The organism is Pararhizobium sp., from assembly GCF_035497515.1.
GTDB lineage: Bacteria > Pseudomonadota > Alphaproteobacteria > Rhizobiales > Rhizobiaceae > Pararhizobium.
Map to the genome: position 1 here is coordinate 1 of NZ_DATJDJ010000161.1, position 57671 is coordinate 57671.

General features: G+C 60.9%; 51 protein-coding genes (1 of these 51 running past the window's edge). 7 read left to right on the plus strand and 44 right to left on the minus strand.

What is annotated here, in order from left to right; genetic code table 11:
- Window positions 1-5: 5 nt before the first annotated feature.
- From VL202_RS15780 to yajC, 5 genes are all read right to left on the minus strand, one after another.
- Window positions 6-446, minus strand: a complete 441-nt coding sequence (locus VL202_RS15780; protein ID WP_325465048.1) for a hypothetical protein — start codon at window positions 444-446, stop codon at window positions 6-8.
- A 187-nt stretch (window positions 447-633) separates the two neighbouring features.
- Window positions 634-1509 (minus strand): phytoene/squalene synthase family protein, encoded by an 876-nt coding sequence (locus VL202_RS15785; protein WP_325465049.1) that lies wholly within the window; start codon window positions 1507-1509, stop codon window positions 634-636.
- A gap of 4 nt (window positions 1510-1513) precedes the next feature.
- Window positions 1514-1906 carry an Mth938-like domain-containing protein gene (locus VL202_RS15790; protein WP_325465050.1) on the minus strand — a complete coding sequence of 131 codons (393 nt, stop codon included), beginning with the start codon at window positions 1904-1906 and terminating at the stop codon, window positions 1514-1516.
- Window positions 1903-4443: a protein translocase subunit SecDF gene (secDF, locus tag VL202_RS15795; RefSeq protein WP_325465051.1), complete on the minus strand. Its 2541-nt coding sequence runs from the start codon at window positions 4441-4443 to the stop codon at window positions 1903-1905. Before secDF ends, VL202_RS15790 begins: the two co-directional genes overlap by 4 nt.
- Before the next feature lie 59 nt (window positions 4444-4502).
- Window positions 4503-4841 carry a preprotein translocase subunit YajC gene (yajC, locus tag VL202_RS15800; RefSeq protein WP_325465052.1) on the minus strand — a complete coding sequence of 113 codons (339 nt, stop codon included), beginning with the start codon at window positions 4839-4841 and terminating at the stop codon, window positions 4503-4505.
- A gap of 246 nt (window positions 4842-5087) precedes the next feature.
- Here yajC and VL202_RS15805 point away from each other — a divergent pair, with 246 nt between their 5' ends.
- Window positions 5088-5960, plus strand: coding sequence for an ATP-binding protein (locus VL202_RS15805; RefSeq protein ID WP_325465053.1), 873 nt, complete (start codon window positions 5088-5090; stop codon window positions 5958-5960).
- A 65-nt stretch (window positions 5961-6025) separates the two neighbouring features.
- On the opposite strand, the gene VL202_RS15810 is transcribed toward VL202_RS15805, so the two are convergent.
- From VL202_RS15810 to VL202_RS15880, 15 genes are all read right to left on the minus strand, one after another.
- Window positions 6026-7558 (minus strand): LysM peptidoglycan-binding domain-containing M23 family metallopeptidase, encoded by a 1533-nt coding sequence (locus VL202_RS15810; protein ID WP_325465054.1) that lies wholly within the window; start codon window positions 7556-7558, stop codon window positions 6026-6028.
- A gap of 283 nt (window positions 7559-7841) precedes the next feature.
- Window positions 7842-8498: a biotin biosynthesis protein BioC gene (locus VL202_RS15815; protein ID WP_325465055.1), complete on the minus strand. Its 657-nt coding sequence runs from the start codon at window positions 8496-8498 to the stop codon at window positions 7842-7844.
- 231 nt (window positions 8499-8729) lie between these two features.
- Entirely contained in the window at window positions 8730-9461 is a 732-nt protein-coding gene (locus VL202_RS15820) for a class I SAM-dependent methyltransferase (RefSeq protein WP_325465056.1), read from the minus strand.
- 5 nt (window positions 9462-9466) lie between these two features.
- Window positions 9467-10120 carry a protein-L-isoaspartate(D-aspartate) O-methyltransferase gene (locus tag VL202_RS15825; protein ID WP_325465057.1) on the minus strand — a complete coding sequence of 218 codons (654 nt, stop codon included), beginning with the start codon at window positions 10118-10120 and terminating at the stop codon, window positions 9467-9469.
- On the minus strand, window positions 10117-10887 hold the full coding sequence (gene surE, locus VL202_RS15830) for a 5'/3'-nucleotidase SurE (RefSeq protein ID WP_325465058.1): 771 nt from the start codon (window positions 10885-10887) through the stop codon (window positions 10117-10119). Before surE ends, VL202_RS15825 begins: the two co-directional genes overlap by 4 nt.
- Before the next feature lie 25 nt (window positions 10888-10912).
- Window positions 10913-12196 carry a serine--tRNA ligase gene (gene serS / locus VL202_RS15835; RefSeq protein WP_325465059.1) on the minus strand — a complete coding sequence of 428 codons (1284 nt, stop codon included), beginning with the start codon at window positions 12194-12196 and terminating at the stop codon, window positions 10913-10915.
- A 64-nt stretch (window positions 12197-12260) separates the two neighbouring features.
- Entirely contained in the window at window positions 12261-13079 is an 819-nt protein-coding gene (tatC, locus tag VL202_RS15840; RefSeq protein WP_325465060.1) for a twin-arginine translocase subunit TatC, read from the minus strand.
- Window positions 13076-13732, minus strand: coding sequence for a Sec-independent protein translocase protein TatB (tatB, locus tag VL202_RS15845; RefSeq protein ID WP_325465061.1), 657 nt, complete (start codon window positions 13730-13732; stop codon window positions 13076-13078). Before tatB ends, tatC begins: the two co-directional genes overlap by 4 nt.
- Before the next feature lie 70 nt (window positions 13733-13802).
- Window positions 13803-14012, minus strand: a complete 210-nt coding sequence (locus tag VL202_RS15850) for a twin-arginine translocase TatA/TatE family subunit (protein WP_325465062.1) — start codon at window positions 14010-14012, stop codon at window positions 13803-13805.
- 224 nt (window positions 14013-14236) lie between these two features.
- Window positions 14237-14938 carry an SMC-Scp complex subunit ScpB gene (gene scpB / locus VL202_RS15855; RefSeq protein WP_414692875.1) on the minus strand — a complete coding sequence of 234 codons (702 nt, stop codon included), beginning with the start codon at window positions 14936-14938 and terminating at the stop codon, window positions 14237-14239.
- Between the two features lie 25 nt (window positions 14939-14963).
- Window positions 14964-15782, minus strand: coding sequence for a segregation and condensation protein A (locus VL202_RS15860; RefSeq protein WP_414692876.1), 819 nt, complete (start codon window positions 15780-15782; stop codon window positions 14964-14966).
- A gap of 82 nt (window positions 15783-15864) precedes the next feature.
- Window positions 15865-16881 carry a beta-N-acetylhexosaminidase gene (nagZ, locus tag VL202_RS15865; protein ID WP_325465087.1) on the minus strand — a complete coding sequence of 339 codons (1017 nt, stop codon included), beginning with the start codon at window positions 16879-16881 and terminating at the stop codon, window positions 15865-15867.
- A 150-nt stretch (window positions 16882-17031) separates the two neighbouring features.
- The gene (locus VL202_RS15870; RefSeq protein ID WP_325465065.1) at window positions 17032-19989 is read right to left on the minus strand and encodes an SPOR domain-containing protein; all 2958 of its coding nucleotides are present in this window, start codon (window positions 19987-19989) and stop codon (window positions 17032-17034) included.
- A 63-nt stretch (window positions 19990-20052) separates the two neighbouring features.
- Window positions 20053-21813, minus strand: a complete 1761-nt coding sequence (argS, locus tag VL202_RS15875; RefSeq protein WP_325465066.1) for an arginine--tRNA ligase — start codon at window positions 21811-21813, stop codon at window positions 20053-20055.
- A 107-nt stretch (window positions 21814-21920) separates the two neighbouring features.
- Entirely contained in the window at window positions 21921-23138 is a 1218-nt protein-coding gene (locus VL202_RS15880) for a deoxyguanosinetriphosphate triphosphohydrolase (protein ID WP_325465067.1), read from the minus strand.
- A gap of 210 nt (window positions 23139-23348) precedes the next feature.
- On the opposite strand from VL202_RS15880, the gene erpA reads away from it, so the two are divergent.
- A complete protein-coding gene (gene erpA / locus VL202_RS15885; protein WP_325465068.1) occupies window positions 23349-23681 on the plus strand; it encodes an iron-sulfur cluster insertion protein ErpA in 333 nt (110 codons plus the stop codon).
- Between the two features lie 24 nt (window positions 23682-23705).
- Here erpA and VL202_RS15890 read toward each other — a convergent pair whose 3' ends face one another.
- Window positions 23706-25163, minus strand: a complete 1458-nt coding sequence (locus tag VL202_RS15890) for a phospholipase D-like domain-containing protein (protein ID WP_325465069.1) — start codon at window positions 25161-25163, stop codon at window positions 23706-23708.
- 144 nt (window positions 25164-25307) lie between these two features.
- On the opposite strand from VL202_RS15890, the gene xth reads away from it, so the two are divergent.
- The gene (xth, locus tag VL202_RS15895) at window positions 25308-26108 is read left to right on the plus strand and encodes an exodeoxyribonuclease III (RefSeq protein ID WP_325465070.1); all 801 of its coding nucleotides are present in this window, start codon (window positions 25308-25310) and stop codon (window positions 26106-26108) included.
- A 6-nt stretch (window positions 26109-26114) separates the two neighbouring features.
- On the opposite strand, the gene exoR is transcribed toward xth, so the two are convergent.
- From exoR to VL202_RS15940, 9 genes are all read right to left on the minus strand, one after another.
- Entirely contained in the window at window positions 26115-26912 is a 798-nt protein-coding gene (exoR, locus tag VL202_RS15900) for an exopolysaccharide production regulator ExoR (RefSeq protein ID WP_325465071.1), read from the minus strand.
- Between the two features lie 564 nt (window positions 26913-27476).
- On the minus strand, window positions 27477-28718 hold the full coding sequence (locus VL202_RS15905) for an OmpP1/FadL family transporter (RefSeq protein WP_325465072.1): 1242 nt from the start codon (window positions 28716-28718) through the stop codon (window positions 27477-27479).
- 486 nt (window positions 28719-29204) lie between these two features.
- Window positions 29205-32045, minus strand: a complete 2841-nt coding sequence (locus VL202_RS15910; RefSeq protein ID WP_325465073.1) for a valine--tRNA ligase — start codon at window positions 32043-32045, stop codon at window positions 29205-29207.
- Window positions 32046-32172: 127 nt separating this feature from the next.
- Window positions 32173-33045, minus strand: coding sequence for a PopZ family protein (locus VL202_RS15915; RefSeq protein ID WP_325465074.1), 873 nt, complete (start codon window positions 33043-33045; stop codon window positions 32173-32175).
- A gap of 223 nt (window positions 33046-33268) precedes the next feature.
- A complete protein-coding gene (locus VL202_RS15920; RefSeq protein ID WP_325465088.1) occupies window positions 33269-34675 on the minus strand; it encodes a TolC family outer membrane protein in 1407 nt (468 codons plus the stop codon).
- Between the two features lie 297 nt (window positions 34676-34972).
- Window positions 34973-35635 (minus strand): protein-L-isoaspartate O-methyltransferase, encoded by a 663-nt coding sequence (locus VL202_RS15925; RefSeq protein ID WP_325465075.1) that lies wholly within the window; start codon window positions 35633-35635, stop codon window positions 34973-34975.
- Window positions 35636-36014: 379 nt separating this feature from the next.
- Complete coding sequence (exbD, locus tag VL202_RS15930) at window positions 36015-36440, minus strand: TonB system transport protein ExbD (RefSeq protein ID WP_325465076.1); 426 nt, start codon at window positions 36438-36440, stop codon at window positions 36015-36017.
- Window positions 36441-36444: 4 nt separating this feature from the next.
- Window positions 36445-37470 carry a tonB-system energizer ExbB gene (gene exbB / locus VL202_RS15935; RefSeq protein WP_325465077.1) on the minus strand — a complete coding sequence of 342 codons (1026 nt, stop codon included), beginning with the start codon at window positions 37468-37470 and terminating at the stop codon, window positions 36445-36447.
- Between the two features lie 213 nt (window positions 37471-37683).
- Window positions 37684-40158, minus strand: a complete 2475-nt coding sequence (locus VL202_RS15940) for a ComEC/Rec2 family competence protein (protein WP_325465078.1) — start codon at window positions 40156-40158, stop codon at window positions 37684-37686.
- 312 nt (window positions 40159-40470) lie between these two features.
- On the opposite strand from VL202_RS15940, the gene gltA reads away from it, so the two are divergent.
- Window positions 40471-41760 carry a citrate synthase gene (gene gltA, locus VL202_RS15945; protein WP_325465079.1) on the plus strand — a complete coding sequence of 430 codons (1290 nt, stop codon included), beginning with the start codon at window positions 40471-40473 and terminating at the stop codon, window positions 41758-41760.
- Between the two features lie 30 nt (window positions 41761-41790).
- Here the strand turns inward: gltA and lpxB are convergent, their stop codons facing one another.
- The 14 genes from lpxB to VL202_RS16015 form a co-directional block, all read right to left on the minus strand.
- The gene (lpxB, locus tag VL202_RS15950; protein WP_325465080.1) at window positions 41791-42975 is read right to left on the minus strand and encodes a lipid-A-disaccharide synthase; all 1185 of its coding nucleotides are present in this window, start codon (window positions 42973-42975) and stop codon (window positions 41791-41793) included.
- Window positions 42972-43853, minus strand: a complete 882-nt coding sequence (locus VL202_RS15955; protein WP_056335391.1) for an LpxI family protein — start codon at window positions 43851-43853, stop codon at window positions 42972-42974. The genes lpxB and VL202_RS15955 overlap by 4 nt, the downstream gene beginning before the upstream one ends.
- 5 nt (window positions 43854-43858) lie before the next feature.
- On the minus strand, window positions 43859-44671 hold the full coding sequence (lpxA, locus tag VL202_RS15960) for an acyl-ACP--UDP-N-acetylglucosamine O-acyltransferase (RefSeq protein ID WP_325465081.1): 813 nt from the start codon (window positions 44669-44671) through the stop codon (window positions 43859-43861).
- Window position 44672: 1 nt separating this feature from the next.
- Window positions 44673-45140: a 3-hydroxyacyl-ACP dehydratase FabZ gene (gene fabZ / locus VL202_RS15965; RefSeq protein ID WP_325465082.1), complete on the minus strand. Its 468-nt coding sequence runs from the start codon at window positions 45138-45140 to the stop codon at window positions 44673-44675.
- Window positions 45133-46197: a UDP-3-O-(3-hydroxymyristoyl)glucosamine N-acyltransferase gene (lpxD, locus tag VL202_RS15970; protein ID WP_325465083.1), complete on the minus strand. Its 1065-nt coding sequence runs from the start codon at window positions 46195-46197 to the stop codon at window positions 45133-45135. The genes fabZ and lpxD overlap by 8 nt, the downstream gene beginning before the upstream one ends.
- Window positions 46198-46243: 46 nt before the next feature.
- The gene (gene bamA / locus VL202_RS15975) at window positions 46244-48574 is read right to left on the minus strand and encodes an outer membrane protein assembly factor BamA (protein ID WP_325465084.1); all 2331 of its coding nucleotides are present in this window, start codon (window positions 48572-48574) and stop codon (window positions 46244-46246) included.
- 247 nt (window positions 48575-48821) lie between these two features.
- Window positions 48822-49955 carry an RIP metalloprotease RseP gene (rseP, locus tag VL202_RS15980; RefSeq protein ID WP_056335406.1) on the minus strand — a complete coding sequence of 378 codons (1134 nt, stop codon included), beginning with the start codon at window positions 49953-49955 and terminating at the stop codon, window positions 48822-48824.
- 26 nt (window positions 49956-49981) lie between these two features.
- Window positions 49982-50815 (minus strand): phosphatidate cytidylyltransferase, encoded by an 834-nt coding sequence (locus VL202_RS15985; protein ID WP_056335409.1) that lies wholly within the window; start codon window positions 50813-50815, stop codon window positions 49982-49984.
- The gene (locus tag VL202_RS15990; protein WP_056335412.1) at window positions 50815-51558 is read right to left on the minus strand and encodes an isoprenyl transferase; all 744 of its coding nucleotides are present in this window, start codon (window positions 51556-51558) and stop codon (window positions 50815-50817) included. Before VL202_RS15990 ends, VL202_RS15985 begins: the two co-directional genes overlap by 1 nt.
- Window positions 51559-51591: 33 nt before the next feature.
- On the minus strand, window positions 51592-52152 hold the full coding sequence (gene frr / locus VL202_RS15995; protein WP_056335414.1) for a ribosome recycling factor: 561 nt from the start codon (window positions 52150-52152) through the stop codon (window positions 51592-51594).
- Between the two features lie 48 nt (window positions 52153-52200).
- Window positions 52201-52923: a UMP kinase gene (gene pyrH, locus VL202_RS16000; protein WP_056335417.1), complete on the minus strand. Its 723-nt coding sequence runs from the start codon at window positions 52921-52923 to the stop codon at window positions 52201-52203.
- 181 nt (window positions 52924-53104) lie between these two features.
- Window positions 53105-54028, minus strand: a complete 924-nt coding sequence (gene tsf, locus VL202_RS16005; protein WP_056335418.1) for a translation elongation factor Ts — start codon at window positions 54026-54028, stop codon at window positions 53105-53107.
- Window positions 54029-54281: 253 nt separating this feature from the next.
- A complete protein-coding gene (rpsB, locus tag VL202_RS16010; RefSeq protein ID WP_056335423.1) occupies window positions 54282-55052 on the minus strand; it encodes a 30S ribosomal protein S2 in 771 nt (256 codons plus the stop codon).
- A 191-nt stretch (window positions 55053-55243) separates the two neighbouring features.
- Entirely contained in the window at window positions 55244-56071 is an 828-nt protein-coding gene (locus VL202_RS16015) for a cell envelope integrity EipB family protein (RefSeq protein ID WP_056335425.1), read from the minus strand.
- Between the two features lie 153 nt (window positions 56072-56224).
- On the opposite strand from VL202_RS16015, the gene VL202_RS16020 reads away from it, so the two are divergent.
- From VL202_RS16020 to VL202_RS16030, 3 genes are all read left to right on the plus strand, one after another.
- Window positions 56225-56692, plus strand: coding sequence for a RidA family protein (locus VL202_RS16020; protein WP_056335850.1), 468 nt, complete (start codon window positions 56225-56227; stop codon window positions 56690-56692).
- Window positions 56693-56704: 12 nt separating this feature from the next.
- Window positions 56705-57430 (plus strand): glycerophosphodiester phosphodiesterase, encoded by a 726-nt coding sequence (locus VL202_RS16025; RefSeq protein WP_325465085.1) that lies wholly within the window; start codon window positions 56705-56707, stop codon window positions 57428-57430.
- A 3-nt stretch (window positions 57431-57433) separates the two neighbouring features.
- Window positions 57434-57671, plus strand: part of the annotated coding region (locus VL202_RS16030; protein ID WP_325465086.1) for a GNAT family N-acetyltransferase (this coding region is incomplete at its 3' end). The annotated region continues 771 nt past the right edge of the window; 238 of its 1009 annotated nt are in view.

The window sequence follows — 57671 nt, forward strand, 5'->3', positions numbered from 1 at the left end:
AGCCTTCAAGTCGCCGGAACGTTCTTGAAGCCAGGCTGCGGATTGAAGCTGCCGAGCAGCCAGAGTGACACTTCCGCCGCGATCTCGGCGCTGCGGAACTCGTAGGTTCCGTTGAGATAGGCGAAGTCGGCAAAATGCACCGTCAGGCCCCGGCCGCTCGGCGCATGGATGGTATTGACCTTGCCGGCCTCGATCAGGTGGCAGACGAAATGCGTGCCATGCGCCGCCATGAAACCGGCCTTGCCGTCATGCAGCCGCACGAAATAGGCTTTCTCGTCCGCCGTCGCATGAATGGCCCGGATGGCTTCGTCGGGAAAGGCACGGCCGAAATCCATGATCGCCAGTCCAGCATCGGGCTCACGCCGGTCCTTTTCCGCACGCGCCTTCATCCGTATGTAGAAAATCGCTGCAAGCAGCACACCCATGATGACGATTGGCCAGACCATAACGCCCGTTCCCTTTGACGCAGTTCAACAGAATAACATGGAGCGGACCCTAAAAGTCCAAGCTTGCGCCAATGTGCCGTCAGTTTTGCGAAATGCGGTTGATGAAGACAGAATCTGCCTACTGCATATTTAACGTGTGACACCGACCTTTGCGCGTTATTCTTGACGCGCGGCGCTGTAGCGTCATTCACCAGCGCCCGCTGCGGGAAGCTTTCCACATCCACCACTGCCGGCGCCATTGCGATGGCACGATCGATTGTTCGAATAGCTGCGCGCCTGCCTGCTCGGCGCGATCAAAGACCGGCTGCGCCAGCGCGACCGGTGCGAAGGCATGGCGATTGAGCACTGAAATCGCGGATGCCTCCACCCTCGCCTTGGAAAGGTGATCGCGTCCCAGCCCCGCGAAAGCGCGGATCGCCCGGCTGACGGCATCCTCGTCGCGACCGGACAGGAAGGTTTCACGGTTCAGTCCCGTCGCCGCCAGCAGTTCCTGTGGAAAATAGACCTGGCCGCGCCTGCGATGCAGCGGCAGCAGCAGCAGCAGGCCGGCAATAGTCTGCGCAACGCCGGCGTGACCGGCGGCGGATGCGGATTGCTGGGCACCGGTCGGGTCGAGAATGAGGCTGGCAAGCTGGATCAGCGCCGACGCCGTCTCGCCCGCAAAACCTTCCAGTGACGAGCGGCTCTCCATCGGGTCGTCGTAGAGATCGAAGACACGGGCATCGATCATGTTCTGCAACACGGAGACCGGCAGCTTGTGGGCCTTGATGCAGACAAGCAAGGCCTCGGCCAGCGGGTGGCCCTCGCCGCCCGCGCCGCTGACATCCTCAAGAACGTCCCGCCACCATTGCAGGCGGATTTCCCCTGGCAGCGGCTCGCGCACGAGATCGCGGATACGTGCTATTTCCGCGTGGAAGGCATAAAGCGCCGAGAGCGGGCCACGCTTGTCGGCGGGCGACAGCAGGCAGGCGAGATAACGATCCCGATCGCTGTCGCGCAACGCTGACAAGCTGAAATCATAGATCGCCCCGGTGGACGCGTTCTGGTCTTTGGAAGTGCTCATGGTCTCAGACGGCGATCAATGCCGCGGCCACAGCGCGGGATTCGGCAAGCATGATATTGTAGGTGCGCACGGCAGCTCCGGTGCTCATCGGATCCGACGAAATCGCATGCTCCTGGAATTGTGCCTTCAAGGCAGCCGGCAGCGGCTTGATGTCCTTGCCGGTGCCGACGAGAATCACCTCGATCTGCGCCGCCTCCCGGAAAACACGCTCGAACTGTTCCGGCGTCAGCGGGTCGCCTTCCGCCATGTCCCAGCCGTAGATCCCGGACGGCAGCATCAGCAGCGAGCCGCGATGCGACATGTCGGCAAAACGGAAGCCGCCATTGCCATAGCTGTCGATCGGCGCCCGGCCGGGAAAATGCGCCTGCCGGATTTCGACGGGTTTGCGCAGGATCATAGCGCGCCCCTTGCCGACAGCGTCGGTCCGCCGGTCTTCTCCGCCCCATGCCGCAGCTTGAAGAGAATGAGAATCGGACCGGCGACATAGATCGACGAGAATGTGCCAACGACGACGCCGAACAGCATGACGAAGGCGAAGGGCTGGACAGCCTCACCACCGAAGATGCACAGGGCGGCAAGCGCCAACATGGTGGTGACCCCCGTCAACACGGTACGCGATAGCGTCTGGTTGATCGACGTGTCGATCAGGATCGGCAGCGGCATGCGCGGGTAACGTTTGAGGTTTTCGCGCACGCGGTCGTAGACGACCACCGTATCGTTCAGCGAATAGCCAACGATGGTCAGGAGCGCCGCGATACTGGTGAGGTTGAACTCCATGCCGGTCACCACGAACAGGCCGATCGTCAGCAGCACGTCGTGCAGCGTCGCGACGATGGCTCCGGCGGCGAACTGCCACTCGAACCGGAACCAGATATAGACAATGATCGCCAGGAGCGAGCCGAGGACGCCGATCGTCGCAGCCTTCGTCAGATCGCCCGAGATGGTCGGCCCGACGACTTCGACGCGGCGGAACTCATAGGCATCCTCGAGTTCGCTGCGGATCAGGATGACCGAGGTTTGCTCGGCATTTTCTCCGCCATCGCGCGAATGGACGCGCACGACGACGTCCTGGGGCGAACCGAAGGGCTTGACCGTGACATCGCCAAGATTGAGCTCGTAAAGGCGGCCAGTGATATCGTCGATATCGGCATTGCCCTCCCGTGCCTTGAGTTCGATGACCGAACCGCCGGAAAAATCGATGCCGAGATTGATGCCGAGCGCGCCGAACAGCAACATGCTGACGACCGACAGCAGCGTCGTCAAAGAGAAGACATAGTTGCGGATCGCCATGAAGCGGAACGCCGCGCTGTCGAAGATGCCGGTGCGGATACCGGCTGGCAGTTCGGTCGGCTGGCGGCGGCGGAGCCAGATTTCAAGCATCACGCGGGTCAAGGTGTAAGCGGTGAACAAGGTCGTGACGATACCGATCGCCAGCGTCACGGCGAAGCCGCGGACAGCTCCGGTGCCAAGGAACAGCAGGATGATTGCAGCGATCAGCGTGGTGATATTGGCATCGACGATAGCTGCGAAGGCGCGCGAGAAACCGTAATTCAGCGCCTCCCGCAGCGAGCGGCCGTGTTTGACCTCCTCGCGGATGCGCTCGTAGATCAGCACGTTGGAATCGACCGCCATGCCGATCGTCAGCACGATACCGGCAATGCCCGGCAGGGTCAGCAACAGCCCGGTCGCGGATAGCACAGCGATGATCATGACGACGTTAAGCGCGACCGCAAGGCTCGCGATCGCACCAAACAGGCCGTAGAAAGCCAGCATGAAGAGCACGACCAGAACGGCGCCGATCGTGCCGGCCATCATAATCGAATGAATGGAATCGGCGCCACGTCCGGCGCCGATGGAGCGCTCCTCGACGATGGTCAGCGGCGTCGGCAATGCGCCGGCACGCAACAGAAGCGCCAGGTCCTCGGCTCCTTCGCTGCTCATGTCGGCGGCGAGTTGAACCGTGCCGTCGGTGATCGCCTTGCGCACGAGCGGCGTGGCGATCACCGCGCCATCGAGAACGACGGCGACCGTCGTTCCGGCGCTATCGGCCGTCGCCTTGGCGAAGCGGGCCGTGCCCTCCGGCCCGAGCCGGAGATTGACGACCTGGTTGCCCGATTGTGCGTTGATTGCGGCCTGCGCATCGACGATATCGGCATTGGCGATGATCGGCTGCCGGCGGACGAGATAGCCGATCGGCGGATCATCGGCCGAATAGAGGATTTCGGAATTGACCGGCGGCTGGCCGTTGACAGCGTCCTGAACCGCCATCGACATGTCGATGCTACGGAAAGACAGCGTGCCGGCCTGGCTCAGGATGTATTTGACCTGTTCCGGATCATAACGGCCGGGAATCTGTACGATGATCCGGTCGGCGCCCTGGCGGCGCAGTTTCGGCTGTAGCGCCCCAAGATCGGTCAGACGCTGTTGCAGCACCGCAATCGCGCCGTCCATCATCGTTGAAACGCGATAGTCGATACCTTCGTTCGTCATGTCGAGGGTAATCACACCGTCGGCGCTGCCGATAGTGACCTCGCTGACGGACTTCTTCGTCAAGCCGCCTTCCTTGACCGGATCGGTCAGCGACGTGAGTGCCGCGAGCGCGGCATCCGCCTGCGCCGGATCGCGCAGCCGGAGTTGAATCTCTTGCCCGGTTCCAGACAGACCCGAATAACCGATATCAGCCGCCCGCAGCTTCGTGCCAACCGCATCGATGGTCGCCTGAAGGCGGGCCTTGATCACATCATCCCGCTCGATCTTCAGCGTGATCTGGGATCCGCCCTGAAGATCGAGACCGAGCATCACCTGTCTCTTGGGCACCCAATCCGGCAAGTTCTCCAACGTGCTGTTGGATACTGCGTTCGGCAGGGCGACCACGATGCTGAGAAGCACGACGAGCCAGACGGTGATGGTTTTCCAGCTGGAAAAATACGGCATGAAGCTCTCGAAGATACGTGGTTACAGGGCGACCGAAACGCTCCGGCCTCCCTGCAGGGTCACTCCTTGACGGGTTCACCCTTAACACGGACTTCGGATACACCACTGCGTACCACACGAATCTTCACGCCGTCAGCAATTTCGACTTCCAGTTCGCTGTCATCGACAACCTTCGTCACCTTGCCGAGAATGCCGCCACCGGTGACGACCTGGTCGCCGCGACGAATGTTCTTCAGCAGTTCCTCGCGACGCTTCATGTTGGCGCGCTGCGGGCGGATGATCAGGAAATACATTACCACGAAGATCAGCAGGAACGGCAGGATCGACATGAGAATATCGGCGCCGCCGGCGGTTGCGCCAGGTGCTGCTGCTTGGGCGAATGCCTCGGTAATGAACATCAATCACTCCTTGAATGCTCTGTGGCGGACGAAGGCCCGCGTTTGGGATCGCCGGAATATAGGAAAGGCTGCCATGAATGCAACAAGACCTTCTCCCGGTTTCGTATCATCTGCCTCATACATGAAATCGGCCGGAGAAGAAGCTCTTTCTGCGGGATTTCGCGCCTTTTACCGTTACTGCTGCCGTGCTACCGGACAGTTGGTCTCTTCAGACAAAACCAGTGCCATCATTCGGGAAGTTCTTTGATGCAGGATACGAAAATTGATCTTCTGATCGCTGAAATGCGCAAGCTGTCCGCAGCCATCGAACGGATCGCCGGGCCGGCGCCGGCCGTCAACGACTGGGACGCCGCCGAATGCTTCGTCTGGTCGCCGCAACGCCTGAATCTGCAGCCGGTCACGAAGCCGAACCGGGTCGATCTCAAGCTGATCCGCAGCGTCGATCATGTCCGCGACATCCTGTTCGACAACACGCTGCGGTTCACGCAAGGCTTTCCTGCCAACAACGTACTCCTGTGGGGCGCGCGCGGCATGGGCAAATCCTCGCTGGTCAAGGCCGTTCATGCGACGGTCGCCGAGCAAGCCGGTATCCGCTTGAAGCTGGTCGAGGTGCATCGCGAGGATATCGCGACGCTGCCGACATTGATGGAAATCCTGAAGGCGGCGCCGGTTCCGGTCATCGTTTTCTGCGACGACCTGTCCTTCGATCATGACGACACGTCCTACAAGTCGCTGAAGGCGGTGCTGGACGGCGGGATCGAGGGCCGTCCGGGCAATGTGCTGCTCTATGCGACCTCCAACCGCCGGCACCTTCTGCCCCGCCACATGATGGAAAACGAGCAGTCCACCGCCATCAATCCGTCCGAAGCCGTCGAGGAAAAGGTTTCCCTGTCCGATCGCTTCGGCCTGTGGCTCGGCTTCTACAAGTGCAGCCAGGACGACTATCTCGCCATGATCGACGGCTATGCCGATTATTTCGGTCTGGATGCAGACCGGGCGAACCTGCATGCCGATGCGCTGGAATGGAGCACGACGCGTGGCGCACGCTCCGGCCGCGTCGCCTGGCAGTTCATTCAGGATCTTGCCGGACGGTCGCAGAAGAAAATCGACACGGTCTGAAAACGGAAAAGCCCCTCACCGGGGGCTTTTCGACGTTGGATGATGGTCGCCCCTTTGCGAGGCGACTATTCGAGATAGGTCGCAGGATTGACCGGGCTGGCTTTCTTGCGAACCTCGAAGTGCACCTGCGGCTGCGTCGCCGTGCCGCTCATGCCGGAGGCTGCCAGCGTCTGGCCGCGCTGGATCTTCTGGCCGCGCTGGACCTTCAGCTCCGAAGCATTGCCGTAGACGGTGACGGTGCCATCGTCATGGCGGACCAGAACGGCGTTGCCGAGTTCCTTCAGGCTGCTGCCGGAGTAGATGACGACGCCGTTTTCGGCCGCCTTGATCGGCGTACCCTCGGGAACCGAGATGTTGATACCTTCATTGCGGCTGCCTTCGACATTGGCACCGTATCCAGCGATAACAGCACCGCGAACCGGCCAGCGATACTTGCTGATGCCCGTTGCCTTCGGCGAATCTTCGGAAACCTCTTCCTTCGAGGCGACCTCGACCGACTTGTCGGCAACCGGCGGCTTGTATTCGGCCGGCTTCTCGGCAACCACCTTAGCAACCTTCACCCCGGCCTTCTTGTCCGGAACGGAGGCGGTGACGACCTGATCCGGCGCAGATGCGCCGGCGCCCGGAACCTTCAGCGTCTGGCCGATGCGGATGGCAGCGGTGCTGAGGCCGTTTTCCTTGCGCAGGGCTTCGACAGATACGTTGTTCGCTTTGGCGATCCGGTTGAGGGAATCGCCGGCCTTGACCGTGTAGGTTCCGTTCTGGCCGTTGCCGTCGCCTGAAACCGACTGCTTGCCGGAAGCGAGATCGGTATTCTTGTCACCCTTTTCGCGCGACTTGGTCTGGCCGGGCAGGATTGCGACTTCGCGGCTATCCGGCTGCAGCGGCACGTTCTTCTGCTTGTCGACATCGAGGCTTGCGGCCTGATCGGAGGCTGACGCCTTCGCAGCGCTGCCAGAAACGGCGAAGGTCGGGATCAGGATGCGCTGGCCGGGCTCGGCGTCGGAGCCGGACTTCATGCCGTTTGCCTTGAGGATTTCCTTTTCCGGAACACCGAAGCGCTTGGAGAGCGTCGCGACCGTATCGCCCTGGCGCATCAGCACCGCCGGCGCGTTGGTCGTCGACCAGCCACCCTTCGTCATGGCGGTGGTCACCGGATCGACATTGATCTTCTTGTCGGCCCTGGCGATTTCACGCGCCGCCGGCATCGGCTGGGCGAGCGACTTTTCACGCGCCTTCACCGTCGGATCGGCAAGCACGGTGCGCTGGACGTTGATGGGCGTCGAAACCTCCCGAGCACGAGAGATCGGCGTCGATGCCGTATTGACCGGATCCGGGAATGGCTGGGTCATGGCTTGATCGCGGGTATCGGCCGCCATGACCGGCGCGGAAGCAATACCGCCCCCCTGAACATCACTGCTCGGGATCGGAACATTGCTGCGGGAGATGGAGTTGGTGGTCAGGTCATCCGACCCGGAGAAGAGACCGCCGAAACGGCTCGCATCGGAGCTGCAACCGGTAGCGGCACTTGCCAGCAATACCGCCGTAGCCAGACGAACGACGGACTTACTCACACTCGACGAAACTCTAATACGCATGACGCTTTACCCAACTGGAACACAACTCGGTGTAAGATGATTAAAACGCATTAGAGTTACCGCGCGGTTAAAACCGGCATGCCCGCTCGCGATTTTTGATGAATTGATAACCATGATCGTCGGCCAGAGCCAAGCAAATCAGCAGCAAGCGATCGAAGCCAAATGCAACGGCATTCCGGCTCCGATGAGGACCGCACAGCGCAAGTTTGAGCAGCCGGTGCGTCAGACGCCGTATAAAGCCAACCGTTTATGGCTTTTAGACGTCCGCCGGGGCGAATGCGCGTCAGAAGCTCTCCTGGTAGAATTTCTCGATTTCGGAGAGCGCGCCGCGAGTCTGCGTTACATCCTCGTAGCTGATCGTTCCGGTATCCCAGCCGAACATGTCGCCTGTCATCATACCGCCGACGTCCTGGCCCTGGGTCAGGTCCCTCTCGGTCTTTTCAGTGTCGAGCAAAACGCTGACGAGCGTCTGGAAACCGACCCCGCCGTCGATACCGCTCTCGTCGTTATATTCGACAGAGCGCGCGCCGGCGATCGCTGCGTCGCGCGTGCCGAAATAGCGAAGGCTGTTCTGGTCGTCGGGACGCAGGGTGTCGTAATATTCGATGAAGGCGCGATAATAGGCCTTATAGTCGCCGGTCTCGCTGTATTTCCCGAAAGCCTGATATTCGCGCGCGGCCAGTTGCGGCGAAAGCTTGTTGGCCCATTCGTCCTGCGTCAGCGCCGGCTGCTTGTCCTGAACCTTCCTGGTGCGGCTGAGGAACAGCAGCGCCTCCGCCGAAAGCGACACGCGCGAGGACGGATCATAGCCGCCGATAAACGACGGCGTGGCGCCACCGTCTTCACGGCCGCCCGACGTCACCTGCGCCACCGCGCGGCCCGCAAGGTTACCCATGCCGTCGCCGTTTGCGGTCGAGGTCAATCTGTTCGCGATCTGCATCTGTCGTCTCCTGCGTTTGGACGCCTGGAATAGAACTGACAAACGCGCATCAGGTCGGGGGTCAGCTCATGGATATGACTTTGTGCGCCGATCCCGGTTAGGACTCGAAACTTACGCGAGGCTGACCATCGTTAACGAAAAATTAACGCTCTGATTTTGCAATGATTAATTGTTATGTTTCGCGCGTTCTCAACCGTCTGCATTGTTGCTGCGAGACAGGAAACTTCGGAATCAACGTGCAATGACGATGATTTCCGGGCTTTCAGTTCGAAAAGGCCGACCGTCCCATCCGCCCATCCACTCCATTTCGGAGAGTTCCGCCTGCCGCAGCATGGACTCGATTTCCGTCTGATCACGGAAGGCGAGCACGCTGGCGCTGACATCGGCACGACGGCCTGCGTCAAATACGGTGTGGGTGCGAAAGGTCACCTGACCTCCGGAGACTTGCGTGACCTCATGCCAGGTTTCGACAGTCCCGAGTTCCGGGTGCTCGATCACCCGGCGAGATTTTTCCGGCACCCAGTCTTCCCATATGCGCGCAAGTGGATTGCGGCTTTCAAACACGAGACGACCACCGGGCTCGAGATGGTGTTTGACAGCCGACAGCATGGCCACGGCCTCGGCCTGTCCAAGAAAGACCTGAAAGACATGTCCGGTCATCAGGACGAGATCGAAACGGCTGTTCAGCGGCACGGCGGCGATATCGCCGAGGATCCAGCGGACACGATCACCTCCATCACGACGTCGGGCAATGTCCAGCATGGAGTCCGCGGGATCCACTCCGGTCACCGTATGCCCAAGCCCGGCAAGCCGGACGGAAAGGAGGCCAGTACCGCAGCCAAGATCGAGAATGCGGAACGGGCGCCCTGCGATGGCGCAATAGAAATCCGTATCCGGCCCGGCAGCATTGAGACTGTCGTAGAGAGCGGCAAGCTCGCGATTGGTATAGATCGAGTCCGGCATCGGCCCTACAGGAAGGATGCCAGTTGCGGCTGGATCGGCAGGTAAGGCGCCTCGAACAGGTCTTCGCGGTCGAAACGGCTGCCGGTGCGCGTCAGCCGGACGATACGGCATTCCGTTTCGCTCATCATGATGGGCACGATGAGGACGCCGCCGGAGACGAGATGATCGGAAAAGACGCGCGGCAGGCTGGGAAAGGCCGAGGTGATCAGAATACGGTCGAAGGTGCCCTCGCCCGCCGGCCCGATGCTGCCATCGGCGTGGCGCACAACGACGTTGCGGACACCCGCCTTTTCGAGATTGCGCTGCGCGGTGGTGACAAGTGTCTTGTAACGATCGATCGTCAGCACCCGTTCGGCGATCCGCCCCATGACCCCGGCGGTAAAGCCGCTGCCGGTCCCGACCTCCAGGATGCGCTGTCCCGGCTTGATATTCAGGGCATGCAGCAGCCGGACGGCGAAATCGAACCCTTCCATAAAGGCGCCGCAATCGAGCGGCAGCAGGCGGGAGGAATAGGCATCGTCCTGATATTGCGGCGGCGCGAAGATCGCGCGCGGCGTCTGCTCGACGGCGTTGAGCAATTCCTTGTTGGAAATGCCCTCGGCCCTCAGCCGCAACATCAGCGCGGCAAAACCTTCCTGCTCGACGACCCTCGGGCTCAATCGGCCTCTCCGTCCAGAAGCGCGCGCGCCACCCTGTCCTGAACAGCGTAGTCGGTCAGGTCGAGTTTCAGCGGCGTTACCGAGATCTTGTGCTCGCGGATGGCGTGAATGTCGGTCCCTGCTCGGAAATCGCCGAATCGCTCGCCGAAACGAAGCCAGAAATAAGGGTGGCCGCGTCCGTCAGCGCGCTCGTCGATCGTCAGGCCGAAATCGAGCTTGCCCTGTGACGTGACTTCCGTGCCCTGGACGGCATCTTCGGCGCAATTCGGAAAGTTCAGATTGAGGAAGGTGCCATCCGGCAGATCGAGGAACATCAGCTTGCGCAGAAGATCGGGCGCGTGTTTTTCAACGACATCCCACGGGACCGGTGCGCCACTGACATGGCTGTAGGCTTGGCTGAGCGCAAACGAGCGGATACCTTGCAACGTGCCCTCGATCGCACCGGCAATCGTCCCGGAATAAGTCACGTCATCGGCCATGTTGGCGCCGAGATTGACGCCGGACAGGACGAGGTCCGGCTTGAAATCCAGCACCTTGCGGACCGCCATGATGACGCAGTCGGTCGGCGTGCCGCGCAGGGCGAAACGCTTTTCGGAAATCTGCCGCAAGCGCAACGGTTCCGACAGGGTCAGTGAATGGGCAAGGCCACTCTGGTCGGTTTCCGGCGCCACCACCCAGACATCGTCCGAAAGGGTGCGCGCGATCCGTTCGAGAACGGCAAGGCCTTCGGCATGAATGCCATCGTCATTTGTCAGCAGAATCCGCATCTTTACCCCTGCCGCGGGACGCGGCTTAGCTGGCCCGTTCGATCTTGGTCCGGCCGCCCATATAGGGCAACAATACGTCCGGGATGGTTACCGATCCGTCTTCATTCAGATAGTTTTCGATGACCGCGATCAGAGCGCGGCCGACGGCGGTACCCGACCCGTTCAGCGTATGGACGAATTTCAAGGTTTTGTCGTCCTTGACCCGGTAACGCGCATTCATCCGCCGTGCCTGGAAGTCACCGCAGACCGAGCAGGACGAAATTTCGCGATAGGCATCCTGCCCCGGTAGCCAGACTTCGAGGTCATAGGTCTTGCGGGCGCCAAACCCCATGTCGCCGGTGCAAAGCGTCATCACCCGATAATGCAGACCAAGACGCTTCAGTACTTCCTCGGCGCAGGCCGTCATGCGCTCATGCTCGTCGATCGAGCTTTCCGCATCGGTGATGGAAACGAGTTCGACCTTGTTGAACTGATGCTGGCGCAACATGCCGCGCGTGTCGCGACCGGCGGAGCCAGCCTCTGAGCGGAAGCACGGCGTCAGTGCCGTCAGGCGCAGCGGCAATGCTTCAGCATCAAGGATCTGCTCGCGCACCATGTTGGTCAGCGGCACTTCGGCCGTCGGGATCAGCCAGCGGCCATCCGTGGTCTTGAACAGGTCTTCCGAGAATTTCGGCAGTTGTCCGGTGCCGTACATGGCATCGTCACGGGTCATCAGCGGCGGCTGGACTTCGAGATAGCCGTGCTCGCCGGTGTGCAGGTCGAGCATGAACTGTCCGAGCGCGCGCTCGAGCCGGGCCAGTTGCCCCTTGACGATGGTAAAACGCGAGCCGGCGATCCTGGCGGCGCCTTCGAAGTCGAGCCAGCCGAGTTCCTCGCCGATCTCGAAATGTTCTTTCGGCTTGTGGTTCCAGCCCGGCTTCTGGCCGTGGCTGTGCTTGACGACATTGCCGTGCTCGTCGCTGCCGACGGGAACGTCGTCGAGCGGAATATTGGGAATGCGCGACAGGGCGTCCGCCAGTTCGGCGTCCGTCTGGCGGCTTTCCTCTTCCAGCGCCGGCATCGTCGTCTTGAGCTCTGCCACTTCCGCCTTCAGCGTCTCGGCGAGCTCGCTGTTCTTCTGCGCCATCGCCGCGCCGATTTCCTTGGAGGCGGCATTGCGGCGCGACTGCATGTCCTGCAGCGCCTGAACCAGGGAGCGGCGCTTTTCATCCAGCGAAATCAATGCGGCCGACAGGGGCTCCGCACCGCGCTTCGCGAGCGCCGCGTCGAGGGCTTCGGCATTGTCCCTAATCCATTTGATATCAAGCATGGTCGTTCAGGTCCTGATCGGTCGTATCGAAAATCGGGGCCCGAACGCATCGCGCTGACAACAATCAGCCAGCATTCTCTTCCGCTGCGGCAGTCTCGCGGGCAAGCGCATCACGCGCACGCTGCCGCTCGATGAGTCGGGCCGTATAGATTGAGACCTCGTAGAGAAGGATGGCCGGCAGGGCAAGACCGATCTGGGAAACCGGGTCGGGCGGAGTCAGGATCGCGGCGGCGATAAAGGAGACGACGATCGCATATTTGCGCTTGTCCTTCAGTCCCTGCGACGTGACGAAGCCGACGCGGGCCAGGAGCGTGGTGATCACCGGCAGCTGGAACACGAGCCCGAAGGCAAAGATCAGCGACATGATCAGGCTCAGATATTCTGAAACCTTCGGCAGGAGCTGGATCGATACCTGCCCCTCGCCGCCATCCTGCTGCATGGCCAGGAAGAACCACATGACCATCGGCGTGAAGAAGAAATAGACCAGGCAGCCGCCCATGATGAACAGGATCGGCGATGCGACCAGGAACGGCAGGAAGGCCGCTCGCTCGTTCTTGTAGAGGCCGGGGGCAACGAATTTGTAGACCTGCGACGCGATCACCGGGAAGGCGATGACCAGCGCGCTGAACATGGCGACCTTCACCTGGGTGAAGAAGAACTCCTGCGGCGCCGTATAGATCAGTTCGACGGATTTGTGGCTGAGGCCCGCCCAGTTGACAGCCCATTTGAAGGGCTGGACGAGGACATTGAAGATGCCCTTGGCGAAATAGAAGCAGATGATGAAAGCGACGAAGAAGGCACCGACCGCCCACATCAGGCGTGCGCGCAACTCGATCAGGTGCGCCATCAACGGCTGAGGCTTGTCTTCGATATCGCCGCTCATGCGTCACCCTTTTTCCTGGTCGCCTTGGCGGCGACCTTGCGGGTTTCCGCCTGCGCAGTGTCGGAGACCGTATTCCTGGATTTTTTCACTGGCGTCTTGACCGGAGCCATCACGGGTGCCGCAACAGCGGCCTCGACAACGGCCGTTTTCGCCTTGGAAGCGCGCTTGGCCTTCGGCTTTCCGGCGTCAACGGCTGCAGCCCGATCCAGCTGTTTGGCGGCGGATGCAATTGCCGCGGCGGCGACCGGATCGGGCTTGGCCAGATCAGTCTTGGGTTCTTCCTGCGCAACGACGGTTTCGGCGGGAGTATCAGTGGAAGCGGGTGTGACCGGCTCCTTTGGCTTCTCTACGGTCGTCGCCTTCTGCAGGTCAGCCTTGATCTCGTTGCCCATCTGCCGAAGCGGGTTCATGGCCTCGCGGATGCTGTGCGCTGGATTGAGCTTCTGCGCATCGGCGAGCGTCTTGCGCACGTCGTCCAGATCGGCCTCCTTGAGCGCTTCATCAAACTGCTGGCGAAAGTCACCCGCCATGCCCCGCATTTTCGTCATCATCTTGCCGAACGTCCGCAACATCGGCGGCAGGTCCTTCGGGCCCACCACGATGATCAGAACGATGGCGATAACGACGAGCTCGGTCCAGCCGACATCAAGCATGCTCAGAACTCCACGAAACCGAAAGCGTCAGGACCTGCTCCTGAGGACAGGTCCTGTACCGAATGCATGATCAGCGGACTTCGTCGGATTTGTGTTCGACCGTCTTGCCGTCGAGACCCTTGTCGGACGTCGGCGTCGCGTCGTCGTCGGTCATGCCCTTCTTGAAGCTCTTGATGCCCTTGGCAACGTCGCCCATCAGTTCCGGAATCTTGCCGCGGCCGAACAGCAGCAGAACCACGACCAGAACGATCAGCCAATGCCAGATACTAAAGGAACCCATATCCTTACTCCCTTGAAGCCTTGAACCCCGATTTAAGATGTTCGATCATCTTTTTCAAACGGCAATCTGTCCCGCTCGTTAACGGAAAGCCGCACGTCGCGCAATCCTTACACGGAGAGTTGGGCGGGGATACAGTCAACAGTATGATTTTTCGGACTTTCCAGCCAAATCTCGCGCGAGGTCACGCAAGCGTGACGAATAGGCGCAGCCATGAGACCTGAAAACTATTCCTCGTCACCGCCGGTCGGTGCGAGCAGGCCCAATTCTTCGAGATCGAGCTGCGTGATCGGGTCCTCGTCATCGCCCAGACCGTCATCGCCAAGCGGAACCGGGATCTGGAAATTCGACGGAATGCGGCCGGACAGAAGTCCTGCGCCCTTCAGTTCCTCCAATCCGGGCAGGTCACGCAGGTCCTCTAGCCCGAAATGATCGAGGAAGTCGCGCGTCGTACCGAAGGTGACCGGACGGCCGGGCGTGCGCCGTCGGCCACGAAACCGGATCCAGCCCGCTTCCATCAGCACGTCCAGCGTCCCCTTCGACGTCTGCACACCACGAATGTCCTCGATCTCGGCACGTGTCACCGGCTGGTGATAGCCGATAATCGCCAACACTTCGAGCGCCGCGCGCGACAGCTTGCGCACCTCGTTTTCATCGGTCTGCACAACGAAGGAGAGATCGGCAGCGGTACGGAACGCCCAGTGATCGGCGACCTGCACGAGATTGACGCCGCGTTCCGCATAGATGGATTTGAGTCGCGCCATGATGCGCGGAACATCGGCGCCGCGCGGCAGACGGGAGGCGATATAACCCTCGGAAACCGGCTGGGCGGAGGCGAAGACAAGTGCTTCGGCGATCCGCTCTGCTTCCAGTTCCAGCTTCGGATCGAGCCCGGCCTGCGTGCCGTCCGGCTCATCCTCCCGCTCGATGACGACTGGCACATGCTCTTGCGGATCAGTCACGCCCCGCCTCCATATCCGCCAGCGCCTGCGGCGTAATCCGGTTTGGCCCCTGGCGCAGGTAGATTGGCGAGAACGCGCCATCCTGGCGTATTTCGAGCCGGCCCTCGCGCACCATTTCCAGCGAGGCGGCGAACGAACTGGCGATTGCGGTCGCCCGCTCCTTCGGGCTGGTCATGTAGCGCAGCAAGAAATGGTCCAGCGCCGTCCATTCGACCATGTCGCCGATCAGCCGAGCCAGTACTAGCCGCGCGTCGGCGAGCGACCAGACCTGCCGCTTCTCGATCGTCACCTGCATGATGGCTTCGCGCTGGCGCAGCGACGCGTAAGCATGCAGGAGATCATAGAGCGAGGCGTCGAAGGCCGATTTCCTTTCGACCGGAATATGCTCCGGCGCACCGCGCGCAAAGACGTCGCGGCCGAGCCGGTTGCGATTGATGAGACGGGTCGCCGCCTCTCGCATCGCCTCCAGCCGCTTGAGGCGGAAAGCCAGCGCCGAGGCCATTTCCTCGCCGGACGGGCCTTCGTCCTTGGCCTGCTGCGGGATGAGCAACCGTGATTTCAGGAAAGCGAGCCAGGCCGCCATCACGAGATAGTCGGCTGCCAGTTCAAGCCGGATGCTGCGGGCCCGCTCGATGAAGGCGATATATTGTTCGGCGAGCGCCAGCACGGAAACGCGCGAGAGATCGACGCGCTGATTGCGGGCAAGATGCAGGAGAAGGTCGAGCGGCCCTTCGAAGCCGGCAATATCGACGACGAGTTCTTCCTCGTGCAGTCCGCGATCGGCGGGTTCGTCCTGCCACAGCGAATCCATCGGCGCCCGCGCCGCCGACTTCTTCTGTGTATCGGCGGCATTGCTCACGATTGGTTCGCCCCTGAAATCAGCCTGTGCCCCCTCAAGAGATGGCGAACATGCCGTTGAACTCTTCACGCAGTACAGCTTCGTCCGCGCCATCGGGCTTGGTGAAACCAGCCTCGACGGCCTTGACGCGGCGCAGGGCGTCGCCGGCCAGAACCGGAACCACGCGCGCCACCTGCAGCATTTCATCCATGATGCCATGGCAATGCAACACCATATCGAGCCCGGCAGCGACAATCCCGCGTGCACGCTGCTCGATATCGCCCGCAAGCGCGTTCATCGAAACGTCGTCCGACATCAGCAGGCCATCAAAGCCGATATGACCGCGGATGACCTCGCGAACCACCTTTGCCGATGTCGTGGCCGGGTTTTCCGGGTCGATCGCCGTGAAGACGATATGCGCCGACATCGCCATCAACTCGTTGTTCATGGCGACGAAGGGCACGAAATCGCTTTTTGCCAGTTCATCGAAGGACACATCAACCACAGGCAGCTTGTGATGGGAATCGACGAAGGCGCGGCCATGGCCCGGCATGTGCTTCATCACCGGCAGCATGCCGCCGGCTTTGAGGCCTTCGGCTGCCGCGGCCCCAATCTCGGCCACGGTTTTGGGATCGTATCCGTAGGCGCGATTGCCGATGACATCGCTGCTGCCTTCGATCGGCACGTCGAGCACCGGCAGGCAATCGACGGTGACGCCAAGGCGCATGAGATCAAAGGCATGCAGGCGCGACATCAGCCATGCGGCACGCAGCCCCTGCTCGCGGTTGCGGCGGTAGATCTCGCCGATGGCAGCACCGTTCGGATATTGCTGGACAATCGGCGGTTTGATGCGCTGGACGCGCCCGCCTTCCTGGTCGATCAGCACCGGCGCATCGGGATTGCCGATACTGTCGCGCAGCGATGCCACCAGATCGGCAATCTGGTCGGGTTCCCCGATATTGCGCCCGAACAGGATGAAACCCCATGGGCGTTCGCCGGCAAAGAATGCCTTTTCCTCGGCGGTGACGGTCAGGCCCTTGCAGCCTGAAATGAAGGCTTTTGATTCGCTCATGGCAAGATGATAGTCGCTGCTGCTCATCGCGGCGAATACCGTTTCCCTCCAAGCGCAGTCATTCACAGCTATTGCAACGCGAAACAGGTCGACAAACCGAAAAAGGCGCGACTTTCGCCGCGCCTTTGCTCATCCGCTTCTTGGAAGCGGTTATTTCGTGACGAGGCAACTGCCGCCGGCGCTTTTGTACTGGGCGCAGAGTGCATTGGCAGCCTCGCGGCTGCCGGCCGGGATGCGGACACGGTAATAGGTGCCCTTGCCGGCAATCTCGGCCCGCTTGATATCGACACCCTTACCGCCGATGACACCACCGAACTTGCCCGAAAGCGTCTTGTAGGACTTCTGCGCTTCAGCTTCGGACGGCAGCGATGCGATCTGGACGACATAGCTTCCCGGCGCGATCGAGGCTGTCTCGATCGGCTTTTCTTCGGCGGCCGGCTGGGTCTCCTTGAAGGTATCGACAACCGTGGTTGGTTTTTCAACGGGCTTGGCCTGCTGAACCGGGTTGGTGTCGGCAACCGTCGATGTCTTCACGGAGCGAACCGGTGCGGTTTCCTCGACAGTCGCATCGGCAGCTTCAGCCAGCGCACTCTTTTCCTGCGGCAACGCTTTCGCTGTTTCGGCCTGCGGCGTCACCACGGTGGTCTTCACCGTCTTGACCTGCGGGTCGCTCTGGCTGGAGGCCACCTGCGTTTCAGGCTGGGTGGCGACGTCCTCGCGAGCGACCAGTGTGCCGTCCGGCTTGACGATCATCGTGCGCACCTTGCGCGGCGATACGGCAGGGGTTGCGTCCGCCTGTGCATTCTCGGCGGACTGATCGTCCGGAAGGAGGCGGTCGCCACCCTCGTCGTCGATCGGCGTCAGGCCGGCGATCTCGTCGGCTCGGCCCTCGAGCGGCAGGTTTTCCGGCGTCAGGGTCCGCTGGACCACATCGATCGGCTCCTCGGTCGAAGACACCAGCGCATCCTGCTGCGGAGTCGTGTCCTGCGCACCGGCAACACGGTCGTAAACGGCCTTGTCCTGGTTTGGAACGGTCTTGCCGCCCTTCTCGGCCGGCACCATCTTGACGGGCGACTTGTCGGCAAGAATGATTTTCGGATCGTCGCCGGACAGACCCGGCGCATTTCCGCCCATGAAGGCGTAGACACCCGCCCCCCCGACGACCGCAACAACCGCGACGGCAGCCGCCAGCATCATCAGGCGACGCTTCACCGGGCCGCGCTCGTCGTCATAGTCATCATTGGACGCGGAATAACCGGAGCCGACCGCAAGGCGGTCCGACGACGGGTCCGTGTCCTGGCGCTGGCTCAGCGACAGGCGGAAATCTTCTTCCATGGCCTTTTCGAATTCATCGAAATCGTCCTCGACGCGGACGCCATTGCCGACGGGCTGGGCGGCGGCGGACTGCGGCACAGCGCCAAAGCCGTTATCGTCCTGGGCGCCCTGAGCCGGGTTGCGCGCGCCACGGTTCGGCGTGCCGAACAGCTGCGCCATTTCCGCATCGATATCGAGATCATAATCCGGCTGCTGAACTACAGGCCGTTCCTGCTCGACGACAGGCAATTGCGGCACGTGAAGCTCAGCCATCGCCGTCAGGTTTTCTTCCGTCTCCGAGATCATCGAAGGATCGAACGGCAGAACAGATTCCGGTTCCTGGCTCACCGGCTCTTCGAATTCCGGCAGATCGACAAAAGGTGCCTGGGCTGGGTTATGGGCCTGCACCTCGGCAACAGACGCAACCGGAGCTTCGGCGACCGGCGCCGCGGCGACGGTCTCGACCGGGGCAAATGCCGTTTGCTGTGCCGCCATCTCGAATTCGGATGGGTCGATATCGAGATCGATACCGGCAAGATCGAGTTCGAACGTGTCGAGATCGAAATCCGGCTCGTCATCGACGGGCAGTTTCAGGGCTTCGGCCGCTTCGACAATCACGGGTTCGACCGGCGTTTCAGCCGGCTGATAAGCCGTTTCCGTCGCGACAGCCATCGGAGCAGCGACGACCGCGGCTGGCAGCGGCGTTGCGAACGCCTTCTGGGCCGATACGCCGCCATTGGAGGCAACAGGCGTCGCCCGGCTGAAAGTCGGCGTGAAGGGATAATTGACCTTGCGGGACGTTTCCTGCGCCAGCGGACCCTTTACGGTAGCCTGAGGGGGGACAGGAAACTGTTCGATATCGGCCAGCAGGGCATCGATGCCGCGCGGGTCCATCTGAGAAATAACCGTTTCGGCGGCAGGTGCGGGCTGCGCTACAGGCGTCGCCTGCGGTGCATTGTCCACGATGGCTGCGTCAACGGCTTCGAACGCAGCCTGTTCTTCAACGACTGGCGCCTGTAGCAGGTCTTCCGCGGCACCCGGTCCCAAGTCCAGTTCCGGCTCGAAACGCTGCGGCGGGGTAGCAGATGCCTTGGCTTCCGGCGCTTCAATCTGCGAATCGTCATACCCGATCGACAATTCGAGTTCGCGCTCGAGATCGGCGCCGTCGAATACCAGGTCGTCCTGCTGGTCAACCGGCCAGTCGGCGTTCGACTCTGCCGACACGATTTCCGGCGCCTGCATGAAGGACTCGCCTGCCGCTTCATCAATCACGTGGATTTCGGGCACGTGGATTTCTGACAGGTGGATTTCGGGAACGTGGATTTCGGGAACATCGACCGGCGCGAAAACCGGCTCCTGCGCGACAGGCAGTTCGATTTCGTCGACAGGCGCTAACGTCTCGACCTCAGGCGCCGGCAGGAACGCTTCGTCCTCATACTGGCCCCAGGCAGGCTCAACGGCGTCATCGAGCGCGAAGTCAGGCTCGGCGGCCTGCGGCACGGAGACGGCAGGCAATTCGACGACACGCGACGCGGGTTGAACAGCCGGCGCGTCATAGACGTCGAACTCGCGCATGAGCTCGCTTTCCAGATCGAGCATCGGCTCGGCATGGGAGGGAGCCTCCGGCACGGGTTCACGGCTCACCAGGTCGCGATGTCTCGCCAGTTCCTGAAGCTGCTGGACCGCAGGCCGATTGTCATAGCCGACGATACGTGCAAGTTCGGCCAACGGATCATCATCCGCCAAAATGTCGAATTCCGCAGTCTCGCCACGTGCCAATTGTTTCTCTGCCATACGCTCCACTCACAACTTACTAGCCAGTTCTTGCCAGTTCATTGTGGGGAAATGTTGACAATACTATCGCATCTCATCCGGTGCTGCGGTGCCTGTAATAGACAGGCCCGATTTCAGCACCGAGGCGACAGCATGCACAAGTCCTAACCTGGCGATGGTCAATTCTCTATTTTTATCGTTAACAAAACGTAATTCAGGAGCCTCTTTACCTTTATTCCAGTGCGCATGGAAGGCGCTGGCAAGATCATAGAGGTAAAACGCGATGCGATGGGGCTCCTGGGACTGTGCCGCTGCCTCGATGATGCGCGGATATTCCGCCAGCTTGGCGACAAGCTGCAACTCGTTCGAATCAGTGATGTTTCCGGCAATCGCGCCGGCCAGACCGATCGTTTCGAAGTCGACGCCCGGAAATGCTTCGCGGGCCTGCCGGAATACAGACATGCAGCGCGCATGCGCATATTGCACGTAAAAGACCGGATTATCCTTCGACTGTTCTGTCACCTTGGCGAAATCGAAGTCGAGCGGTTCGGAATTCTTCCGGTAGATCATCATGAACCGCACCGAGTCCCGGCCGACTTCCTCGACCACGTCACGCAGCGTGATGAAATCGCCGGAGCGCTTGGACATCTTCACCGGTTCACCTTCGCGGTAAAGCTTGACCAACTGGCAAAGCAGCACCGTCAGCTTCGACGCACCGCCCGATACGGCGCGCGCGACCGCCTCCAGGCGCTTGACGTAGCCGCCGTGATCGGCGCCGAGCACATAGATCATTTCGTCAAAACCGCGATCGAACTTGTCCTTGAAATAGGCAACGTCGGCGGCGAAATAGGTATAGGAGCCGTCCGACTTGATCAGCGGCCGGTCGATATCGTCGCCGACTTCGGTTGAACGGAACAATGTCTGCTCGCGATCTTCCCAGTCTTCCGGCAGTTGCCCCTTCGGCGGCGGCAGCGAGCCCTTGTAGACATGCCCCTTGAAGGTCAGGTCGTTGATGGCATTGCGGATTCGCCCGGCACCGTCGGCATGCAGCGCGCGTTCGGAAAAGAACACGTCGTGGTGGACGTTGAGGGCTGCAAGATCCTCGCGGATCATCACCATCATCGCATCGATCGTGCGATCCTTTAGGAGTGGCATCCACTTGTCTTCCGGCATGATCCGCAGGCTCGTCCCGAACTCGTCGGCCAGCGCCTGCCCGACCGGAACAAGATAGTCACCGGGATAAAGCCCCGACGGTATTTCGCCGATCTTTTCGCCGAGCGCCTCGCGGTATCGCAAGAAGGCGGATCGCGCGAGCGTATCAATCTGCGAGCCCGCGTCGTTGATGTAGTATTCCTTGGTCACCTCGTACCCGGCGAAGGCCAGGAGGTTTGCCAGCGTGTCGCCGACGACGGCGCCACGGCAATGGCCCACATGCATCGGGCCGGTCGGATTGGCCGAGACATATTCGACATTGACCTTGCGGCCGGCGCCAACGGCGCTCTTGCCATAATTGGTGCCATCGGCGACCATCACCGCCAGAAGCTTCTGCCAGTAGGCGACAGAGAGCTTGACGTTGATGAAACCGGGACCGGCCACGGAGACGGCAACAACTTCCGGATCCTGCTTTAGCTTTTCGACGATCTGTTCGGCGAGCGCGCGCGGATTGGTGCCGAGCGGCTTGGCCAGCACCATGGCGGCATTGGTTGCAACGTCACCATGGCTTGCATCGCGCGGCGGCTCCACACTGATTCTGCCGAAATCCACGGATGAGCGGTTTTCACGCACGATATCAAGCGTTTCGAGGACGTTTTTAATTCTTGATTCGAAGTCTGTGAAAATGTTCATCGCACCCATCCGGCCTGCTCGGCCCGAAGGGGCGCGAGACCGCGTTAATATCGTTCAAATCGAAGGCGGCTCGATATGCTCGCGACTGCCCTCAACCGGCGCGGTGACTACCGCAAATCGGGGGTATGGTCAAACAAGCGCCCGTGCACGGCGATCGCATAGGTATCGGTCATGCCCGCCAGATAGTCGCCGACATGGCGGGCCTTTGCAGGTTCGGCCATGCCGGAAATCTGGTCGATCCAGTAGTGCTTCTGCATCTCGCGCGGATCGGCCATGAAGGCGTTGTAGAGATCGGTGACGATCAGCGCCGCATTGGCGCGCACGCGCATCACCTCGGGATGGCGATAGATGCGGGTCATCAGCATCTTCTTGATCTGCTGATCCGTCTTAGACATTGCCTCCGAGAAACCGGCCATCACCCTGCCCGCCGCCCGCACGTCGGCGGCGCTCTGCGGGTTAACCTCACGCAGGTTCTTCTGGGCGACGGTGATCACATCCTCGACCATGGCCGTGATCTGGCGACGCATGATTTCGTGGGTGAAGCGGTTGGCCTCCAGCCCCGGATACCGATCGCGAACCTCGCGCATCAGCGCAGCCAGGAACGGGATTTCCTCCAGCATGTCGAAATTCAGGTAGCCGGAGCGCAGGCCATCGTCGATATCATGGGTGTTGTAGGCGATATCGTCGGAAATCGCCGCAACCTGGGCTTCCAGGCTGGCAAAGCTCGACAATTCCAGATCATGCAGCGCGCAATAATCAAGGATGGGCTGCGGAACCGGGCCACGGATGCCCTCACCGTTCGCCGCCACCAGCGGTCCATTGTGCTTGACGAGCCCTTCCAGGCTTTCCCAGGTCAGGTTCAGCCCGTCAAACTCGGCATAACGGCGTTCCAGCTTGGTGACGATGCGCAGCGACTGCGCATTGTGATCGAAGCCGCCATAGGGCTTCAACATCTCGTGCAGCGCGTCTTCGCCGGTATGGCCGAAGGGCGTGTGGCCGAAATCATGGACCAGCGCCACGCCTTCCGCGAGATCCTCGTCCAGCCGCAGGGCTCGCGCCAGCGCACGAGCAATCTGCGCGACTTCGATTGTGTGGGTCAGGCGCGTGCGGTAGTGATCGCCATCGGCGGCGATGAAGACCTGCGTCTTGTGCTTCAGGCGGCGGAAGGCGGTGGTATGGACGATACGGTCGCGGTCGCGTTGGAAATCGGATCGCGTCGGGCTGCTGCTCTCAGGGTAAAGCCGTCCCCGGGTCGCCCACGGATCGGAGGCGAAAATCGCGCGTTCACCGGAACCGAAACCAAGCGCATGTCTGTCCAATGTCATTTCCCACTTTGCATCCCATTGACGCGGTCTTAAAGCCTTCATACCTATAGTGGGCGCTGCAGGAAAGCACCGAGTGGAAATCGCTCGTATCCTTGAATAAAAACAAGGATTTGCGGCGCACCCGAGCCACTTCGCGTGCGATCTTCAAAGACGCGGCGAACGATGGAAACAGCGAATCTCTCCGGATCTTGACCCCGGCAGGAGGTAAACATGACGACGGAAACTGTAACTCTCTCGGATTCGGCGGCAAAACGCATTGCCGTCATCCTGAAATCCGACGTGGAGAAGAAGGCCATGCGCGTCTCCGTCGAAGGCGGCGGCTGTTCGGGTTTCTCTTATAAGTTCGATCTGGTCAGCGATGCCGATGACGATGACCTCGTCTTGGAAAAGGGCGATGCGAAAGTGCTCATCGACAGCATGTCGCTGGTCTATATGAGCGGTTCGGAGATCGACTTCGTCGATAATCTCCTCGGTCAGTCCTTCCAGATCAAGAACCCCAACGCGGTCGCAAGCTGTGGCTGCGGCACCAGTTTTTCCATCTGAAAAACAGCCCCGCCACTATTTCCCTCAAAGATATGGCGACCCCAGCCAGAAGATCTTGTTGAGCAGGCGCGTGGCAAAGGGTTTTGCACGCAGGTCAGGCAGCGTGACCGGATGCGCCTCGTTCAGGACAGCCTGGATCCGATGGCCGATGCTGCCGGCAAAGCCGGTGTCCAAGACTTCCAGATCGATTTCGAAATTGAGCCGCAGCGACCGCGGATCGAGGTTGGAAGAGCCGACATAGGCCCAGCGATCGTCTACCGTCATCAGCTTCGAATGGTTGAACGGGCCGGTCGATCGCCAGATCCGGCAGCCGCCCTTCAGAATCTGATCGAACTGCGCCGTCATCGCCCGGTCCACCAGAACCAGGTTGTTGACGGCCGGCACGATGATATCCACGTCCACGCCCCGTAGCGCCGCCGTCACCAGCGCGCTGATCAGTTCCCTGTCCGGCAGGAAGTATGGCGACATGATGCGGATATTGCGTCTGGCGATGGAAAAGGCTCCCATCATCATCTTGTGATTGGATTCGTTTGTCCGGTCCGGTCCGGACGGCACGGCGCGCATCAGCATGGCTGGCTTTACATGGGGCGCCGGCGCAATCTGCCAGGCGGCGGCCTCCAGCACTTCCCGGCTGGCAAACTGCCAGTCCTCAGAGGCAACCTGGAAGAGGTCGGCGACGACCGGGCCGGCGACGCGGAAATGCGTGTCGCGCGCCTGTCCGTCGCCAGCAAATTCCAGCGTGAAGCCGGAGCGGATGTTCATGCCGCCGGTAAACGCGACGACGCCATCGACGATCAGTATCTTCCTATGCGTACGCAGATTTGCATAGGGCAACCGGAGCCCCATGATGATGTTGCCGTTGAACACTTTAACCATCACGCCGCCGGCCTCGAGATGGCCGACAATGCTTGGAACAGAATAGCGCGCGCCGACCGCATCGATAAGGACGCGCACCTCGACACCGCGCTTCACCGCCTTGATCAGGGCATCGGCGAACCGCAGGCCGATCTCGTCGCGATCGAAAATATAGGTCTCGAGCAGGACGGCGCGGGTGGCGGTGGCGATCTGCTGCAGCATCGCGGCATAGGCCGTGTCCCCGTCTTCCAGCATGGTAATCTGGTTGCCCGCGCACATGCGGTGGCGGCTGACGCGATCCCCCAGCAGCTTCATCGCGCCGAATCGCTGCCCGAACCGCTCGGCGACCGCGGTGATGGAGACGTCGAACTTGCCCAACGCATCCGGCCCCCGCTCCCGCACCAGCGAACGCTGCTGTTCGATCGAGGAGCGGCGGATGCGGTTGATGCCGGCAATCGCATAGAGAAGCGCGCCGAGAACCGGAGACAACAGGATGATGCCGACCCAGCCCAGCGCAGAGCGAACCTCCTGCTTGGTCATCGTGGCATGAATGGCGGCTGGCACACCGAGTATGACGGAAAGGACCGCCAGGATATGCGGCCAATAGGTCGTCAGCAAAGCAATCATGCAGCGACTATAACGGGCCGGTTTCAGGAAGCAATTCAGCACGGGATGATGAGGTGCTTTGCACAGCTTCCGGTTTGTCAAAGAAATCCGGTGGCGCTACAACGACAAAAGCCTTCGCGCCGCAGCCTCAAAGGAATGCCCATCATGAAAATCGTCACCTGGAATATCAACGGCGTCAGGGCCCGCATCGACGTCCTCGTGGCATGGCTGAAGGAATCGCAGCCCGACATCGTCTGCCTGCAGGAAATCAAGACCGTCGATGAAGGCTTTCCCCGTGGCGAGATCGAGGCGCTCGGCTACCATGTCGAGACGCACGGCCAAAAGGGCTTCAACGGCGTTGCCATCCTGTCGAAGATCAAGCCGGACGACGTAAACCGCGGCCTGCCCGGCGACGATACCGACGAGCAGTCACGTTTTATCGAAGGCGTGTTTTCCGTTGACGGCGGCGTCATCCGCGTCTGCTCGCTCTACCTGCCGAACGGCAATCCGGTCGAGACGGAAAAGTTTCCGTACAAACTCTCCTGGATGGACCGGCTGAGCGCCTTCGCGGCCGAACGGCTGGCGCTGGAAGAGCCGCTGATCCTCGCGGGCGATTACAATGTTATCGCGGAGCCGCATGACTGCTGGGACGTCAAGGTCTGGCAGAACGACGCGCTCTATCAGCCACGCACGCGCCAGTCGTTCCGGCGGCTCGAAAATCTCGGCTTCACCGACGCGGTGCGCGCGACGACGGATGCAGCACCGCTCTATACGTTCTGGGATTATCAGGCCGGTTGCTGGCCGAAGAATTTCGGCATTCGCATCGATCATCTGATGCTGTCGCCGGAAGCCGCTGATCGGCTTGTCTCGACCGATGTCGAGAAACATGTCCGCGCCTGGGAAAAGCCGTCCGATCACGTGCCTGTCGCGGGGAAGTTCAGCTTCGCAGCACGGGCTGCAGCCTGAGCGATATCAGTCGCTGTCGAGATGGATGGTCTGGGACATGGCAACGGCCGCCCGTCGATCGTCTTCGGTCGCGAGCGAGAACGCCTGCTCCTGCAGGGATTGCAGCCAGGGCTTGTCCTTGGGCGTACACTGGTCGAGCGCGGCGGTCATATAGGCAAGGCCACGTGCCGTCTGGCCTTCCTGGAAGAGGACATTGCCGAACACGCCCATGGCGCCGGCATGGCCGTTCTTGCGGGCCCGGTTCAGCCACTTCTTCGCCTGCTGGACATTGACGCTGCCGCCATCGCCCGACAACAGCATCCTTGCCAGCTGGAACTGGGCTTCAGAAACGCCGAAGGTGGAAGCCGCCTGGAAATAGAGCTGGCGCGCCTGGCTCATGTCGCTCTTCACCGGACTGTCGGGAATGCCGCGGCGATAATAACCGGCGAGCGAGATCAGTGCATTGACGAAATAGCCGGTGTCTTCTGAGCCTGGCTCGACGCCTTTCTCGGCGATCTCGCTGTAAATCTTGAAAGCTTCGAGGTCGTTTTCGGCGACGCCGTCACCGTAAGCGTACATATTGGCCAGCGCCCAGCGCGAGCCCGTATGGCCTTTTTCCGCTGCATAACGGTAGGCTTCGACGGCTTCGTCCTTGCGACCATTCTTGTAGGCGGAAAAGCCGAACTTGAAGAGGGCGAACGGTCCGGATTCCTTCGTGACGCCGGCGCCCGGATCGAACGCGAAGGCCGTGCGCTGCTGCGCGGAAAGCGCGAGTGCCAAACTCAAAACAAGAAACGTCAACGACCGGTAACCGCGTATCAGCATGATAGTCTATATCTTCCGTTCAACCCCAAGAGCCGGTCGGTGCCAGTGCCAATCGATACCCTGCCTCGCGCATTCGTCATGCCGACAGTTTCCCGACAGTAGTCAGCTTTTCCGGCAAGAGTGCGGCTCGCCCCGGGCCACACGATCCAATCCGCGCAAAAACGACCTGCCGAACAGTCCCAAAACTGCTCCGAAGCCGCGTAACATCACGGGAGACATGGATTTTTTCGAAAACGCGATAACTCATCTGACTCCAAACACCGCATGCTCAAAACTTCTTTGCAGGTTTGTCAAGCTCATCGGTGCTCCCAGTTTGTGGCGGGAAATAGACACAATCCCCTGCCGCGCTGCCGTTGCGGACTATAGAAAGAATGTGTTGCTGAATCGTCACAAAACGTGACATTGCAAAAGCAAAAAATCGGGTGGGAGATACTGCGATTTCGAGATGACGCCTGACAGAACCATCTTTAAACTCTCGCACGTGCGTAAGCCGGCACACACTAAAGCTGAGCTACAAAAAAGGCCCGGTGCGAACACCGGGCCTTTTCACAGGACTGAGATGGATCAGAACTTGATTTTCAGCGACGTGGAAATGGCGCTGACGATGTCGGTGTCGAAATCGTAGGTCACGTTGGTGCCAACAGGCGCGCCATTGTACGTCTGCGGTCCGGAACTGCCGCTCGTGAGCAAACCGATCGCCCCCGCAAGACGAATCTCGACATTTTCCGTCGGAAGATAGGATACGCCCGTACCCAACGTCCAAGTGTCCGTCTGGTTGCCGTAACCATGGCTGGTACCACGATCCCAAGTCAGGCTGACCGCACCGCTCCATTGATCGTTGAACTGGTGACCAACACCGCCGGAGACCGTCCAGCCATCGCGATAAAGCAGATCGAGGCTGGTCGGCGGGCGAACCGGGCTGGGATCGTTAGCGGTGACGCTCACGATCTGCAGTTGGCTCCAGTCGGTCCACTTGACAGAACCGAATACCAACCAGCCGGGGGCGACGCCCGTCTGCACCTTCAATTCCAAAGAATCGGGCATCGAAGCGAAGCTAGAGACGTCGTAACGCGAACCGATGATCGGTCCACCCGGGCCAACCCCGAGAATGACACGGCTCAGATCGATGCTACCCTCAAGATTGTCGAGATCGACCTTGCTGTTGTAGACGAGGCTTGCACGGAGGGCATATTCCGGAATTTCGTAGGCGACACCGGCACGCCAGCCCCAGCCACTGCCCTCAAGGTCCATCCGGCCTACGCCAGTGATCCCGAGCGCGGGAACTGCAGGCGATACGAGCCGCTCCTTGAAGCCGCCAACCTCCTGGTAAAAGCCGCCGCCGATTACACGGAACTGGCCCTTCCCCATGTCCCACTTGTAGGAGCAGGTTGCAGAGTAATTGTCGCTTTCAATCTTGGTTTGGATATTGTCGTTGGCACCCGCCCAGTTGGCACCCGGATTCGTATGCGCACCCCAAGGCTGCGAATAATCGGCCATGCAGTCGACGCTATCGCCAATGCCTGCCTTAAGGCCGACACGCGGAACCCAGTAGCCCTCTGTTTCATCAACACCGCTGTTCGGAAGCCCGTTCAAATCGCCGTTGGCTGGATTGATATCCGTGACATTGTTGAGTTCGCGCTGCGGATTGACGTAAGTCGCCGCGGCTTCGGCCGCGTAATCGGACGGATCGAACAACAGATCGATATTGTAACCGCCACGTTCCAGACCGCCTGCATTGGCCACAGTCGTGGTCAATGCAACGGTCAGCGCCGCCATCATGGCAGTCTTGATTCTCTTCTGAACCATCCGTTCCTCCCCTGAACACAGATCGGTCACCGATTGTGAAATCGGCCACTGAACGAAAAGTATCGACGGGATGTGGCAGAACGCAAATACCGAGAATTAGGGATGCGTTCTTCCCGATCACGGAAAATTTACGTAAGAAAATGAAATCAGGAGAAAAACGAACAAATATCGGGTATTCGTTCCGTCGTTCGGCACATTTTAGAAACAATTTAAAAAAAAATTCCACAAATATAATGAAGTGTCACTTCGACACAACAATGCCTCTTTTTGCGGGGCGCTCCCCTTCAAATAAGAAATTCGCCATGTAAGTGCCTGCATGCCGGCCTGTCAGGCAGAAACCGGGATTCCGCAAGAGAATCAGAAATAAACTCTGCATTGCATCGCGACCATCATCAATTCGAGATGGTATATACTTTCAAACAAAAGCGACCGGCCGCCTTCTGGCCGATCGCTTGTCTTTTTCACGACAATGTCGAAGTTGAAACGTCAGCCAGCTTCCGAAATTCGTGCGAGGGCCACACCGAGCGAGACCTTCTGACCGTCGAGTTCGGCCAGCCGCTCCCGCTCCGCCTCGACCACGTCGGGCCGTGCATTGGCCACGAACTTCTCATTCGACAGCTTGCCAAGAATACGTTCCCGCTCCTGGTCGACCTTGCCGAGCGCCTTTTCCAGACGCGACTTTTCAGCCGACAGATCGATCAGGCTGCCGAGCGGCAGGCAAATGGTTGCTTCGCCAACGACAATCTGGGCGCTGCCTTTCGGCGCCGTTGCAGCGAGATCAATGGCATCGACACGTGCCAGCCGGCGAATGGCGGCTGCGTGACGCTCCAGCCGTTCCTTGGTCAGCATGCTCGCCTCGACAACGACCAGCGGCGCGATCGCCGCCGGCGGCACGTTCATTTCCGAACGGACCGAGCGGATACCGGAGACCAGATCGATCAGCCAGTTGGTTTCGTCTGCCGCCGCATCGTCGGCATAGGACGACGACGGCCATTCCGCGTGGCACAGCAGACCGTTGCGGGTCTGCCCCTCAGCCGCTGTCTGCGCCCACAACTCTTCCGTCATGAACGGCATGAACGGATGCAGCAGCTTGTAGGTTTCGTCGAGAATATAGGCGACGCAGGCACGCGATTCAGCCTTGGCTGCCTCGTCCTCGCCGCCGAACACCGGCTTCAGCAGTTCCAGATACCAGTCGCAGACCTGATTCCAGACGAAACGATAAAGGCTGCCGGCCGCTTCGTTGAAGCGGTAGCCCTCGATTGCCTCCGTCACATCGCGGATCGTGCGCGACAGTTCCGTCAGGATCCAGCGGTTGATCGTCAACGAGCAGGCTTCCGGAACGAATTTCGGATCGGTCGCGACGCCGTTCATGCCGGCAAATCGCGTTGCGTTCCAGAGCTTGGTGCCGAAATTCCGGTAACCGGCAATACGGGCCGGGTCGAGCTTCACGTCCCTGCCCTGCGCCGCCATGATTGCCAGCGTGAACCGCAACGAATCGGCGCCATACTCGTCGATCAGGTCGAGCGGATCGATGACGTTGCCCTTGGACTTCGACATCTTGGCGCCGTTCTTGTCGCGAACCAGCGCGTGAACGTAGACCGTATGAAATGGCTCGACGGCAGTCCCATCGGCGTCCTTCATGAAATGCAGGCCCATCATCATCATCCGGGCGACCCAGAAGAAGATGATGTCGAAACCGGTGACCAGAACATCGGTCTGGTAATATTTGTCGAGTTCCGGAGTCTTGTCCGGCCAGCCGAGCGTCGAGAACGGCCAGAGCGCCGAGGAGAACCACGTGTCGAGCACGTCCTCGTCGCGCGTCAGAATATCGCCCGGCGCGAAGTTTTCGAGCTTTTCCTCGACCCAGGCTTTCCAGGGGCCTTCATGGGCGATGTAGTGCTGGATCGCCGCGTGCAACGCCTCTTCCTCGGTCTTTTCGACGAAGACCTGGCCGTCCGGGCCGTACCAGGCCGGGATCTGGTGTCCCCACCAGAGCTGGCGCGAGACGCACCAGGGCTGGATGTTTTCCATCCATTCGAAATAGGTCTTTTCCCAGTTCTTCGGGACGAAGTTGGTGCGGCCTTCGCGAACGGAAGCGATCGCGGGCTTCGCCAGCGTCGCAGCATCGACATACCATTGTTCGGTCAGGCGCGGCTCGATCGGAACGCCGCCACGGTCGCCATGCGGAACCGTATGCTTGTGCGGCTCGATCCTGTCGAGAAGGCCGCGCTCCTCGAACATCCCAACGATCGCCTTGCGGGCCGCGAATCGATCGAGATTATCGAGCGCCGAGATGACAGCTTCGAGCTCGTCGCTCGCCGACAGGCCTTCGAGGAAGTCCTCGTTGCCGGCAAGCGTCACATGCCCGTCGATGGTCAGGATGTTGACCTGGCGCAGATGTTGCCGCTTGCCGACGTCGAAATCGTTGAAATCATGCGCAGGCGTCATCTTGACCGCGCCGGTGCCGGCGGTCGGATCCGGATATTCGTCGGCGACGATCGGAATGCGACGGCCGACCAGCGGCAGCACGACATGCTTGCCGACGATCGCCTTATAGCGCTCGTCATCGGGATGGACGGCAACGCCGGTATCGCCGAGCATGGTTTCAGGACGAGTGGTCGCGACGACGAGATAGTCACGCGTCTCCCATTCGGTCGCCTTGCCGTCCTCGTCGAAGGCGATCGGGTGCTGGTAGGTCACGCCGTCTTCCAGCGGATAGCGCAGATGCCACAGATTGCCGGCCATCTCGACCTGCTCGACTTCCAGGTCGGAAATCGCGGTCAAGAGCTTCGGGTCCCAGTTGACCAGGCGCTTGTCCTTGTAGATCAAGCCTTCCTTGTAGAGCGAGACGAAAACTTCAAGCACGGCCTCCGACAGGCCTTCGTCCATGGTGAAGCGCTCGCGCGACCAGTCACAGGATGCGCCGAGACGCTTCAACTGGTTGAAGATCAGGCCGCCGGACTCGGCCTTCCACTCCCAGACCTTGTCGACGAAGGCCTCGCGGCCCATCTCGCGGCGGTGCAACTGGCGTTCCATCAGCTTGCGCTCGACAACCATCTGCGTTGCGATGCCGGCATGGTCCATGCCCGGTTGCCACAGCACGTCCTTGCCGCGCATGCGCTCGAAGCGGACCATGATGTCCTGCAATGTGTTGTTCAGCGCATGGCCCATGTGCAACGAACCGGTGACGTTCGGCGGCGGGATGACGATGCAGAAGCTCTCGGCGCCAGGTTTTGCCCCAGCACCTGCCCGGAAGGCGTCCTCGTCATCCCAGATCTTGGCGATGCGCGGTTCGACTGCGGCGGAATCATAGGTTTTTTCAAGCATTCTGGAGCCAAACTTGCTGATTGATGTCAGTGATTTGTAAATCGGAACGGGGCATTGGTGTCAACAAAAACGACAAAAAAGCCGCCAGTGTGGTCGCTGGCGGCTTTGAATGAGAAAATGCGAAAGCCTACCGCCTGGGCCCACGCGCAACGCGCTCGATTTCCTCGCGCACGAGCCGTTCCACCAGCGTCGGCAGGTTGTCGTCCAGCCATTCCTGCAACATCGGACGCAGCATATCCTCGGCGATCTCGTCGAAGGATCGGCGCGCACTGCTGTCAAGGGCAAGCGCGAGATCGCCGAACGAGCGGGCAACCTGTTCGCCGACTGCAGGCGATACGATCGAGTTCACGTCCTTCTCGGCAATGATCGAAACCGGGTGGCTCTCAACCTCGACACGTTCGGTAGCGGGAGCCGCCTGAGCGACCGGCGCCTCCATTTCTTCAACGATTGCGGCTGGCGGTTGGAACTGCGCCGTTGCGACCGGGGCGGCAACCGGCTCCATCTTGACCTCGGCCTGCCCGGCCGGCTGCTGTGCGACCGGCGCAGGCGTCATGCGGGCAGTCACGGTCGGGCTTTCCATCTTGGGACGCGGCGCGGCGGCATTGTCCGGCTCGCGCGGCGGCAGCGAATGCCGCTCGGACGCGGCGCGCACGCGGGCCGCGACATCGGCAAGAGACAGCGGCGGGGTCGAGACGGCAGCGGCCGGTCTTTCGGCCTCCGGCTGCGGCTCGCGGAGCGGTGTCGGCTGGGCGTGCTGCTGAACCTCGGCTTCGAACTCGGCCACCAGCGCATCGTCATCGATGGTCAGGTGAATATCGTCGGCATCATAGGCGCGATCGTCCCCGTAGGAACGATCACCGCGATAGCCCTCCTCCGGGGCCGGACCGAGATCGTTGGCCGGGAAGCCGGGAAGACCTGGCTCGTTGCTTTCGATGATCTTGCGAATGGAGGCGAGAATCTCGTCCATCGAAGGTTCGCGCGCTACATTGGGCTGTGCCATGATTATCCCCGTTTCTGCGGTCGCATCGGATCGAAAGGTTTGCCACGCAGGTGTTGATACGGACTGTATGCGAGTTCGGCGCCGAACAAAACGCCGCGAATCATCGAGTTCGATTCTTGCACAGATTTGTTCGATCCGTTACCCGCCGCCGGTTCGCACGGAAATCCGCCGTAAAAACTGCCGGCCGTTCCCCATTCGAATGCGATGAAATCAGACAGACGGATCAGCGGCCGTCCACTGTGCGCAGGCCGAACCACTTGTCCTTGACGGCCTCGTAGTGCTTTTCCGAGCGGTATTCGGCAACCTGGAGGTCCTGGCTCTTGATCGTCAGGCGCCCCATGGCCGCCAAGAGCGAATAGCTGGCCACCACGGCATTGCGCTGTGAGGCAACGAGGCTCTCTTCCGCGACCAGCACGCTCTGCTGCGCATCGAGCACGTCGAGCGTCGTGCGCTGACCGACCTTGCGCTCCTCGATGACGCCGGCGAGCGCCATGTTGGCGGCGTTCACCTGGGCCTTGTTGGCAATGATGGACGCAAGCGCGCCCTCAAGCTGCGCATTGGCCGTCACGATCGTCTGCTGCACCTCGGCACGGGCGGAATCGACGAGAATACGCTGCTGGCCCAGCCGTTCCTTGGCCTGGCGGATCTGGCCATATTCGGCGCCGCCCTGGTAGATCGGAATTTCCAGGCGTGCGGTGATGGCGGCGCTCGCCGTATCCGTGCCGTTGGTGCGGTCGGTCGTGTTGCGCGACAGGCTGCCCTGCACGACCACGCCCGGCAGCATCGTGCCCTCGGCCGATTTCACGCGGTAACCGGCGGCATCGACACTGTATTGCGCCGCCGCGATCGTCGGGTTGTCCCTAAGGCCCGAGGCAACGGCCTGGTCGAGGTTCTTCGGCATCGCCCTGGAGGCGGGAGCCGGCTGCTTGACGCCCTTCGGCATATCACCGACGATCTGCACATAGACGGCTTCGCTCTGCTTCAGTTGCGAAACCGCGTTCGCGAGAATGGCCTGCGCGCCGGCAAGCTCGGCCTCTGCCTGGCTGACATCGGTGCGGGTCCCCTCACCCACGTCGAGCCGCGACCTGGCGGCATTCAACTGCTCTTTCAGGAAGGCCATGTTGCGCTTGCGGATCGACACGACGCGCTGGTCACGGGCGATATTGGCATAGGACTGGGCAGCGGCGAGAAGAATGGAAATCTCGTTCGCCTTCAGCGTCTCGCGACTGGAAAACACGTTCGCCTCGGCGGCGCGGACATTGTTCAGCGTCTGGAAGCCATCGAAAATCTGCTGTGTGATCGTGATTGTCGCGAGCCCGGTACGCACCTGTTCAGCGACGAGCGGCGTCCCGCGGCGAGGAAATTGGAAGTTCGGAAAAGCTTCCGTGCCAAGCTGTGTCGCGGTTCCCTGCAGCGCCGCCGAAATCTGCGGCCGATAACCCGACTTGGCGATCGCCACGCCTTCGTCGGTTGCGCGCAGGCCAGCGCGCACGGCGTTCAGATCGGGATTGTTCTGATAGGCCTTGGCCATGGCATCGAAGATCGTTTCTGCCGAAACAGCAAAAGGCGTCAGCCAGATGACAGAGGAAAGGGCGGCCGCCACAGCCGCTTTACGCAGAATCGACACAATCTCTACTCCGGTATGGAAGCCGGAATGACCCAGATCTTCCCGGTTCGGCAAAGCCGCGGCGTTTCACATCATGTGAAGGGAGCCACGTCACGCTGCTTGTCGCTGTTGAAGCGGCGAAAGGTCCGAATTCATCCTTGCCAAGCGTCTTCTTTGAAGCCCGGATTTCAAGCTGCGACAACCGGTTGCACGATCTTCGGCTGCCCGTGCCTCGGAGAAACGAAAGGCACGTTGCCATTTCGCAACATTGGAATATACACGATAACAATCAAATGCTGAGGGCCCTCAAGAAGAGAAGCGTCAAAATACAAATTCACGTGCAATACGGAAACCCGGCAATGGCTTGACGGCCGTGTTGAAAGCCAGCCGTTCCGAGGTCTTGCCGGCTTCGCGGTTATAGACCCGGGCGCGCGAGGCATTGCCGAAACCAACCACCGCGATCAGGCGACCGCCGTCCTTGAGCTGGTCGAGAAGAGCCTCTGGCACGGTCTCGACCGCGCCGTTGACGAAGATCACATCGTAAGGCGCACCCGACGCATATCCGGCTTCCAAAGTTCCAGTCACCACCTCGACATTGCCATAGCCCAGACGGCCAAGCGTCGCGGAAGCTTCCGAAGCAAGGGCGGCATCGCTTTCGACAGATACGACAGAGGCCGCCAGCGAAGACAGGATCGCAGACGTGTAGCCGGTACCGGCGCCGATCTCGAGAACCTTGTCTGAACCGGTAATCGTCGCAAGTTGCAGCAGCTTGGCCATCGGCGACGGCTCCATCAGGTAGCGGCGGCCTTCGGTTGCGCCCGACAGTTCGACATCGGTGTCGATATAGGCAAGCGGCTTCATCGCGGCGGGAACGAACTCTTCGCGAGGGACAGACAGGAAAGCCGAAAGAACGGTATGCGACGTCACATCCGTCGTGCGGATCTGGTTGTCGACCATCTTGATGCGTGCTGCTTCGAAATTCATCTTGCCTGACCTCATGATCCGGATCGTCGTCCGGTTTGCGCGCACTTGCCTTGCGCCGGATATGACCACGCTCATAAATCCGCGCATCAACGGTTTCAAGCTATGGAATGCAGTTCTCGCAAAAAAGCAAGCTTGGCGACGATATCGTGTCCATTCGAAGAGGTTCCCGCAGATAATTTCACGGGGTTTATCGTCTGGACCTTCTCCATAATTCCTTAAATCGGAAGCGATTTCAGGAATTATGGAGCATATTTAAGTGCTACAGCGACCTTAGCGCGTCACATTTGACGCGCGGCGCTGTAGCGGTGGGCAGACAACATACAGCAGCCAGATCCATCCCGGTCTGGCCGCTGGGTACAAATATTACAATGTCTTCGTCTCAACCGGCGGGAGCGGCCTCCAGGCCAACGAGACCGATCTTGGTATAGCCCGCGCGCTGGATGAGGTTCATCACTGTCATCAGTTCACCGTAATCGACAGCCTTGTCGGCGCGCAGCAGGATGCGGGTCTGCGTATTGCCTTCGGTCATCCGGTTGAGCGCGCCGACAAAATTGTCGCGGCTGGTCTCGTCATTGCCGAGAGCCAGCGACAGATCCGCTTTCAAGGTAACGAAAACCGGTTTGTCCTCACGCTTGGCCGGCGTTGCCGCCGACTGGGGCAGATCGACCTTCATGTCGACGGTGGCAAGCGGCGCCGCCACCATGAAGATGATCAGCAGCACGAGCATCACGTCGATGAAAGGCGTGACGTTGATTTCGCTGTTTTCCTCGAGGTCGCCGGCACCTTCGCTGATTTTGCTGGCCATGGTCTTATCCGATCCGTGCGATGCCAGCGTCTGAATGCACGTGGCTTTCGGCCTTGCGCGGCGCGATCCTGCGGGCCTGGCGGAAATCGAGATCGCGGCTGACGACGCGCTCGACCGCGGCCGAGGCATCGGCCAGGATCAGGCGATAACCGGAAATCGAGCGGGCGAAATAGTTGTAGATGACGACGGCCGGGATGGCCGCGACAAGGCCGATGGCGGTTGCCAACAGTGCTTCGGCGATGCCCGGCGCGACGATGGCGAGGTTGGTCGTCTGCGCCTGACTGATGCCGATGAACGAATTCATGATCCCCCAGACAGTACCGAAAAGCCCGACAAAGGGTGAAATCGAGCCGATCGTTGCCAGCACGCCGGTGCCGCCGGCAATGCTCTTTCCGGCGCGCGCCTCGATGCGCGACACCTGCGAGGTGACGCGCTCCTTCACACCTTCAGTCGAGACGACATCCAGCACGGCTTCCGACTTCGACAGTTCGTCAGCCGCGGCAGCAATCATCAGCGCCGCGGGGCCTTTCTTCCCGGCAAAGGTTTCGCGCACATCACGCAGAACAATCGCGTCCGAAAGCGCACGCACCGCACGGCGGGCGGCGGTCTTTGCGGCAGCCAGTTCGAATGTCTTGACCAGCAGGATCGCCCAGGTGGCGACGGATGCCAATGCCAGCGCACTCATCACGCCTTTCACGACAATATCGGCGGCCATGAACATGCCGAGCGGCGACAGATCATGCGGCAGGATCGGATTGGGCGCCGCGACCTGACCTGCATCCTTTGTCTCGCCGGCAATCGGAGCAGCACCCGTCGTGGTGTTCACCGGAAAAGTCTGCGCCGTTGCCTCAGGAGTTGCCTGCGTATTTGCGTCGACGGGTGCCGTCTGTGTCGGGGTCGCTTCGGCCGGCTGCTGGATTTCACCGCGGGCCGGCGCCTGCGTTTCCTGCGCGTGAAGCGCGCCCGCGTTCGAGACAGCAAGCAGCACGGCCGCCAGCATCATCCATTTCGGCATAACCCGGTTCGGCATGATCTTATCCTTACCTATCAATCGTCCGACATCCCTTGGGAGAAGGGAGACCGGACGCCCAAATCCTGTATTCGACAGCCGGCATGAAAGCGAACGGCTTCAACAAACGCCGCTTCATAGGACGACTATGGCCGAAAGACAAGGATTTGTGGAGTTATTTAATCAAGAATAAACAGACTGCCGCCGCGATGTCGGCGGAATCGGCACCCGCTCCTATTGATCGGTCTCAGCTTCGTCGAACCGGCCCGTCCGCCAGTCGTAGGTCCGGTGCCGGGCCCAGGGCCGATGCAGTTGCTCCAGGGCGAAAACCAGTCGCATTGCGGGCTTGTGATCGGCGGAGGATGCAACTGCGTGAATTTCCACAGCGCCCGAACGCCGCAGGCTCTGTCCGCTCAGCAACGTCGCGCCGGAACGGCAGAGCGGAAAACGCAGCATTGCCTGGGTGACGACGATATCGGCTTCATCACAGGCAATGCCGACGAAACGGGCGTCATCGACCGTGACGATTTTCCATCCCTCTCTCGTAGTTGCCGCGCAAACCTGTTTCGGAATGCAGGCAAAGCGCCCTGACGGGGAATCCGCCAGAAGCTGCCGGACTGCGGATCGCGCGGCATCCTTGTCGATCGGCGGTCTGTTCCGTTTACCACTGTCGGCTTCCGCCTTCTCCGCCGCAGTATTCTCTCCATCCTTCAGGATCAGGGCCGGCCGCTGCTGTGGCTTCTGATGATCGTTTATGCGAAGGGCGCGCTGCCATTGCGAGAAGATGAAATCCGGCGGCTGGGTGCGGTTGCTGGCAGCCGAATCTTTTTCGATCATCGCGACAAGGCGTCCGTCTTCGGCGATGACGACGGCCGGCCGTGGGACATTGCCCGTCCAAGCCACGACAAGCCCGATGGCGATGACGCAAAGACCGGAAACAGCCAGCCATGTCCGGAACAGGCAGGCCAAGACTCCACCGGCCGCAATCAGCACGAAAGCAGCCTCAGGAACCCGGCCGGTCGTCACCTGTCCGCCCCAGGACGAGACCATACCGGCGATCGCGATCATCCATTCCAGTCCCTGCCCCATGACCAGCAGCGGATAATAATCCAGCCCGAACGGCATGAGCAGCATCGCGATGAGCGCGAACGGCATCACAAAAATGCTGATGATCGGCATGGCCAGGATATTGCCGATCAACCCATAGGCCGCGAGACGGTGAAAATGACCGGCGGAATAGATCATTGTCGACATGCCGCCGATGAACGAGCTGAGCAGCAGTCCGGCAAGAAAGCCACCGGCCGCTTTCAGCGGCTTCATCTTCGGATTGGCCGGCAAGAAATCCCGGTCGGGCCGCTCGCTCCAATGCGCGTAGCCGGCCACCAGCGCCAGTGTCGCCGCAAATGACATCTGGAAACCCGGGCCGGTCACAGCGGACGGCGTCACCACCAGAATGACGAGGGCCGACAGCGCGACATTGCGCAGGCTGATCGACGGCCGGTCGAAGAAGACAGCAACGAGCATAATGGAAATCATGATCCACGAGCGAACGGCGGAAACGGCGCCGCCCGAAATCAGGATATAGAAGAACACCATGATCAAGGCGCCGGCGGCCGCAAGCTTCTTGATCGGGAAGCGGTGCGCGAGCCCCGGGATGAAGCTGAGTACCGTTCGGGCTCCGATCAGGAAGGTTCCGGCCGCCAGCACCATGTTCAGCCCGGAAATCGCCAGAACATGCGCCAGCCCCGCCTCCCGCAGCGCCTCGATCGTCGGCCGGCTGATGGCGCGCTCCTCCGCCGTCACCAGTGCTGCCGCGATCGCGCCGGCATCACCGTCGATCGTTCCGCGAATGCGCGCGCCGACGGCTTCGCGCCAGCGGGCAATCGTTTCCTCCCCCTGGGCACGCCAACGGGCAATCCGGCCTTTGTCGGGGCCGTCCGGCGCAGCGATGGACTTCGGCTTGCCATAGAAATAACCGACGGCGCCGATCCCCTTGAAATAGCTGTCGAAGGCAAAATCATTCAGCCCGACAAGGGCCGCACCCGAGGGTGGCGACAGACGTGCCCTGCCCTCGATGCCCCCGCCGATCGCGATCGCCGCTTCGCGATTGCGCGACAACAGGGTGATTGTCTCGGGGGGCCGTTTCAATGTGGGGCCGGATGTCTGCGCGACGGCGACGGTATAGCGCCAATAGCCCTTGTCAGTGGTTTCCCGCCCGGTGACCATCCCGCGCACCATGGTTGTAACGGAGGTATCGAGCAGCACCGTGTCCATGCGCGCCGTCTCGTAAGCGGCCAGCAACATGCCGGCAAGGAACAGGACCGCCAATCGTGTCGCCATGCGCCAGACGCCGGGAGAGTGCCGAACGAGGCCAGTTGCCATGCAAAAAACGCACAGCAGAAGTGCAAGTTTGAGAAGTCCGGGCGTTTCGGCCAGGGAAAACCAGACGAGCGCGCCGAGCCCCAGAAAGACCGGAACGAAGAGGAACGGATATCCGAAGTCCTGCTCTTCCGCCAAGGCACCGGCGATCGTACGACGCCAGCGGATCCGCGCCAGCCGCTGGCGAGGTGCGGTGAGCAGATCCGACACCTTGGTTTTTCGGGATTTGGGCAGCGCTGCAGGGATTTGCCGAGGGCCATCGGAGGCATCGACTTGCGTCCCGCCAAAGCGGTCGCGCGACGCCAGTCTTGGCTCCTGCCCCTCATTCATGGATGCCGTTCCATCCGCCCCTGCCCGCCGCCAGTTTGCAACCGCGAAAGAGAGAACGCAACCGGTGAGTTTGATGCCCAAAAAAGCAGCAACAGTTTCACGAATGGGACGGAAGTGCCGAAGGAAGGAGCGATAATGCCATTGGACATATCGGCCGAACATGCAATTATTGCGTTGCCATATGCCTATTTTTGCGTCGCACCATTTGCCTTTCGTTCAACTTGGCAGCTGTCATTAAATCGGATAGCACATGATCGGCGTTAATATCTGCGGCATAATTGTGTGCCAATTTGCTGCAAACGGAGGATCCCCATGACAGGAAAAAGCGCAGTTGTGACGGTCGACGGAAAATCGGTGGACTTGCCGATTCGATCGGGGTCGATCGGTCCGGATGTCGTTGATATCGGCACGCTCTACAAGCAGACCGGCCAATTCACCTACGATCCCGGCTTCACCTCGACCGCGTCGTGCGAATCCAAGATCACCTATATCGACGGTGACCAGGGCGTGCTTCTGCACCGCGGCTATCCGATCGAGCAGCTGGCCGAGCACGGCGACTTCCTCGAGGTCTGCTATCTGCTTCTCTACGGCGAACTGCCGACCAAGGCGCAGAAGCTCGATTTCGACCACCGTGTTACCCATCACACGATGGTACACGAGCAGATGAGCCGCTTCTTCACCGGCTTCCGTCGCGACGCCCATCCGATGGCCGTCATGTGCGGCTGTGTCGGCGCTCTGTCAGCGTTCTATCATGACTCTACCGACATCACCGATCCGCACCAGCGCATGGTCGCTTCGCTGCGCATGATCGCCAAGATGCCGACGCTCGCCGCCATGGCCTACAAGTACCATATCGGCCAGCCCTTCGTTTATCCGAAGAACGATCTCGACTATGCGTCGAACTTCCTGCGCATGTGCTTTGCCGTCCCGTGCGAGGACTATGTCGTCAATCCGGTGCTGGCCCGCGCCATGGACCGCATCTTCATCCTGCATGCCGACCATGAGCAGAACGCCTCGACATCGACGGTGCGTCTTGCCGGCTCGTCCGGTGCCAACCCATTCGCCTGTATTGCTGCCGGCATCGCCTGCCTTTGGGGTCCCGCTCATGGCGGCGCCAACGAAGCCGCGCTCAACATGCTGGCCGAAATCGGCACGGTCGATCGCATTCCCGAATTCGTCGCCCGCGCCAAGGACAAGAACGATCCGTTCCGCCTGATGGGCTTCGGTCACCGTGTCTATAAGAATTACGACCCGCGCGCCAAGATCATGCAGAAGACGACGCATGAAGTGCTGGCGGAACTCGGCCACAAGGACGATCCGCTGCTCGAAGTGGCAATGGAACTCGAACGCATCGCGCTTACCGACAGCTACTTCATCGAGAAGAAGCTCTATCCGAACATCGACTTCTATTCCGGCATCACGCTGAAGGCGCTGGGCTTCCCCACGACCATGTTCACGGTGCTGTTCGCGCTTGCCCGCACCGTCGGCTGGATCGCCCAGTGGAACGAGATGATCGAGGATCCGGAACAGCGCATCGGACGGCCACGTCAGCTCTATATCGGCGAGCCGGAACGCGATTACCTGCCGGTTTCCAAGCGCTGAGCTTGAAGAACGCGCATTGAAAAGGCCCGGTCAGCGATGACCGGGCCTTTTGTCTTGAAGAACTGCAAGGACGATGCGGGCGGCGATCTCGCCGGGAGGATGGTCCGTCTCCATGCGCTGCCAGACCGTCCGGAAGCCGGCCAGCATGGCCTCGCGCTCCGGCGTATCCTCACTCAGCCGCTCGACCCAGCGCGCAAGTGCGCCCGGCCGGACCGCCTCGTTCAGATATTCGGGAACGACGGCGTAATCGGCGATCAGATTGGGAATGGCTGCTGTCCATATCTTGATGCGCTTGTGCATCAGGCGGATGATCCAGTCGGCCTTGTAGGTCGATACGACGGGAATGCCCGCGAGCGCCAGTTCGAGGATGACCGTGCCCGACGCAGCGATGGCTGCATCCGCCCGCGCAAAGGCGCGCCACTTGGCCTCAGTCCCTACCGTGATCTCCGGCTTAACGGCCCATGAGGCGGTGATTTGGCGGACCAACTCCTCCTGTCTCGCAACAGTCGGCAGCAGGAACCGCATCTGCGGGTGGCGGCCTTGCAGTTCCTCTGCGGTCTCGCCGAAACTGGGCAACAGGCGGCTGATCTCGCTGGCGCGCGACCCCGGCAGGAGCAGGCATGTCGCCGCGGTGAGATTTGTTCCGGCGGTGTGCTTTTCGACCTGGCGTTGCCGCACGGACAGGACATCGGCGTCGCTTGCCAGCCGATGTCCGACATAGGTGGTGGGCGGTCCGCCGAGCCGCTCCATCACCTCCGGCTCGAAGGGAAGAACGGCAAGCACATGATCGATATAGGGGCGCATCCTGACGGCGCGTTCCGGTTTCCAGGCCCAGACGCTGGGGCAGACGTAGTCGACGATCGGCAGATCCGGCAAAGCCTTGGCGACGATCCGGGCGACACGATGGGTAAAATCCGGACTGTCGATGATGACGAGGATATCGGGGCGCGCTGCAATGATGGCATTGGCCGTCTGGCGGATGCGCAGGATCAGTTTCGGCAACCTCGCCAAAACCTGTGAAATCCCCATGATGGAGAGTTCGGAATAATCAAAGAGCGATGCGAGCCCCTCGGCCTCGAGCGCTTCTCCCCCGACCCCGACCAGCGAAAGATCGCCGCCGGTGAGCGACCGCAATGCCCGGACGAGGTCCGCTCCCAGGAGGTCGCCGGAGACCTCGCCGGCAATAATCCCCAGCTTGACATTGTTCGCCGTCATGTCAGACCTTTCAGGAACTTGCGGTCGATCCCCGTCACGAAGAGACCGGTCCGATTCGCCAGCGAAACGAGGTCCGCCCGCTCCAGCACCAGCGCACGGCCCGCTTCCACGGCAATGCCCGTAAGTCCGGCTGCCTGCGCCCCGGTGATCGTGGAGGCGCCTATCGACGGCAGATCGGCGCGCAATTCCTGTTGCGGCTTGCAGAGCTTGACGAGCACCCCGCCACGGCGGGCGGATATCCGGCCCTCCGCGCGCAGGCCGGCTACGCGCGCAAGCATCGCATCCGTTCCTTCCGGTCCCTCCAGGGCAACGACCCGGCCCCCGACAGCAACGGCGCCCTGCCCGACATCCAGCTTGCCAAGCGCGACCGCAGCAGTTGCCGCGACCTCGATGTTCCTCCAGTCGTCGGCGGCGGGGATTGCCTCGCCAAGCGGGCCGGTTTCCGCCAGAAGCCCCGGAAGAACCTCCTGCACGCCAATGACGCGCGCGCCATTTGCTTCGATCAGGTCAATGGCCATCTTCAGGACCGCATCGTCGCCGCCAGAGATCAACGTCTTCAGGACGCCCGGCACCTTTGCCAGCGTCTTCAGCGTGGGCTTGATGTCGCGCCATTCCGGGCGGCGGCGCACCGCGCCCGACAGCACGACGCGGTCGATCCCCTCGGAACGGAACAAAGCACTGATCGCACGGAAATCGCCGATGCCGAGCGTCTGGTGGTCGAAATCGCTCCAGTCGAGCCCGTTTTCGTTGCTGAGCGCGATGATATAGGGGTTTTCTCCACCTTCCCGGGCTGCTTCCGCGACATGGTGGGGCAGCATGCCGCCGCCGGCGATGATGGCCAGCCTTCCGCTTTTTTCCGGCCGGCTGTCGAGGGACATGACGCTCAGCCTTTTTTACCCCGGCTCGGCGACGACAGGGCGCGATCGCTCTCGGCGGCGATGAAATCGATGATCTCGAGGGCCGGTGCGCAGCCAAGATAATCGCCACGAATGGCGGCGGCATTGACCCGCACCGAGCCCGTTCCTTCGAAAATCTGCTTGTAGGCGCGGCGGACCTCGTGGATCACCGGCTTTTCGATGCCTGCCCTTGCCATGCCGACCACATTGAGGCCGCTCAGAACGCCCGGATTGCCATTCAGCATGCCATAGGGAATGACATCATAGGCAACGGCCGAAAGCCCGCCGATAAAAGCCTGGCGGCCGATCCGGGCAAACTGGTGCACGGCCGAACCGCCGCCGAGAATGGCGCGGTCCTCGACCGTCACATGCCCCGCCAGCATTACATTGTTGGACAGGATAATATTGTTGCCGAGACGGCAATCATGCGCGACATGAGCATAGGCGAGGAAGAGATTGTTGTTGCCCACCACCGTCGCGCCGCCGTGCTCGACGGTGCCGGTGTTCATCGTCACGCCTTCGCGGATGGTGCAATTCTCGCCGATCGTGAGCACCGTATCGACGGCGCTGTGATGCACGCTCTGCGAATCTCCGCCGATGACGGCGGAGGGGAAAATCTTCGTGCCCTTGCCGACGGTGGTACGGCCAAGGACCGCCACATGGCTGATCAGCACGACATCATCCGCAAGGTTCACCTTCGGGCCGATATGGCAGAACGGTCCGATAACGACGTTCTCGCCGATCACCGCCCCTTCTTCGACGACGGAAAGCGGGTGAATCTTCGCAGTGGCGGCAATCATGTCAGGCATCTTCCTTGCTGATAATCATCGCGCCGATATCAGCTTCCGCGACGAGTTGCCCGTCAACTTTTGCATCACAGTGAAATTTCCAGATATTGCCGCGCTGCTTCTGCTTGACGACATGATATTCGACCCGGTCGCCGGGGACCACCGGCTTGCGGAAACGGGCATTGTCGATGGTCATGAAATAGACGAGGTTGCTGCCATTGCCGGTCTTGCGGGCGCAGATGGCGCCAGCGGTCTGCGCCATGCCCTCGATCAGGAGAACGCCCGGCATGATCGGCTGTTCAGGAAAATGCCCGGTGAAATGCGGCTCGTTGGCGGTCACGTTCTTGATGCCGATCGCCGAATTGTCGCCGTCGATCTCCACGATCCGATCGACCAGCAGGAACGGATAGCGATGGGGAAGCAGCTTGAGGATTTCCCGGATATCGGCTGTCCCGAGAACGGTGGTTGCTGCTTCACTCATCATTGCCTCCAGACTTTTTCTGCCTATTGTGCGCGCGCGCCGTCATTTCAGCGATATCGCGAAGGAAGTCACGCATGGGACGGGCCGGTATGCCGCCATAGCGCTCGCCTGCCGGAACATCGGCGGCGACGCCGCTCATAGCGGCGATCTGTACCCTGTCGCCGATCCTGATATGGCCGTTGACGGCGGTGGCGCCGCCGATCATGACACCATCGCCAATGACCGTACTGCCGGCGATGCCGACCTGGCTGACGATGCCGCAATGGCGCCCGATGCGCACATTGTGGCCGATCTGGACCTGGTTATCGATCTTGGTGCCTTCGCCGATGACGGTGTCGTCCATCGTGCCGCGATCGATCGTCGTATTGGCGCCGATCTCGACATTGTCCTGGATGATGACGCGGCCGATCTGGACGATCTTGATCATCCCCCCCTTCGGGCCCGGCGCATAGCCAAAGCCATCCTGGCCGATGCGCGCACCCGGGTGGATGATGACATTGTTGCCGATGAGCGAACAAAGGATGCTGGCGCCGGCAGCGATGGTGCAATCCCGGCCGATGCGCACGCCAGCGCCGATCACAGCGCCCGCACCAATCCGCGTGCCCGAACCGATCTCGGCGCCCGCACCAATCACGGCCATGGGCTCCACCTCGACATTGGGCTCAAGCCGCGCCTGCGGGTCGATCACCGCGGCCGATGAAATGCCGGTCTGCGAGAGATTGCGCGACGGACGCATCGCCTCCTCATGCAGATACATGCCCGCAAGCGCAAACGCCGTGTGCGCGTGCGATGTCAGGAGAACGGGAATATGGGACGGAATAATGGAGGCAAGCGCCTTGTCGCAGAGGATTGCCGTCGCCTGGCAGGTCTCCAGCTCGCTGCGGCTCTTGCGCGACAGCATATAGCAGAGATCGCCCTCACCGGCCCGATAGACCGGAGAGACCGACCGGACGAGCCGGTCGGCCAGATTGTCATCTGCAAGCACCGCGCCGATGCGGGCCGCCAGATCACCGAGGCGGATACCCGCATGCGGTGGGTAGAACCAGTTATGTTCCATAGCCAACTCCAGAACAGTTTTGGCAGGCAGTTCTGGACTGCAGGGATCAGAAGGCCGACGAAATACCGAATTTCAGGTTCTGAACCCGGTCGAAATCTTCCTTGGCGATCGGGAAGGCGTAATCGATCCGCAGCGGACCGAAGGGCGAAGCCCAAAGGAGGCCGAGACCAACCGAGGCACGCAGCGAGCTTCCGGTGCCGCGAACGCCATCAGCCGCCGTGACACTCACCTCGTTGCCGTAAAGCGTTCCCGCATCTGCAAACACCGCTCCACGGAAGCCGGCGTCACGTGCCACGAAGGGCAAGGGGAATGTCGCTTCGGCCGAGGCTGTGAAATAGGTCGTGCCGCCGATCGAGTCGCCGTTTTCTGCGCGTGGACCGATACCGTTGCGCTCGAAACCGCGAATATCGTTGTTGCCCAACTGGAACTGGTCGAAGACTTCCATCTCGCCGCCCGTCTTGAATACATGACCGGCACTACCGCCGATCGAGGCGATGATATCGGCATCGTCGCTGAGCGTATAATACCACTTGGCCTTTGCCGTCAGCTTGTAGAAATCGGACGTTCCGCCGAGACCGGCATATTCCTGCGTCGCCGAGGCCAGGATACCTTCATGCGGCAACTGAGCATCATCGAGCGAATTGTAGGTCAGCGTCTGAGAAATCGACGAACGGGTCCACGGTGAATCGTCGATCACGCGATCGTAGGGGCTCGACAGATCGTCGGTATCACCGTGATAATCCATCTGCGTCAGGTTGTAACGGAGCGTCGTCGAAAGCCGTTCGGTGATCGGCGCGGTAAGACGCAGACTGAAGCCACGATCTTCGTAGCTGTAATTGTCTTGGTCGAAATCGTTCTCGTTCTGGAAGACATCGAAGCCGGCGGCCAGGCGATATCCCAGGAAATAGGGTTCGGTGAAGGCAACATTATAGGTGCGGCTGTCCTCGCCACGCCCTGCGGCGAGCCGGATATACTGGCCGCGACCGAGGAAGTTCTTCTCCTCGATCGAGGCTTCCACCAGGAAGCCGCCGCCACTGCCGGCCGAATAACCTGCACCGATACCGAACGAGCCGGTGGACTGGTCCTGTACGTCGACGACGATCACGACACGGTCGGACGCACTGCCCGCCTGGGTGGAAATATTGACGGTCGAGAAATAACCCAGAGCCTCGAGGCGGCGCTTGGCCGTCGCGATCATTTCCTGGTTGAAGGCATCGCCTTCGCTCATGTCGAATTCGCGGCGAATGACGTAGTCGCGCGTGCGGGTATTTCCGCGGATTTCGATGCGCTCGATATAGGCACGCTCGCCCTGATCGACGAGATAATCGACGGCGATCGTGCGGTTGCCGAAATCACGGTTGCCGCGCGGCGTCACGCGGGCAAAGGGATAGCCCTGGGCCGCGACACGCTTGGAAATCGCCGAAATGCTTTCCTGGACATCCTTGGCCTTGTAGATCGAGCCTTCGGAGGTCTGCACCAGAGCCTTCAGCTCCTCGGCATCAACGCCTTCGACGGTCGATTCGACGCCAACCGGTCCGAAGTCGTAGCGCTCGCCCTCCTCGACGGTGATCGTCACCGTATATTCGTTGGAGGTCTCGTCGAGGATCGCATCGGAGGAGACGACACGGAAATCGGCATAACCGCGATTGTAGTAGAACTGGCGCAGCAGTTCCTCGTCGGCACGCAGCTTGTCTGGATTGTAGACGTCCTTGCGGTTCAGGAATGAGAAGATACCCGATTCCTTGGTGGCGATCACGGACTGGAGCCGGCCGTCGCCATAGGCATTGTTACCCACGAAATTGATCTGGGTGATCTTGGTGCGATCGCCCTCATTGATGACGAAGGCCAGGTTGACACGCCCTTCGGCGATCGGAACCACCTGCGTCGTGACCGTGACATCTTCGCGACCGGCGGCCGAATAGGCGTCCTTGATGGCCTGGATATCGTATTCAACGGTGGCTTCGCTATACGGACCAAGCGAGCGCGTGCGCACCACGGACTGCAGCTTGTCGTCCTTGATCTTGCGGTTGCCGTTGAAAACGACCTGGTTGATCAGCTGGTTCTCGGCAACGGAGACGACGAGCGTTCCGCCGGACACGCTAATGCTGACATCGGAGAAATAGCCGGTGGAATAGAGGCGCTTTACGGAAGCGTCGATCTCTGCATTGCTGAAGCTCTTGCCGGGAACGATGGTGATGTTGGCGCGGACGGTTTCAGGGCTGACGCGCGTGGCACCACGAACTTCGACACGGCTGATGGTGGCAGCCTCTGCGACAGAGGCACTTGCAAGCGTTACAATGCCGCTCCCCGTTGCAACCATGCTGGCAGACAGCGCAACCGCCGACACCGCGTTCAAAAACTTTGAACCAGCTTTCATAAATCTTACCTTCTTCCCAATGCCCCGCAGCGAACTCGTACCGACTCCGGTCACGGCTGCCGTTTTAACCGCTTTTCACATACAAGCAAGCCAGCACGTTAATTTCTGTTTACTTCAATTGAAACCGTGTCCTAACAGTCACTACGGAATTGCTTTATCGTAAACAATTCCTTTCGATCAACCCTTTGAAATATCAACAGGGAGGATCGCCTCAACTTAGGCAGCGCCCACCGGGGCACACCTGAAACTAGCCCAGGAGCAGACTTATATCGTTCCAGGTGGCAAAGACCATCAGCATCAGGATCATCGCAAAACCGATGCGGAAGGCAATGTCCTGCGTGCCTGGTCCAACCGGTTTTCCGCGGACCGCTTCCACCGCATAAAACATCAGATGGCCACCATCAAGCACAGGAACCGGCATCAGGTTGAGAAGCCCGATGGAAACCGAAAGAACCGCGGCCAGTTGCAGAACGGCAGCAACGCCGATGGTCGCCATCTGACCGGAGGCCTGGGCGACGCGGATCGGCCCGCCGAGCTGGTCCGCCTTCATTCGGCCTGTGACGAGATTGGCGAGATAATCGAATGTACCGGTGACGATATGCCAGCTCTCGATCGCACCCTGCCCCACCGCCTCCAAAGGACCGAAGGTCTTGACGCGGAAGTTCCCGGACTCCTGGTTGGTCAGGATACCGATGATGCCGAGTTCCATCTTGTTGCCGAACTGGTCGGTGATCTCGGTGCGCTGGGGCACCATCGTCAGGTCGAGCAATTGTTCGTCGCGCTTGACCTGGATGGTGATCGGCATTTCCGGGCGAACGCTGACATAACGGCGCACATCGTCGAAGGTGGTGACCGCATTGCCGTCGATGGAGACCAGCAGGTCTCCCGGCTTGACGCCGGCGCTGGCGGCCGCGCTGTTTTCCTTGACCTCGGACACGACCGGATCGGCCACCGGCTTGCCATAGATCGAAAACAGCACCGCGAAGATCGCGATCGCCAGGAGGAAATTGGCGATCGGGCCGGCAGCCACGGTCGCGGCGCGCTTCCACAATTTGGCGCCAAGGAAAGTCCGGTCGCGCTCGGCCTCCGAATAGCTCGCCAGCCGCTCATAGTCCGGCGTGCTCGCAGCATCCTCGTCACCGAAGAATTTGACATAGCCGCCGAGCGGGATGGCGCAAATCTTCCAGCGCGTCCCCTGCCTGTCGGTATAGCCGACAAGTTCCGGCCCGAAGCCGACGGCAAAAGTGAGGATGCGGATGCCCGACCAGCGGCCGATCAGGTAGTGGCCCATCTCGTGCACGAAGACGAGTAGCGTCAGCACCAGCAGGAACGGCACGATATAGCCGAGAATCAGTTGAAGCATATCGGCCAGTTGAGCCATGTCGTCCTCGATCGGTATGCCAAGGCTCAAGGCCTCAGCAGGATTGCCCCCATGGGCAGTTCCGGCCCGCCAACGGACAGAACCTGCACCAAGGATATCAGAAGCGCGGCAAAGCAGGCAAAAACAAGTCCGTCAACCCGGTCCATGACGCCGCCATGCCCGGGAATGAGCTTGCTCGAATCCTTCACGCCGAAGCGGCGCTTGATATAGGATTCGAAGAGATCGCCGAGCTGGCTTGCAATGGAAAGCGCAAGCGCAAGCACGGCAATGCGTGCCTCGTCGAGCGAAAAATAGCTGAGATAGACCGCAACGCCGGCAACGACGCCGGAAATGGCGCCGCCAATCGCGCCCGACCAGGTTTTTCCCGGCGAAATAGCCGGTGCCAGTTTCGGCCCACCGATTGCCCTGCCGGTGAAATAGGCAAGGATATCCGTTGCCCAGACGACGGCGAAGATGAAGATCATTGCTACCAGACCGATATCGCTGTCGCCGCGGATCGCCGAAAGCGAAATGCCGGTCAGGCCTGCATAGACGATGCCGCCCGGCAGCCACCATGTGCCACCGCGCAGCAAGACCCATATACCCGCCGCGACGGCAAAGCCGGCAAGCGCCAGCAAGGTCATATCAGCGCCATCGAACAGGATCAGCGCGGCGATCACCACTTGCGCAAGCCAGCCGAAGGCATTGCCCTGAAAATCGCGCTCGGCAAGCCGAGTGATGGTCGACCATTCGTGGTAGACAAGCAGGGCAATCGCCACCGAGAGCAACTGGAACAATGTGCCGCCCATCCAGGTGGCGCCGAGCGTGACGGCTGCCAGGACGATCCCGGAGACGATACGGAGTTGCAATTCCTTCTGCATCACGAACCGACCGCCAGCGTCTGCGGCACGAGACCGCCGAAACGACGCTCCCGCCCGGCATAGGTTTTCAGCGCCGTCAGGAAGACGTCGCGGTTGAAATCGGGCCAGAGTTCGGGAACGAACAGCAATTCAGAATAGGCCGCCTGCCACAGGAGGAAATTCGACAACCGCTCCTCGCCGCTGGTGCGCAGCACGAGATCGGGATCGGGGATCCCGGCGGTATCGAGCCTGCCGGCGATGCGCTCCGGCGTAATCTGCTCGGCCGACAACCGCCCCTGCGCGACGTCGAGCGCCAGCGACTGCATGGCACGGGTCATCTCGTCGCGCGATCCGTAGTTGAAGGCAATGACGAGTGTGATGCCGGTATTACCGCGCGTCGTATCCTCGGCCTCGAGCAGCAGCGGCAGGATGTCGCCGCGAAGATTGGCCCTGTCGCCGATCACCCGGATGCGGACGTTCTGGTGGTGAAGGTCGGCGAGATCGCGCCGGATGAAGGCCTTGAGCAGGCCCATCAGGTCGGAGACCTCGGCCTCCGGCCGGCGCCAGTTTTCCGAGGAAAAGGCAAAGAGCGTCAGGTAGCGGATCCCCACCTCGCCGGCAGTGCGAACCGCCTCGCGAACGGCCTCGACCCCCTTGCGATGGCCCATCGTGCGCGGAAGTCCGCGCAGATTCGCCCAGCGGCCGTTACCATCCATGATGATGGCCACGTGCGTGGGAACATTTCTAGGCAAGGGATTCGACATCAACGGCCCGACAAACAGAGATTCGCAAGCAGACTAGACCTGCATGATTTCCTTTTCCTTCTCGCCGAGCAAGCGGTCGATGTCGGAAATCATATCGTCGGTGATCTTCTGGACCTTTTCCGACTGGCCACGGCTTACATCCTGGCCGATGTCGCCATCCTTTTCGGCTTTTTTCAGGCTGTCCATGCCGTCGCGACGAACATTGCGCACGGCGATCTTTGCCTTTTCGGCATAGTCATGCGCCACCTTCACCAGAGACCGGCGGCGCTCTTCGTTCAATTCCGGCAGCGGAATGCGCAGGTTCTGACCATCGACGATCGGATTGAGGCCGAGATTGGACTCGCGGATCGCCCGGTCGACCGCATTCACCATCGACTTGTCCCAGATCGACACCCCGAGCATGCGCGCTTCCGGCACGGTGATATTGGCCACCTGGTTCAACGGCACGCGCGAACCATAGGCCTCGACCATCACCGGATCGAGAACATTGGCCGAGGCGCGCCCCGTGCGCAGCGATGCGATATCGCTTTTGAACGCAGTAATCGCGCCGTCCATGCGGCGCTTCAGGTCATTCAGGTCAATACCTTCACTCATGGATCAAACTCCCGTTCTCGCGGCGGCCCTGCGGCCGCCCTGGACTGCTCAATTGTCGGTTACGATCGTCGCCCGGCCACCGCCGGTCAGAATTTCCGCGAAACCGCCCTTCTCGTGGATCGAGAAGACGATAATCGGGATACTGTTTTCGCGTGCCAGCGCCACGGCGGCGACATCCATTACCGCCAGGCCCTGCTTGAGAACCTCGCTGTGGGTCAGCCGGTCGAAACGCACGGCATTCGGATCCTTCTTCGGATCGGCGGTATAGATGCCATCGACTTGCGTTCCCTTGAAGATCGCCTCGGCGCCCATTTCCGCGGCCCGAAGTGCCGCCGCCGAATCCGTGGTGAAGAACGGATTGCCGGTGCCGCCGGCAAAGATCACCACGCGGCCGAGCGAGAGGTGGTAGAGCGTCGCGCGCTGCGAAAAGCTCTCGCAGATCTCCGGCATGGCGATGGCCGAAAGAACGACCGTATCGACGTCCAGCTTGCGCAACGAAGTCGCCAGCGCCAACGCGTTGATGATGGTCGCCAGCATGCCCATGTGATCGCCGGTCACCCGGTCGCCCCCCTTGGAGGCCACCGCCACGCCGCGGAAGATGTTACCACCGCCGACGACGACCCCGACCTCCACGCCCATGGCGCGCGCTTCGGCAATGTCGGAAGCAATCCGGTCGGCGACGGCAACGTCGATGCCAAAACCCTGGTTTCCCATGAGAGCTTCGCCGGAGGCCTTCAAAAGCACGCGTTTATAAAGGGGGGTGGCCGGCATCGTCGCTCCTGTCCAAGGGCACCCGGCAGGGTGCGAAAACTATCCGTCACCTCTGCGCGGCCGACATCGTTCCGGTGATCCGGAAAGGAGCCTGCGTCAAATGCGGTGACGATGCCGGATACACGAAGGGCACCGCGTTGTCACGCGATGCCCCATGGTTTTCCAAATCAGGATGAAAAAATCAACCCTTGGCGACAGCGGCCACTTCGGCTGCGAAGTCGCTCTCTTCCTTCTCGACGCCTTCGCCGAGCAGGAGGCGGGCCATGCCGGTCACCTCGATCGGCGCGCCGACAGTCTTTTCGGCTTCCTTGACGGCCGCTTCGACGGTGAGGTCCGGGTTCATCACGAAAGCCTGCGACAGAAGTGCGACTTCCTCGAAGAACTTGCGCATACGGCCTTCGACCATCTTCTCGATGATGTTGTCCGGCTTGCCGGAGGCGCGGGACTGTTCGATGAAGATGTTGCGTTCGCGCTCGGCGACGGTGGCATCGACTTCGGTCGAACGGATTGCCAGCGGGTTGGTCGCGGCAATATGCATGGCGACCTGGCGGCCGATCGCGTTCAGGGCTTCCTTGTCGCCGGTCGACTTCAGGGCGACGAGAACGCCGAGCTTGCCGAGGCCGTCGGCAACCGAGTTGTGGATGTAGGTGGCGACCACGCCGTCCTCGACGGAGAGAAGGGCTGCGCGACGAAGCGACATGTTCTCGCCGATGGTGGCGATCGCATCGGTGACCGTGTCGGAGACCGACTTGCCGGTGGCCGGATAGTTAGCTGCGCCGATTGCTTCCACGGTGCCATCGGTATCGACGGCGACGGCAGCGACGCCGCGCACGAGATCCTGGAAGGCGTCGTTGCGGGCGACGAAGTCGGTTTCCGAGTTAAGCTCGATGACGACGGCTTTGGTGCCCTTGGCTGCGATCCCGATCAGACCTTCGGCGGCGGCACGGCCGGACTTCTTGTCGGCCTTGGCAATGCCCTTGGCGCGCAGCCAGTCGATCGCCGCTTCCATGTCGCCATTGGTTTCGCCGAGTGCCTTCTTGCAATCCATCATGCCTGCGCCGGTCTTTTCGCGCAGTTCCTTCACCATTGCTGCAGTAACGCTCATCTTTTTTGCCTCTTCGTTTGTTCGGCTGGTGCGCTGCCAGAAAGCCGGCGCGATACCAGGAGGATGTGGCAGGGCATGACCCCTGAATGTGACGCCGCGATGAAATGTTCCATCCCGGCGATGCGCATCGTAACGACCGCCGCTTGAGGTCGACCGGATGCAAAAGAACAAGGCCGTTCACATTTTCAGTCGTAAACGGCCTCGTCCTGATTATATCGAGTGGAGCGGCGGGCAGGCCCGCCGTCCGGCCTTATCAGGCTTCGGCAGCGACTTCTTCGAGAGCCGGCTCAAGCGGCAGGTCGGAAGCGGCGCCGAGATCGCGGCCCGACGAGCTCTGCTGACGGGCGATGCCGTCGAGCGCTGCGCGCGAAACCAGGTCGCAATAGAGCGAGATGGCGCGGGACGCATCGTCGTTGCCGGGGATCGGGAAGTCGATCTGGTCCGGATCGCAGTTCGAATCGATGATCGCCACGACCGGGATGCCGAGACGCTTGGCTTCTTCGATCGCAATCGATTCCTTGTTGGTATCGATGATGAACATCAGGTCCGGCACGCCGCCCATGTCACGGATACCGCCGAGAGCGCGGTTGAGCTTTTCGCGTTCGCGCTCGAGGTTCAGGCGTTCCTTCTTAGAATAGCCGGAGCCTTCCGAAGCGAGGATTTCGTCGAGCTTGCGCAGGCGCTGGATCGAGTTCGAAATCGTCTTCCAGTTGGTCATCATGCCGCCGAGCCAGCGGGCATTGACGTAATACTGAGCCGAACGCTTGGCAGCATCGGCGATGATTTCGGACGCCTGGCGCTTGGTGCCGACGAACAGAACGCGGCCGCCCTTGGCAACCGTGTCGCTGACGACCTGAAGGGCGCGCGACAGAAGCGGAACGGTCTGTGCGAGATCGATGATGTGAACGTTGGAACGATCGCCGAAGATATACGGCTTCATTTTCGGGTTCCAGCGATGGGTCTGGTGACCGAAGTGAACACCAGCTTCCAGCAGCTGGCGCATGCTAAAATCAGGCAATGCCATGCCTTTTCTCCTTTTCCGGTTGAACCTCCGCAAGGCAAACAGCACTTTCTTCGAAAGTGCCACCGGGTGGAACTGCCGGATTTCTCCCGGACGGCCCCAAACCTTACGTGTGGAATGCGCTGCCCATACCCCCTGCCGCCCGATAAATCAAGGGCAGGAAGGCGAAATACCGGGAGGTGGCGGAAAGAGCGTTACTTGCAGTCGCCCTGCTGGAACATTTCGAGGTCGGCCAGCTTGCCGCTCAGGACGAAATCGCCGTAGTCCATCGTCAGGTCGCGGGTGATGCCGTTTTCATAGAGCTTGAACTCCATGCGGTAGATCGGCACGGCGTCGCCTGTCGCCTCGTCGTTGAAATAGGAGATCGTCACTGGCCAGTAGGGTTTTGCCGCCATGGTGCCGGCCTTGCCGGCATCGGCATCGTCGGCAGCCGGCTTCTGCAACTTGGCGACCAGGGTCGTGGTGATCAGCGTCTTGTCGCCCGAATCGGAGCCGTCGAAGATACGCGATTCGAACAGCCTTTCGCCCTTCTTCGCCCGCTCGATCACTTCGAGCATATGCTCGGTCGGAAACAGGCTCTGGGCGAGATCGATCTGTTTCTTGTCCGGCGAGGTCAGGTCGACGGTGACGCCGGCCTTCGCCTCATGGGCCGAGCCGCGCACTTCCTTGTCCAGCTTCTCGTCGGTGAATGACCGCGTCAGGAAACGGAAATTGCCGGTCTTCAGGTCTTCGTATGTGGTCGTCTGCTGATCGGTCAGCTTGATCTCGTCGCCGGTATCGACCTTGGTGACGAAGCGGAAACTGACGGTATAACCCTCGCAGGCCGAGCCGTTGAATTCATAGACCATGCGCCCGTACATTCCGGAAATTCCCGACCGCTCTGAGGCATCCCTCAATTCGAGATCGTAGACCGCGCGGTGCGGCACCAGGATGCTGGCCGATGCAGCGGAAACGCCGCCGGCAGGCAGGCTCGAAAAACACAGCCCCGCCAGAATGGCATGGGCAAAGCCTGAACGAAACATCCGTTTCCTCCTGTTGGACTCGCCACCAATGCTATAAGAACACATCCGGCGAAAGCGAGGCATAGATGAGCGCGGAGCGGCATATGACCACTTCATGATTCATGCTTTGCATGCAGCATTTGGTGAGAAAACACAATAATGACCGGAGATATCATGTCCGCAGAGATCGAAGCACGCATCAAGGAAATGGGAATCACCCTGCCGCAGGCAGCCGCTCCCGCAGCCAATTATGTCCCCTTCGTCATCAGCGGGGTGCATCTTTATGTGTCCGGGCAATTGCCGATGGAGAACGGCAAGATCGCCATCACCGGCCATCTCGGCGATGGCGTCGATGTGGCCACGGGCCAGCGCGCCGCGGAACTCTGCGCCATCAACATTCTCGCCCAGGCAAAGGCGGCGCTCGGCGGCGATCTCTCGCGCATCCGCCGCATCGTCAAGCTCAACGGCTTCATCGCCTCGGCGCCGAGCTTCATCGAACAGCATCTCGTCATGAACGGCGCTTCCAACCTGATCGCCAAGGTTCTGGGCGACGCTGGCATCCATGCCCGGGCCGCCGTCGGAATGGCCTCCCTGCCCTTCAATGCCGCCGTCGAAGTCGACGCGGTGATCGAAATCGCATAACGGAACCGTATCATGAAAGACTTGTCCTGGCTGACGGCACAGCCGATCGCCCATCGCGGCTACCATGACACCGGCCTCGGCATCTGGGAAAACACCCTCTCGGCCTTTTCCCGGGCAGTCGAGCACGGCTTCGCGATCGAATGCGACCTGCAATATACCGCCGACAGCGTGCCGGTGGTCTTTCATGATGACGACATGCAGCGGCTCTGCGGCATCAAGGGCGATATCCGCGCCAATACGGCCGGCGAACTCGGCCTTGTCGCCGTCGGCGGCACCGCCGACAAGGTGCCGACGCTCGGCCAGCTTCTGAGGCTGGTCAAGGGCCGCGTGCCGCTGGTCCTGGAATTGAAGGGCCGCAAGGGCGATGACGACGGCTTTGCCGATGCGGTGGTGGAGACGCTGGAAAACTACGACGGTCCCGTTGCCCTGATGAGCTTCGACCACTGGCTCCTCAAGGACCTGAAGGCGCTCGACCCGCCCTACCCGATCGGCCTGACGGCGGAGGGCAACCGGCCGGAGAACTTCGAGACGCACGAGCAGGCGATGCAGCTTGGCCTCGATTTCATCTCCTATTTCTACGGCCATCTGCCAAATCCGTTCATCGACCGGCAGAGGGCGCTCGGCCGGCCGGTGATCACCTGGACCGTCCGCGACCAGGCCGCGGTCGATCACACGTTCAGCCATGCAGATCAGATGACCTTCGAGGGTTTTGATCCGAAGGAAAGGCTTATCGCTTAGAGAATGACAGGCGAGGTCAAAATCCGTATCGAAACGTCCTTCCGGGATATTTCGAAGGAACACTGGGGCCGCTTGGGCGGGACTGCCAAGGGCCAGTCCGGCGGGCTCTACAATCCCTTCATTTCGCATGCTTATCTGTCGGCGTTGGAGGAATCCGGTTCGGCAACCGCCGAGACGGGCTGGCTCGGCCAGCATCTCCTGATGGAGGACGGTGACGGCGGTCTTGCCGGCGGGCTTATCT

Bases quoted from the DNA above. Each gene is read 5' to 3' on its own strand.
- VL202_RS15780 (WP_325465048.1), bottom strand. From the start codon at position 446: ATGGTCTGGCCAATCGTCATCATGGGTGTGCTGCTTGCAGCGATTTTC.
- VL202_RS15785 (WP_325465049.1), bottom strand. From the start codon at position 1,509: ATGAGCACTTCCAAAGACCAGAACGCGTCCACCGGGGCGATCTATGAT.
- VL202_RS15790 (WP_325465050.1), bottom strand. From the start codon at position 1,906: ATGATCCTGCGCAAACCCGTCGAAATCCGGCAGGCGCATTTTCCCGGC.
- secDF (WP_325465051.1), bottom strand. From the start codon at position 4,443: ATGCCGTATTTTTCCAGCTGGAAAACCATCACCGTCTGGCTCGTCGTG.
- yajC (WP_325465052.1), bottom strand. From the start codon at position 4,841: ATGTTCATTACCGAGGCATTCGCCCAAGCAGCAGCACCTGGCGCAACC.
- VL202_RS15805 (WP_325465053.1), top strand. From the start codon at position 5,088: ATGCAGGATACGAAAATTGATCTTCTGATCGCTGAAATGCGCAAGCTG.
- VL202_RS15810 (WP_325465054.1), bottom strand. From the start codon at position 7,558: ATGCGTATTAGAGTTTCGTCGAGTGTGAGTAAGTCCGTCGTTCGTCTG.
- VL202_RS15815 (WP_325465055.1), bottom strand. From the start codon at position 8,498: ATGCAGATCGCGAACAGATTGACCTCGACCGCAAACGGCGACGGCATG.
- VL202_RS15820 (WP_325465056.1), bottom strand. From the start codon at position 9,461: ATGCCGGACTCGATCTATACCAATCGCGAGCTTGCCGCTCTCTACGAC.
- surE (WP_325465058.1), bottom strand. From the start codon at position 10,887: ATGCGGATTCTGCTGACAAATGACGATGGCATTCATGCCGAAGGCCTT.
- serS (WP_325465059.1), bottom strand. From the start codon at position 12,196: ATGCTTGATATCAAATGGATTAGGGACAATGCCGAAGCCCTCGACGCG.
- tatC (WP_325465060.1), bottom strand. From the start codon at position 13,079: ATGAGCGGCGATATCGAAGACAAGCCTCAGCCGTTGATGGCGCACCTG.
- tatB (WP_325465061.1), bottom strand. From the start codon at position 13,732: ATGCTTGATGTCGGCTGGACCGAGCTCGTCGTTATCGCCATCGTTCTG.
- VL202_RS15850 (WP_325465062.1), bottom strand. From the start codon at position 14,012: ATGGGTTCCTTTAGTATCTGGCATTGGCTGATCGTTCTGGTCGTGGTT.
- VL202_RS15860 (WP_414692876.1), bottom strand. From the start codon at position 15,782: ATGGATTCGCTGTGGCAGGACGAACCCGCCGATCGCGGACTGCACGAG.
- nagZ (WP_325465087.1), bottom strand. From the start codon at position 16,881: ATGAGCGAATCAAAAGCCTTCATTTCAGGCTGCAAGGGCCTGACCGTC.
- VL202_RS15870 (WP_325465065.1), bottom strand. From the start codon at position 19,989: ATGGCAGAGAAACAATTGGCACGTGGCGAGACTGCGGAATTCGACATT.
- argS (WP_325465066.1), bottom strand. From the start codon at position 21,813: ATGAACATTTTCACAGACTTCGAATCAAGAATTAAAAACGTCCTCGAA.
- VL202_RS15880 (WP_325465067.1), bottom strand. From the start codon at position 23,138: ATGACATTGGACAGACATGCGCTTGGTTTCGGTTCCGGTGAACGCGCG.
- erpA (WP_325465068.1), top strand. From the start codon at position 23,349: ATGACGACGGAAACTGTAACTCTCTCGGATTCGGCGGCAAAACGCATT.
- VL202_RS15890 (WP_325465069.1), bottom strand. From the start codon at position 25,163: ATGATTGCTTTGCTGACGACCTATTGGCCGCATATCCTGGCGGTCCTT.
- xth (WP_325465070.1), top strand. From the start codon at position 25,308: ATGAAAATCGTCACCTGGAATATCAACGGCGTCAGGGCCCGCATCGAC.
- exoR (WP_325465071.1), bottom strand. From the start codon at position 26,912: ATGCTGATACGCGGTTACCGGTCGTTGACGTTTCTTGTTTTGAGTTTG.
- VL202_RS15905 (WP_325465072.1), bottom strand. From the start codon at position 28,718: ATGGTTCAGAAGAGAATCAAGACTGCCATGATGGCGGCGCTGACCGTT.
- VL202_RS15910 (WP_325465073.1), bottom strand. From the start codon at position 32,045: ATGCTTGAAAAAACCTATGATTCCGCCGCAGTCGAACCGCGCATCGCC.
- VL202_RS15915 (WP_325465074.1), bottom strand. From the start codon at position 33,045: ATGGCACAGCCCAATGTAGCGCGCGAACCTTCGATGGACGAGATTCTC.
- VL202_RS15925 (WP_325465075.1), bottom strand. From the start codon at position 35,635: ATGAATTTCGAAGCAGCACGCATCAAGATGGTCGACAACCAGATCCGC.
- exbD (WP_325465076.1), bottom strand. From the start codon at position 36,440: ATGGCCAGCAAAATCAGCGAAGGTGCCGGCGACCTCGAGGAAAACAGC.
- exbB (WP_325465077.1), bottom strand. From the start codon at position 37,470: ATGCCGAACCGGGTTATGCCGAAATGGATGATGCTGGCGGCCGTGCTG.
- VL202_RS15940 (WP_325465078.1), bottom strand. From the start codon at position 40,158: ATGAATGAGGGGCAGGAGCCAAGACTGGCGTCGCGCGACCGCTTTGGC.
- gltA (WP_325465079.1), top strand. From the start codon at position 40,471: ATGACAGGAAAAAGCGCAGTTGTGACGGTCGACGGAAAATCGGTGGAC.
- lpxB (WP_325465080.1), bottom strand. From the start codon at position 42,975: ATGACGGCGAACAATGTCAAGCTGGGGATTATTGCCGGCGAGGTCTCC.
- VL202_RS15955 (WP_056335391.1), bottom strand. From the start codon at position 43,853: ATGTCCCTCGACAGCCGGCCGGAAAAAAGCGGAAGGCTGGCCATCATC.
- lpxA (WP_325465081.1), bottom strand. From the start codon at position 44,671: ATGATTGCCGCCACTGCGAAGATTCACCCGCTTTCCGTCGTCGAAGAA.
- fabZ (WP_325465082.1), bottom strand. From the start codon at position 45,140: ATGAGTGAAGCAGCAACCACCGTTCTCGGGACAGCCGATATCCGGGAA.
- lpxD (WP_325465083.1), bottom strand. From the start codon at position 46,197: ATGGAACATAACTGGTTCTACCCACCGCATGCGGGTATCCGCCTCGGT.
- bamA (WP_325465084.1), bottom strand. From the start codon at position 48,574: ATGAAAGCTGGTTCAAAGTTTTTGAACGCGGTGTCGGCGGTTGCGCTG.
- rseP (WP_056335406.1), bottom strand. From the start codon at position 49,955: ATGGCTCAACTGGCCGATATGCTTCAACTGATTCTCGGCTATATCGTG.
- VL202_RS15985 (WP_056335409.1), bottom strand. From the start codon at position 50,815: ATGCAGAAGGAATTGCAACTCCGTATCGTCTCCGGGATCGTCCTGGCA.
- VL202_RS15990 (WP_056335412.1), bottom strand. From the start codon at position 51,558: ATGTCGAATCCCTTGCCTAGAAATGTTCCCACGCACGTGGCCATCATC.
- frr (WP_056335414.1), bottom strand. From the start codon at position 52,152: ATGAGTGAAGGTATTGACCTGAATGACCTGAAGCGCCGCATGGACGGC.
- pyrH (WP_056335417.1), bottom strand. From the start codon at position 52,923: ATGCCGGCCACCCCCCTTTATAAACGCGTGCTTTTGAAGGCCTCCGGC.
- tsf (WP_056335418.1), bottom strand. From the start codon at position 54,028: ATGAGCGTTACTGCAGCAATGGTGAAGGAACTGCGCGAAAAGACCGGC.
- rpsB (WP_056335423.1), bottom strand. From the start codon at position 55,052: ATGGCATTGCCTGATTTTAGCATGCGCCAGCTGCTGGAAGCTGGTGTT.
- VL202_RS16015 (WP_056335425.1), bottom strand. From the start codon at position 56,071: ATGTTTCGTTCAGGCTTTGCCCATGCCATTCTGGCGGGGCTGTGTTTT.
- VL202_RS16020 (WP_056335850.1), top strand. From the start codon at position 56,225: ATGTCCGCAGAGATCGAAGCACGCATCAAGGAAATGGGAATCACCCTG.
- VL202_RS16025 (WP_325465085.1), top strand. From the start codon at position 56,705: ATGAAAGACTTGTCCTGGCTGACGGCACAGCCGATCGCCCATCGCGGC.